This is a genomic window from Lactococcus cremoris subsp. cremoris KW2 (assembly GCF_000468955.1).
GTDB lineage: Bacteria > Bacillota > Bacilli > Lactobacillales > Streptococcaceae > Lactococcus > Lactococcus cremoris.
Map to the genome: position 1 here is coordinate 865072 of NC_022369.1, position 57671 is coordinate 922742.

Consider the following 57671-nt stretch of genomic DNA (forward strand, 5'->3'; position numbering starts at 1 on the left):
AGCCAACACTTGAAGATGTGAAGCAACATGCTAGTAAAGCCGGAACTCCCACGATGGGTGGATTTGTCTTTGTGGTTGTCAGCTTGGTTGTTTCATTGGTTGCGGCTTTGGTTTTTGGAAAATTTAGTCCAGCTTTTATTACCGCTTGGTGGGTTTTTGCCATGTATGCTGTCATTGGTTTCTTGGATGACTTCTTGAAAGTCTTCAAACAAATTAATGAAGGTTTGACAGCTAAACAAAAAATGCTCGCTCAAATTTTAATTGGGATTGTTTCATATTTTATTTACAGTCATGGTGAAAAATCACATATCATTCATATTTTGAGTTGGCAAGTTAATATTGGGATTTTCTTCTCTATTTTCATTATTATTTGGCTAGTGGGCTGGTCAAATGCGGTCAATCTTACTGATGGAATTGATGGATTGGCTTCAATTACTGTCGCGATTTCACTGACAGCTTATGCAGTTATTGCTGTTGTTCATCAGCAGTATGATGTTTTACTGATTATTCTGTCAGTAATTGGTGGTCTACTTGGATTCTTCGTTTTCAATCACAAACCGGCAAAAATTTTCATGGGTGATGTGGGTTCATTAGCCTTAGGTGGATTTCTTGCTATTGTTTCAATCTTGCTTCATGCAGAATGGACCTTACTTTTAATTGGTGCTGTCTATGTGATTGAAACACTTTCAGTGATGTTACAAGTGGCCTACTTCAAGAAAACTGGTGGTAAACGTATTTTTAGAATGACACCTATTCATCATCATTTTGAACTTGGAGGTTTTTCTGGGAAAGCTGCTGGTTGGTCAGAATGGAAAATTGACATTGTTTTCTGGCTCTTCACGGCTGTTCTGTCAGTAATCGCGCTTTGTATTTACTTCGCTTTTTAATTAATAAATTTACTGACAGAATGGTCAGTGAAAAGTCGCTCTTGTGAGCGGCTTTTTTTTATTTAAAAAATCTAATAGTTTGCTGACAGAATACTCAAGAAAATATTATTTACCTTTTAGAAAAGCTTAAGCTTGACTTGGGTTGAAATTAAGTTTTAACAATTATAATCAATTTATCAATAAAAGAAAGGATAAGAAAATGAAAAAGGTTTTTAGGCTGTTAAAGGGAAGAGAAATTATTTTTGTTTCATTGTTAACATTGATTATTGGTGGAGTCGGTGGTTTTTTCATTGGTAGAAGTCAAACTAATCAGTCACAGCAAACCAATTTTCAAAAGCAAATGCAAAATCGCTTTGGACAAAATAGAGAAAATCCGGACACTAATAGTGGAGCAACGACAGGTGGCTCAAATGGTCAGTCAGGTAATACTAATAATTCAGGAACTACCCAAAATAGTGATGAGAGTGGGACAGCATCTGTTTAAAGAATTAAGTAGTTTTTAAGGACCTTGAGCCAATCATTTACACTAGTCTTTATTTTTAATCAATTGGCTGATGTGCTTAAAATCAACTTACAATAATAAAGTCTAAATCAAAATATATATTTTTAATCTAGACTTAGAAATGAGGAAAATATGGATTTTATAAGACGTGCTTGGCTTTTCACTAAAGCCAAAATTGGACGGACAATATTGTTAATTGTTGCTTTTTCGGCAATTTTAATTTTTGTTCTTTCAGGATTAATTATTAATAGTGCTGCCAATGTTTCTATTGATAATGCTAAAAAATCTGCTGGAGCAACCGTGTCACTCTCTGTTAATATGCAAAATGTTATCAAAGAAGCACAAAGTAGTGCGACATCAAGTTCAAGCAGCAGTTCTAGTTCAAGTGCTACCGCTACTGAGGGGAAACGATTTAATATTGATTTGCCAACTATTGATGAATCAACTGCTCAAAAGATTGCCAAACTTGACGGTGTTAAGTCAGCAAGTTTTACTTATCAAGCTTCAGCTTCCGCAAGTTCTGGCATTGAAAAAGTTTCCACGAGTAGTAGTTCCTCAAGTAGTTCAACGGGGACACAAGCAGCTGGTGGTTTTGGTGGTCGTGAAGGAGGCATGGGTGGTGCTTCACAAGAAGACTTCACAATCAGTGGGACAAATGATTTAGCCGCAAACACAACATTTACAAGTTCTTATAAAATGAGTTCGGGACGAGCAATCAAAGCTTCAGATGAAGGAACAAATAATGTTGTCATTGAATCAACTTTGGCCAGTCAAAATTCTTTAAAAGTTGGCTCTACTTTCGTTATTAAAGATAGCAATAGTAAAACTTATACGATGACTGTTGTTGGGATTTATACGACAACAAGTAGTTCGACTGAAAATTCTATCCAATACATGAATACCATGTACACAGCACTTTCTGTGGCAAATGCAATCAAAGGTACAACAGGTAAAGTATCTAATGCAACTTACAGCATGGAAAATCCCGCACAAGCAGATACTTTTGTAAAAGCTGCTAATAAATTAGTTAATGACAGTAATTTCCAAGTTTCTAAAAACGATCAAACTTACCAAAATGTAAAATCATCATTGAATAATGTGGCAAGCTTTGCTAGAAATATTGTTCTTATTGTGGCTATTGCTGGTGCTATAATCTTGGCGCTCATCGTCATGCTCATGGTTCGTGAACGTCGCTTTGAAATTGGTGTGTTGATGAGCCTTGGAGAATCTAAAATTAAGATTATTGGACAATTTTTCTTTGAACTCTTTATGGTCATGATAGTTTCTGTCGGAATTGCTTCAGCAGCCGGAAATGTTGTCGGCAATGTCGTTGGACAACAACTTTTGAAACAAGAAACAACTCAAACAACAACGACAACCAACGCAGGGGCACCAGGTGAAAATGGTACGAGAACTCAAGGTCAAAGACCATCAGGAAATGCAGGTGGATTTGTAGGACGTGCAGGTGGAGCCTTCGGATTTGGACAATCAAGTTCTGAAGCAAAAGCGCTTGAAAAATTGAATATTAAGACATCGGCTACTGAAATTCTATTGCTTGTTGCAATTGCAATTCTAATTACACTGATAGCTGTTGGTTTGGCAAGTATTGGAATTTTAAGATTGAATCCAAAACAAGTGTTAACGAATTGATATTTAAAAGAAGAAACAGTCAAATTATTTACTGACAGCTATCATTTTTAGCAAAAAAATAGTTGTTACATTTTGTCAGTAAATTTTAAAAGATGAGAGGAGCAAATATGACTCTAAAAGTTGAGAATTTAACTTATTATTATAGCAATCCCGATGATTATTTATTTAAAGATGTAACCGAAAGTTTTGAAAAAGGAACAATGTATGCCATTCTCGGTCAATCAGGTTCGGGAAAGACAACTTTTCTTTCCTTGCTTGCCGGTCTTGATACTCCTAAATCTGGGACAATGTCTTACAATGATAAGCCAATCAAATCAAGTAATTTAACAAATTATCGGAAGAAAACAGTAAGTACTGTTTTTCAAGCTTATAATTTATTGACTTACATGAGTGCTTATGACAATGTTAAAACAGCCGTAAAAATCTCGTCAGTAAAATTTGAGAACGAGAAAGCGGCTATTGAAGAAGCCCTTAATAAAGTGGGGTTGACCCCAGATTTGATTTATAAACCTGTCAGTAAATTATCAGGAGGACAACAACAAAGGGTAGCCATTGCTAGATCTTTGGTTTTAAACCATGATATCATTATTGCTGATGAACCAACAGGGAATCTCGATGAAGAAACAACGGCACAAATCGTTGAACTTTTTAAAGAAATTGCTCATACAGATAATAAAATTGTGATCCTTGTAACTCACGAAAATGAGGTGGCCAAAGCCTCAGATATAGTTTATACATTAAAACATCGTAAATTTAAAAAAACAGCTTAGAAAAAACCCGTTACAATTAGAGTAACGGGTTTTTTTATTGTACTTATTAGATTTATCTATTAAGCAAAGAAGCGAATGAGGACTCTACCGAGGATGAAAATAAATGCTCAAAATTCGGTAAGACATTTGTAGCAAAGCAATTATTTCCACTAGGTTAGAAATGAAGAAAAACGCAAGATTCGCTGTTTCACCACCAAAAGCGATTATACCAAAGAGTTTGTTGATAAGAATCATCACTTAGGCAACGCTTCTTTAAGATGGCTTTTCTTATATTCAAATCCAAAAGAGTTGATAAATATTACTTATGAAGCCAAGAATAATGATAAATTTATGTTAAAATATTTTTTAGGAGCATAACTATGAATTTAAATTTAAGAGATCTTGAGTATTTTTACCAATTGTCCAAATTACGATCTTTCACTAATGTCGCCAAATATTTTAGAGTAAGTCAACCCACCATTTCTTATGCCATTAAAAGGCTGGAAAGTTATTACGATTGTGACTTGTTTTATAAAGATTCCTCACATCAGGTGGTTGACTTGACGCCAGAAGGTGACCTTTTGGCGATGAGGACAAATGAAATTCTCTCAGAACTAAATCATACTAAAAAAGCAATCCATCGTTCTAGTATGAAGGACTTTAAAGTTGGTTTTCCTCCAATAATAAGTTCTTATCTATTATCAAAGATATTAAAAGAAGAAGAAAGTTTAAACTTTTTAAATGCCTTACATATGATTTATGGCGGTTCAAACGAATTACTGAGTCAGCTTTTAAATGGTGAAATAGATTCAAGCTTACTAGGAAGTTTAGAGAAAATTAAACATCCAGAACTAGAAATTGAAGAACTTTTTCAAAAAGAATTTTTCATTATCATGTCTGACCACCATCCATTAGCGAGCAAGAAAGAACTTGCCTTTAAAGATTTACTTAATGAAGATTTTATCTTGTTGGGCGAACATAATATTCATTTTACTGCTTTTAATTTATTAAACGAGAAATATAACCATTCGGCGAATGCTGTCTTGAAACTTGATGATGCTCATACGATAAAAGAACTGGTGAGAAAAAATTTAGGAATTAGTCTTATGGCAGATATTGGACTATCAGAAGATTTCAAACATCTGGTCAAAATTCCACTTATTGAAGCGGACAAACAATACTTCCATATTAATTATGCTTATCAAAAAATAGCTATTCTTTCTGAAAGTGAAAAAAACTTTTTAGAAATATTGAAAACTTTAAAATAAATTGTAGAAAAAAGCATCATTAATATGATGCTTTTTTGAATTAATAAAAATAGGCAAGCGATACCAAAAAATATCAGGAAATGTTATAATTAGAGTATTATTTGTCTCTTTTATGAAGCAAATGATTTTGTCCAGTCAAAGAAAAATATAAGGAAACTATATTATAATTTATAAATATCAAAAAGATTTATAAAAAATATGATAAGACTAGATAGGAATTAAAGTAAAATGGAAAAAGATTATTTAAAAACAAGATTCGAGCCAGAAGAGTTTGAAAAATTAAAAAAGAAACTTGTCAGATATGAATGTGCATTGGATGTTGTCAGAACTCAGCTTTCCAATTTAAACACCTATTATAATAACTTTGAAGCAATCAATCCTATTGAGCATATTAAACATCGTTTGAAATCTCCAGAGAGTATTGCAGGAAAACTTAAAAAGAAAGGCTTGCCAGTCACAGCAGAAGCTGCTGATGAGCACCTATCAGATATTGCAGGGATTAGGATTATCTGTTCTTATGCCAAAAATATCTATGAGATTGTCGAGATTATTAAAAGCCAAGAGGCCTATACGGTTGTCAGTGAAAAAGATTATTTAAGAAATGTAAAAAAGACAGGATATCGGTCTTATCATATGATTGTTGAAGTCCCTTTGGGCCACCTTTTTGGTGAAGAAACTTGCCGAGTTGAAATCCAGTTAAGAACTTCCGCAATGGATTTTTGGGCCACTCTAGAACATAAAGTCCGTTATAAATATGACGGACAAATTCCTGAACAACTCAGTGGGGAACTTCAGAATTGTGCAGAACAAATTCATGCTCTTGATGAGAGAATGTACCTTATCCATAAAGTTGTGGACATGATTAATCAGTCAGAAGTTGATATTGAAAAGATTGGTTACTGACAGCATTAAGATAAAGAGTTATGAGCTAAAAATAAGAACTTGTCAAACTTCTGATAATCTGTTATACTTATTTAGTATGTTTTTACATACTAATAAAACTGTTCATCCGCTGAGCTTAATTTGCTAAAAGCTGCTTATGATGGGCAAGAGGAGAAAAAAATGAACCTTATCGAATCTATCAACGCTGCGCAACTTCGCACTGATATCCCTGACTTCCGTCCTGGTGACACTGTACGTGTTCACGCAAAAGTTGTCGAAGGAACTCGCGAACGTATCCAGATTTTTGAAGGCGTTGTTATCGCTCGTAAAAACTCAGGAATTAACGAAACTTACACTGTCCGTAAAATCTCAAACGGTGTTGGTGTAGAACGGATCTTCCCAGTTCACACTCCACGTGTTGAAAAAATTGAAGTTATCCGTCACGGTAAAGTACGTCGTGCGAAACTTTACTACCTCCGTGCACTCACAGGTAAAAAAGCTCGTATCGCTGAACGTCGTCGTTAAGATATACCATGAAAACCGCTCTATTGAGCGGTTTTTTTGTTTTCTGATTATATTTAAATTTGAAGGAGGATGTAGAAAAATGCCTAGGGATGAAAAAGGAAGAATAAACAGATAAAATAAATAATAATTAAAGTAAAAAACAACCTCAATGAAGTTGTAAGTATAGCTTTCTATTTTATTTTTCGTCAATAAGACTTGTCCCATAAGAATTATCAATTGCACATAACCATTTTCCATCTATGTTGCGAAAAACATAAGTTGCTCTTCTCTCCATTGAAAATTCAGACTGAGCAGTTGCTGATTGGTTTGCTTCAATAAAAGTTTGAGCCAAAACAAGAACGGTATCACCAGCAAGAAGATAAACCATTTTTCCTTCAAGAGGTTTAATAGAATTATCAAAGTAAGACGCAATTTTTATAAAAGCTGATTTAATTTGTTCTCGTCCATTCGCGAGCATGCCAGGTTTAATAACTAAAACGGCATCTTCAGTATAAAAGTTAACCAATTCATCAAATTTTTCTTGATGGATTAACTTGTCACAAGTATCAATTACTGTTTTGATTTCATTTTCGATTAAATCTAAGTTTTGCATTCTATCTACCTCCGATGTTTGCTATTGAGTATTATATCAGACTTTATTTGATTTGCCTATGAGAAGCTGATTAGAGCAATGAAAAGTAAAACATTTAATCATCAGCCACTGACAGAAATTACGAAGAAAACAAGATGCCCAAAACAAAAAAGCTCCTACTAGACAACAAAATAGTAGAAGTCTGTTCCAAAATGGGCCAGATTTTGGTTCTGAAAAGATAATGTGTAAATAAATTGCAAATATAGTCAATAAAATGGTTTTTTTTTGGCCATTTTTATTATAGCACTAGGGAGAGGAGTCAGCGTTAACAAATGGCAACCAAAAATGGAGTGGATATTCATAGTTCTTTTCGCATATTGATATCGGTAATTTGGAATCCCATCTTTTTATAGACATGCAAAGCCCTAGAATTACTTCCAAAAACGTGGAGTCCCAAAAAAGAGAATCCAAGTTCTTTTGCTTTATCGGCAACTAAATCAAGGGTTTTTGAGCCAAATCCTAGGTTTTGAAATTCTTCATAAATTTCAAAATCATAGATAAATGCGCTCTGCTTACTTTCATCATCTTTGGCCAGCCAGATATATCCGATTTTTTCTTCTTTATTAAAAATTGAGTAAAAATAATGATTAGCAGTTTGAAGCCCGTCGGGAAGCAGAAGTGCATACTGTTTCTTTGAATTTGACAGGGCATCTTTAGGCTCCCATGTTCCATTATTTACTTTCTCATTAGCATAGTTTTTAATAGCGGACAACATATAATGGTCAAAGCCGTCTTGAGTCATTTTTAAAATTTTTATCATAATACTCCTTTAACCTTTTTAGGTAGATCGTTCTTATCTGTAAATTATAGCATAAAGGAAAAGTTGATAAAAAAGTAGAATTGACAGTTATCATTATAAATAATAAATATAAAGCAGTTTGATAGAGTGTCTGACTGTTTTTTTGTAATAAAAAATAGACTCATAAAATGGCTTTTGGGGACAAAAAATGCGATAATTAAAGAAAATGTATTGTATTGACTACAATAGATTGAAAAGTCCAGAAAGGTCGGAAATGAAACAAAACTTGAGCCGTGAAGAGGCGAAAAAATCTTTAGTTTATGACCCGTATTTTGAAAAAGGGAATTATGGGAGTAAAATATTTCAAACATTGGTGGCTATTCTGAGTTGGTTTGGAGTGCTTATTCCATTTTTGTGGATTCTTTTTCCATTTGTTTTTCCTAATCGAGCGCAGTACAATCATATTGTCGTTTATTTGGAAGAAAAAACGACATTGCTTTTTCTGCTTATTTTTCTTTCCGTATCTTTTGTTTTTCTGACAATTTTATATATTCTTTTGACCTTTTGGAATAACTATCGTTTTAAACACTTTTTGCAAAAGGAAAAACAATATGATGATGAACGATTAAATAAACGGCGTGAATTATTAAATAAAGCTTATGATGAGCGCTTTGGTTCGGAAGAATTTCGGCATAAGGTTTGTTTTTATTCAGTCAAAGAGGAGCAGAATTTAGAAACAGATTTTGTCAAAAAACTTTATCAGGAAGGAGAAAAGAATGATTAGCTTTTTTCAAACAGGTAATGGTATTGTTGATCTTATTTTGACAATAATGTTTTTAATATTGGTCACCTATCCTATCTTGGGTGGTTTTGCTTGGTTCATTGGTGTTTTGTGTTATAGTTTTTTGTTTAAATATAAGCAAAAATCATGGGATGAAATTCCAGTAGAAGTTGAGCCTTTTGTCACGATTATGGTCCCAGCCCATAATGAAGAAGTTGTCATTGAAGATACAATCAATTATTTAATGACGAAAATTAATTATGAAAACTATGAAGTTTTGGTTACTGACGACGGCTCAACAGATCGTACGCCAGAAATTTTAAAAAACTTACAGGAAAAATATGCAAAATTACGAGTGGTTCGTATTGAAAAAAATAAAGGAAAAGCACATGCTTTTAATATTGGATTGGCCTTTGCAAAAGGAAAATTGATTCTGAGTAATGACGCTGATACGGTTCCAGAACCTGATTCTCTCAATCGTTATATCAATTATTTTATTCGCCCAGACTCTACCAATATTTCAGCTGTAACGGCTAATATGGATGTTCAAAATCGGGCCAAGTTAATAGCGAAATCACAGACAGTTGAGTTCTCCAGTATTGTAGGAATTATTAAGCGGACTCAACTTGGTGTCTTGGGAAGTATTTATGCCTATAGTGGGGCAAATACAATGTATCGTAAAGATGCTCTGGTTGATGTTGGTTTATTTAGACAAGACCGAGCAACCGAAGATATTAGTATTGCTTGGGATCATCAAATGGATGGTTGGTTATCACTTTTTGCTCCTCAAATTATGTTTTTCATGGAAGTTCCTGAATCCTTAAAAATGCTATATCGCCAAAGAAAACGTTGGGCTAAGGGTGGGACAGAGGTATGGTTGACAAATTTTAGAAAAGTTTTCTTGCATCCTTTTGACAATATCGGAAGGACTATTATGTTTATTGACCAAACTTTAAGTATTATTTGGTCCTTCTTTTTCTGGATTTCATCAGCACTATTTATCTACTCTATGGTTTATTTTGCTTTGGGTGGAAATCTAGAGCGAATTTATCACATGCTGACAATGGCTTTTCTCTTTGTTTGTTTTGAAATGATTTCTGGAACTTTTCAATTAATTGCTTCTTTAATCGTTGATGATCGTGGCCGAAAGGTTAAATATTTACTTTTTGCTCCGTTATATATGCTTTTCTATTGGATGATGAATGCTTTAACAATTGTGACAACTTTTATTCCAGCAGTAAAAACGATACTTGGTTTAGGCTCTGGAACTTGGAAAAGTCCTGAACGCAAAGGAATAAAAGTGACTAATAAAAAAGATAAGTAATTTTAGTTGATAAATTAAAAGAAGCAGAGGAGTTTAACTACTCCTCTTTTTAAATTTCTAAATATTTGATTAGATATAAATCATATTTTATTTTATAAAAAGTAACAGTATTGACAGAAGGAGTGGATTCAAGAAATTGATTGTAATTTTTTAATCAACATAGCAAAGGAAATCTATTCATTATGTTATAATTAAATGAGAATCAATAGAATACTTTAGGAGGTAAACTTATGTTAACTGATTTTGAAAAACTTCGTCGTGGAGTTGGTTTTAGTGGAATCGTTTCAATTATTATTGGCTTATTAATTCTTTTTCTACCTACAAAGACAGCAGCAATTGTGGCTGCACTGGTGGGTGTTGCCCTTGTGATAATGGGGGTCATTTATATTGGAGCGAATCTTATTAGAAAAAGCGATAATAAAGGCAGTTTTTGGAGAATTTCTCATTTATTACTAGGCTTCATTTATCTTTTTGCAGGAATTTTCGTCTTTTCTGATTTAAATGCAGCAGCAGAATCCCTATTTGTTCTTATCGGAATATTTGTGGGAGTGAGTTGGATTATTGATGGAATCGTCACTCTTACTGTTTTGAGAGATTTTAATAGTAAATTCTGGGGAATTATTTTGAGTATTATCAGTATTATTGCTGGTTTTACCCTAGTTTTCTCTCCACTTTGGGGCGCCGTAACATTGTGGTTATTGCTTGGAATTGAATTTGTTGTTGTTGGACTCATCAAGATGATTCATTATTATAGATGGGATAAATAATAAAAAAGAGTTGATGGATAATCAACTCTTTTTTTTGATTTTATTTTTCTACTTAAAAATTTTTAAAGTAAAAAATAAATCTCCTATTCTTTGTCAATGTTTTTATTCTTTTTCCAAAGATGTATCCCTAAATAAGGGACGAGGGAGGCAAGACTGCAATAAACAATTAGCCAGCCAAAAAGTGAGAGACCGTTGTCTCCATTAGTTTTTGCTTTCCGGTAAGCCGTTCCATAGCCTAAGAAAGCTTGGACAACGATTAGTACATACCATGCTAAAAGTATCAGTGTTCCGACAATACCAAATGAAAATAGAGTGCTTGATTGATTCATAAAATCTTCCTTTCAGGACTATAATAGCACAAATGTTAATCAAAAGTAAAACAAGAAATGTTTTGTAATTAAAAAGAAACAAAATCTTTTGCAGTTGTGCTATTTAATACATTAAAAAATAAATATTTTTTTACTGACGAAATTTCTGAAAAGTAAAATTTACTGATAGAAGAATAAAATTTAAAAAAGATATTTGGAAGCGTCGTACAATTTTTCATTCGTGATATAATTTTTAGTGGACGTTTTTTTACGTTCTTAGATTGGGGATGAGAATGAAAAATTATCTCATATGGCTCAAAGATGAGCTAAAATCAATTAATACAGCCGGAAGCATTATGCTTGCGTTTATTATAGGAGTACAGTTGGCCTTCTTTTTAACGTCAACGATTACCACACTGTCAGTTATCACGCTGATTGCTACATTAATGGGTTCAGCATGTACGGTCTACATGATGATTGGGAAGCCGATTAATGGTTTATTAGGATTGATAAGTGCTTTTGGGTACATTTACATCAACTGGACCGCAGGACACTATGCCTCAGTTTTAGACCAGATTGTTTTTGTATTACTGATTGACCTTCCATTAATTTTTACTTGGAAGACTTGGGGGCACCGGATTGAAAATGGCGTCAAGTTTATGAAACTTAGAGGCTGGGTGCTGACAATAATCAGTATGCTAATCCTTTGGTGGCCAATTACACTTATTTATACAAAATTAGGAGATACGAATCCTTTATGGGATGCACTAACTCTCATCATTGGAGCTGCTGCCTCTATTTTAGTAGTAAAAGGTTATGGTGATAGCTATTCATTATGGCTTTTATCTGATGCGGTCATGATTGTCTTATGGGCAACAGCATTAGTGGCTGGATATTCTGCTAGTTCTTTGCCAATGTTATTGACCATCACCTTTTATTTAGTGACCTCTTTATATGGAAAATTTTTCTCTATTTGGAAAAACGACAAAAAAGAGGCTCAAGAAGTAGAAGTGGATTAATCATTATCTTTATAGATAGAAATATTAAAAGTTGCTTAAGGGCAGCTTTTTTATTTATAGTTTTGAGGGCATAACAAAAGCACCTACCCTCGAAATCAAGTAGATGCTCTAGTGCTTGGGATACTCGCCCATTTTTTTCTCCTTAAACTAATTGTTCTAAGTTTTGTACAGCTTCTTCAATTGTATCTCCGGCACCATAGATGCTTGAATCATTTGCAAGCGATGCTCTAAAGATATTATGAGAAGTATCTAGAGTGACTGTATATTGGAAAAATTTATTTTTGTTAGTGAATGTCATAGTACATTCTCCTTTCTTTATATGTTGACGAAAGGGAACCATTAGGTTCATAACGAAATTCCAATCAAATTGTAGCATAAAGAAATCAAAATATCAAAAAAAGTGATTTAGATTTTCAAAATAAATAATTTTAGCCTTAATTATTAATAAAAAATGAGACTTTAAGAGGCAGAATGACATCTAAAAATATATTGAGTGTTTAGTTGGACTTCTTTATTCTTTTATCATAGAATATAGTAAAGGAGGCGTTTACAATGAGAGATGAATATAAAAAGATTTTAGTCGCAGTTGATGGTTCTGACCAGTCTAAAGAGGCCATTCATGAAGCAGTTGCCATTGCTAAAAGAAATAAAACTTCATTATTTGTTTTACATGTAAAAGATGAGACAAGACTTCGGGGAACTCCCTACGCTCTGGCAATTAATTTAGATGATTTAGAAACAGAGTCTAAAGAAATCATTGCTGAGGTAGAGCAATTAATTAATGAAGAAGTTGAGTTTGAAGTTCATGCTTTTACAGGTAATCCTAAAAAAGAAATCGTTAATTTTGCTAAAGAATTTGAACTAGATTTGATTGTGGTTGGCTCGAACGGTAAAGGACTTTTAGACCGGATGTTAGTGGGTTCAACAACAACTTATGTTGTAAATCACGCTCCATGCAATGTGATGGTTGTAAAATAACCAGAAAATCTTAGCGTAAGCTGGGATTTTTTATGAAACTTTACAGGATTAATAGCAAAATGAAAAACATACCCTTACTTTAGGAGGTAGATTATTTTTAAGGCTTAATCTTCCTTATCATTAGTAAAAGAATATAAAGGACAAAAATAATAAGGAGGAATTAATAAATGGCGTCAAAACAGGAGTTAATTGATTATGTAGCAGATCGTACGGAACTTTCAAAGGTGAATGCAGCTAAAGCAATTAATGCTTTTGTTGAGGCGATTACTTACTATATTTCGGAAGGGGCAACCGTACATATTTCAAATTTTGGTACTTTTGAAGTTCGCAAACGTGCAGCCAGAATTAGTCATGATGTACATTCGCGCGAAAAAATTTTAGTAGGTGAACAAAATATCCCCGTTTTTAGAGCAGGTAAGGCTTTAAAATTAGCTACCAAGCAAGAAATATCTGATGAGGATAAGCTTGTTGAACAATTAAATAATATTATTTTGGGAGTTCAACACCAAGATAAAATTGACAACTGTTAGTGTGCTATTTATTTTTGATTATTAATATTAAAAAACGCTTCTCTTAAAGAGAGGCGTTTTGTTAATTAATGAGTTCTATAAGTAAATCAGCTATTTGAGTTGGGGTTTCTTTTTGCTTGCGACGAATCCAAGATTGAGTTGTGCCAAAAATGGCATTGGCATAGTAAGTTGTTGCATAAATTTCTCCTAATTTCCCTAATTTTAGATGTTTAGATTGTGGGAAAAAAGAGCTTTGGATAAGTTCTTTGAGCTTTTGGAGCATAAATTGATGGATTTCTTTACTACTATTTTCTGAAAGTAGGGCAGCATAGATTTGATTCCCTTTTAAAAATTCAAAGGTTTCTAGCATGGTTGCATGAAGGTCACCATTGTTTTTTTCAAAAACATATTGGATAGTTTCAAAGAGTCGACGTTGATAAGCTTCAATCATATCGTATTTATCTTGATAATGAGTATAAAAACTACTTCGGCTGACTTTAGCTAGTTTTACAAGTTCTGTGGTTGAAATTTGATCAAAAGATTTTTCTCCTAAAAGTTGAATCATGGCATCTCGTAATTGAAGTTTTGTTCGATCTTTTCTGGTGTCATTAGACATAATAGGGGCCTCCGTTCTTTTTAGAATGAAAGTGCTTCAATTAGACAAAAATTTAAATGTGTCCAAAAGCGAATGGATAATAATTGTCAATTTTTCTAAAAAGTTTATAATACATATTGTAACAGTTTTTGGACGTTGTGTCCATAAAGAAAGGGGAAATGATGTTAAAAAAGGAATGGCAGGCCATTTTAAAACACAAATTTTTTATTATTGTTATTATTGCATTGGCGCTTGTACCAGCAATTTACAACTATATTTTCTTGGGGTCGATGTGGGACCCCTATGGTAAGCTAAATGACTTACCGGTAGCAGTTGTAAATTTGGACAAGACGTCTGAATTGAACGGTAAAAAATTCAAACTTGGTGATGATGTCATTACTGAGATGAAAAAATCAAAGGATTTAGACTATCATTTCGTTTCCAAAGACAAAGCTTCTGAGGGAATAAAAAAAGGTGACTATTATATGGTCATTACTTTCCCAGAAAACTTTTCAGAAAATGCGACGACACTGATGAATAAGGAGCCAAAAACAGTCCAGTTAGATTATCAAACAACACGCGGTCACAATTATATTTCATCAAAAATGAGTGAAAGTGCGATGAATCAACTGAAATCAGAGGTTTCTAAAAACATTACCCAAACTTATACAAAAGAAATATTTGCTAAACTTGGTGATATGAAGTCGGGAATGAAAGAAGCTTCTGACGGCTCAAATAAATTAGCTGATGGGACTTCGTCAGCGCTGTCAGGTTCCAAAGAATTGACTAATAATTTGAACACTTTGTCCTCTTCTAGTGTAACTTTTAATGATGGCGCTGATAGTTTAAATTTTGGCCTAAATAAGTTTGTTTCAGGAGTGGATCAAGCTGCAAATGGAGGACAACAAGTTTCTTCAGGTGCTGACCAATTTGTCAGTGGAACTCAACAATTAGCTGAGGGAACCCAAACTTTGGCTGATAAATCTAAAGATCTGTCAGCAGGAATTTCACAGATTTCTCAAAGTACAGAAGCGGTGAGTCAATTGCAATCGGGTGTGCAACAACTATCTGAAGGCTTAAGTCAAATGGCTCAAAAAACAACTTTATCAGAAACTCAACAGCAAAATATTAGTGCTGTGCAAAATGGTCTTACTGAATTAAATCAAGAGTTACAAAAAAATACGATTGACCCAAATTTGGCTGCTAATGTCCAAAAAAACTTGGAAGGTCTTGGAGCTACGGTTACAAATTTAGCTAATGATCAAGTGGCAGCCTCTAAGGCAGCAGTTGAAAGTACTGAGACTTTTAAAACTTTAACCGAAAGTCAGAAAACAGATATAAGAAATGCATTAGATAATTCTGTTGGTGCCGGAGCGGTTCAAGCTGATTTAGTTTCATTAAATGAGAATATTACAGGGGTCAAAAACAGTCTTACAAGTCTACTACCAATGCTTGGAAAAATTGCTGATCTTAAAACATTAGTTCCAGGGGCAAGTCAAACAATTACTGACCTTTCTACAGGTTTAAATAGTGTGAATAGTAGCTTAAATAGTCAAATTTTACCAGGAATGAATAAACTAGACACTGGTTTGACAACATTCAATAGTCAACTCACCTCTGGTGGACAAAAATTGAGTTCTGGCTTTACCCAATATGCTGACGGAGTAGCTAAGGCAAACGCTGGTGCTCAACAATTGGCAAGTAAATCAAAAGACTTGCAAAGTGGAACCATGCAATTAGTTTCAGGATTGACTCAACTACAAGCGAATGGTCCATCATTAACTTCTGGCTCAAACCAATTGGCAAGTGGTGCAAAGCAAATTTCAACGGGTTCACAACAGTTGGCAAATGGTGGCTCAAGCTTAACTAATGGTTTGGGAACTTTAAATACAGGTGCTACTGATTTATCAACAGCTTTAACTAAGGCTGATGATAGTCTGTCAGCAACAAATTCTACTGACGAAAATGCTAAAAAAGTAGCCGCTCCACTGAAACTTAAACATACTGACCATGATAATGTGCCAGTAAATGGTGCTGGGATGACTCCTTATATGATTAATGTTGCACTCTTTATTGGGGCGCTTGCCACTAATGTCGTAATTGGAGTTGGTTTCTCAGGAGAAAAATGGAAATCAGGACGCGAATTTATGTTTGCTAAGATTGGCACAAATGGTTTAGTTGCACTTTTGCAAGGAATCATTGTCTGGGGAGCAGTGGCACTTCTTGGTTTGAGTCCTAATCATTGGTGGGAAATGCTATTAGTCGTTCTTTTGATAAGTTTTGCTTACATGGCTATAAATACTTTCTTCTTAACGGCTTTAGGAAAAGTAGGTGAGTTTGTCATGATTGTCGTTCTTGTGTTGCAATTAGCGACAAGCGCTGGGACCTATCCATTACAATTAGCTCCTAAGATCTATCAAGTCATCAGTCCATGGTTGCCAATGACCTATGGATTAAAGATGCTACGTGAAACAATTGGTTTGAATGGCGCGATTTTACCTGAAGCAATTCTCTTTGTGGTTATTATCGCCGTCTTTACATTCATGTTGAGTTTCTTCAAAAAATTCTCACGCTTTGCTTAATATAAAAATTACTGACAGAAACTTTCTAGACTGAATTTTTACCTGTCAGTAATTTTTTGTCTAGAAATTTTAAAATAAATTTGGTAAAATAAAGCTGTAAAAAGAATTTGACAATTTGGAATCGTCCTAGAAAGCAAGCTCGTTCACCTTACAAAGGTTTGCTTTTTATGATAGCCTAAGGAGATAAAATGGCAGATAAATACACAGAAGAGCAAGTGAATGAAATCAAGGACAAAATTCTCTCTGCCCTTGAAAACGTCATTGACCCAGAGCTTGGGATTGATATTATCAACCTCGGATTAGTTTATGAAATTAGCTTTGAAGATAACGGATTTACTGAAATTAAAATGACACTGACCACAATGGGGTGTCCATTGGCAGATTTGTTGACGGAGCAAATCCATGATGCTTTGAAAGAAGTACCAGAAGTTGGTGAAATCAAAGTAAATTTGGTTTGGTATCCAGCTTGGACAGTAGATAAAATGAGCCGCTACGCCCGTATTGCTTTGGGGATTCGATAAACATAAATAAAGCTTTCTTTAGTAATTTTACTAAGGAAAGTTTTTTTTCTGATAAAATGACTGACAGATATTCCGTCACTAATAATTAAGTAAAAATTAAGTCTTAAGTCCGATAAAAATTACTATATTTTTTGATACAATAGACTTATGAATAAAAAATTGAAAGCAATCTTTATTATAGAAATTTTTATTGTATTAGGATTGATTTTTCATGTGATTAGTACACCGCGTATGTGGGTAGTGCTTGCCTTAGCTATCCTCTTTACGATATTGGCGACGCGCTCGCGTGCGCGTGTACTACGCATTATAAGTTTCATTTTTTGGGCGATATCAGTTATGATTCTCTTCACGGTTGGCTGGTTTTGGTTAGCCATCGTTTTTCCAGCAATTGTTTGTATCGTTTTTTGGAAAAATAATCCACGAGAAGGAGAAGGAAGAAGTTTTTCTTATGAAGATATTTCTCAAGATGAATCTGAGTCAGTCATGAATGAAAATCAAAATGATATCATTGATCTTGATGATGTTACTTTTAAACCTTCTGGCAATAGTCTTTCTATTAAAAAGATGACAGGTAATACAAAAATTATTGTTCCTGACGATGTGGGAGTGGCGCTCGATTTAACAACAAATGCTGGACTTGTAAAGATTTTTAATGAGGCAGCACAAATTAATGCGGGTAACATCCATTATTTTAGTGACAATTTAGATCAGGCAGAAAAACGGATAAAAATAAATATTCGTGTTGACTCAGGAAATATTGAGGTGATTAGAGGATGAAAAAATCGCTTTTCACAACCTTTTTAGCAGTTTTTAGTATCATCCTTATTATGTATCTTCTTCTATTCATAATGATGAATAGTGGACAACCTTTGGGTGGTCTAAATACCGCTAATATTATTAGAGAACTTCGTGATAATTTCTATGGTTTATGGATATTTATATCAGTTGCAGGATTACTTGCGCTGATTTTTACCTTGTTTAATCATGTTGAAAACATGAGTATTCAACAAAAGTTTCAAGATGACATAAAGCTATTAGAAGAAAATCAGCAGCCCGAATCTCCTGAATTACAAGCTGTTCATGATAAAATTATGAATATGTCGGCAGAACTCCAAGAACTCTCGAAGCAAAAATCTGCTGACAAGGCTGAAATTATTGAATTAGAGCGAAAAAGGATTTCACGAGAACTCCATGATTCTGTCAGTCAGGAACTATTTGCAGCAACGATGATTTTATCTTCGGTGGCTGGTTCCACCCAAAGCTTGAGTAAAGAGCAAATCGAAACACAGACTCAATTGGTTTTGAAAGTCCTCCATTCGGCTCAAAACGAAATGCGGGCGCTCTTATTGCATCTTAGACCTGTAGAATTAGATGGTAAGAGTTTAGCAGAAGGCTTGTCAGCACTGACAGACGAATTGCAAGCAAAAATATCAGCAAATATTATTGTTAAATTAGCTGATATTGAAGCAACAAGTAATATTGAGGACAACCTTTTTCGAATGGCTCAGGAGATTTTATCGAATACTTTGCGTCATTCGCAAGCCGAACACATTGAAGTATCTTTAAGAGAAACCCAAGAAAATATTTTCTTGAAAATTGCTGATGATGGAGTTGGATTTGATGTTTCAACGAGTGATAAAACAGCGAGCTATGGTTTAGCAAATATTAAAGAACGAGCGCTTTTAATTGGTGGAGATGCTAAAGTGATTTCAGCGCCTGGTTCGGGAACCACTGTTGAGATTATTATCCCCAAAGCTAAGCCGAGTCTTTAAAAATGAAAGATATTTAGAAAGAATAAAATGGAAAAAATCAAACTTTTAATTGTAGATGACCACCAGATGGTGCGCCTTGGTTTATCAAGTTTTATGAATATCCAACCCGATATTGAAGTGGTTGGTGAAGCTGCCGATGGGGAGTCAGGTTTTTTAAAAACAGAAATGCTTGATCCAGACGTTATATTGATGGATTTGGTAATGGATAGACTTGACGGTATTGGGGCAACTCAGAAAATTTTGGCCAATAATCCTGAAAGAAAAATTTTGATTTTGACAAGTTTTATTGATGATGAAAAAGTTTTTCCAGCTCTGGCTGCAGGAGCAAAAGGATATATTCTTAAAACTTCACAAGCCGCAGAAATTGCAATGGCAATCAGAAAAGTTGCTAATGGCAAAGACGTTTTGTCTGACGCGGTCAAAGAAAAAATTGCCCAACAAAAGCATCGCAAGCATGAACTCTATGATGACTTATCTAAAAGAGAATTAGAAGTACTAAAAGTTCTTGCTACAGGACTTTCCAATCAAGAAATTGCTGACGAACTTTTTATCAGTTTAAAAACAGTAAAAACACATGTTTCAAATATATTCAATAAACTTGAAGTTTCGGACCGCACTCAGGCTACTATTTATGCCATTCAACATCATTTAGTATAAACTTGAGGAAAAACAAGTTGGAAATATGATATAATTGAGAATGTGCAAATAAATTTAGAGTGAAAAATAAATGGAAAAAATATTAGAAAAAGCCCAAAAGATTAAAATTATCTTTTTTGATATTGATGATACTTTAAGGGTTAAAGATTCAGGATTTATGCCTGAATCAATCAATGAAGTGTTTAAAAAACTTCATGAAAAAGGAATCATGACCGGAATTGCAACGGGAAGAAATCTTTTTGGTGTTGTTCCAGAAGTTCGTGCCTTGAAACCTGATTATTACGTGGCCATTAATGGCGCTTATGTTGAAAATGCGCGCAATCAAAAAGTTTTATATAAAAACACTTTTTCCAAGGATTTAGTAGAGGAAATCATTGCTTGGTTGAGAACCGAACAAAGTGAGTATTCATTTGTGGCAGCTGACAGCTTACGCGTTTCAAAATGGGATAAAATCGCAAGTGAGGCAATTGGTCCAGTTTATGCTGAACTGAAAGAAAATCCTGATTATTATCAAACAGAAGAAATTTATCAAATGTTGACAATTTCGGATCATGATGATCAGTTGAAGTTACCAGAAAACTTGGCTGACAAAATTCGGCTTGTACGTTGGCATCCAAATAGTTCAGATATTGTACCGCTTGAAGGCTCAAAAGCAATTGGCTGTCAACAAGTCTTGCAAGAACTTGGGTTGAAATCTGAAAATATGTTGAATTTTGGCGATGGACTCAATGACCGTGAACTTTTTGATTTTGCTGGCTTGTCAGTTGCGATGAAAGTTTCTCATCCAGAAATTTTGGAAAAAGCTGATTATATTACGGATTCGGTCGAAAATGATGGAATCTTAAAAGCCCTACAAGCCTTAAAAATTATTGATTGACAAATCTGTCAGGAAAAAATAAAACTGACAGATTCGTCAGTAACTTAAACTATGAAGAAAGGAAGGCATTTTTTAAATAGAAATGCCGACTAAAAAATTATGACTTACCCACAACTTGATCTTGAAAACTACAAAGGTACCACAGCAATTATTAATACCAATCATGGAAAAATGACTGTCAAATTATTTGATAGTCTTGCTCCTAAAACAGTAAAAAACTTTATTGAACTCAGTAAAGAAGGCTATTATGATGGTGTGATTTTCCACCGAATCATCAAAGATTTTATGATTCAAGGAGGAGATCCAACAGGAACTGGGATGGGTGGTTCTTCAATTTACGGTGAAAAATTTGAGGATGAGTTCTCAATGGATCTCTTTAACCTTCGTGGGGCTTTGTCAATGGCAAATGCCGGTCCTAATACGAACGGTAGTCAATTTTTCATCGTTCAAAATAAAAACTTGCCTTATCCAAAGGACTCTCTTATTCAAGGGGGTTGGCCTGAAGAAGTAGCAGAAACATATACTGATGGTGGAACTCCGCATCTTGACGGTCGACATACTGTTTTTGGTCAATTAGTTGATGAAGAAAGCTACAAAGTCCTTGATAAAATCGCAGCTGTACGTGTGGGTGCACAAGATAAACCAGTTGACGATGTTGTCATTGAATCAGTTGAGATTATCGAGCCATAAAATGGATAAAAAAAGTCCTAAAATCGGAGATATTGTTGAAGTTGAAATCATTGGAATGCAGGATTATGGTGCATTTGTAAAGTTTTTCCTGCAAAATCCAGAAACCAATGAGAAAATTGAACAAAAAGGTTTGATTCATATTTCTGAAATTCAATCCGGATATGTCAAGAGCATCCATGATATTGCTAAAATTGGGCAAAAAATAATGGCCCAAATCATCGATATTGATGAATACAATGGCAAAATTAGCTTGTCAATCCGAAGTCTTGAAAAAAATCCACAAGTTCATCATATCTACCGAAAAAAACATTTTACTGATTCACGAGACAAGATTGGCTTTAAAACCCTTGCTCACTCTCTACCTAGTTGGATTGAAGAAAATGAGGCCTATCTTAAAGCAAAAAAATGTCCAAAGTGAGGATTTTCTTTGAATGATAACGTATTAAGATATGTCAAACGAGTTTTTAATGTAATTACCATCTTAGGTTTTGTGGCTACAATTGTCGGCGGAGTTTATCTGTGGCGACTGGGTGCTTTTCAAAATCAAGCCGTCTTGCAACAATTGATTGTCGCCCACCGTTTTTTGGGGCCGCTGATTTTCCTTTGTATGCAAGTTTTACAAGTAATCGTCCCAATCATACCTGGCGGAATCACAATGGCCGCCGGTGTCATGATTTTTGGGCCCGTTTGGGGATTTATTTATAATTACTTTGGAATTGTTGCGGGTTCGTTTTTGCTTTTCCACTTTGGGAAAAAATATGGCTCCTCGCTAGCTAAGACTTTCGTCAAAGAAAAAACATATAATAAATACATGGCTTGGTTAGATAAAGGACAAAAGCGCTTTAATATCGTATTTGCGCTCCTTATTTTATCACCGATTGCCCCAGACGACGCTCTAGTTTTGATTGCTAGTCAAACAAAAATGAGTTGGAAATTCTTCACTTGGAGTATCTTATTATGTAAACCATTACCAATTCTTCTCTATTCATATCTTCTTATTTTTGGAGGAGATGTTCTTGGGCACTTTTTATAAAATGCTGAAAGTGTTTTCAGCGTTTTTTTGTCGAAATTTTGATAAAGAACGCCCAAATCATTCGAAAAAATTGTATAATAGAATGGATTTATGATTTTAAAAGAGAAGTCACCTCAATAATAAAGTTGTTTTAGCAGATTAAAAGGGATTTATGATTTTTTGAAATAAATTTTATAAGGCTAAAACAATATTAAACTGACTGGAGCTAGTTTTGAACAAAAAGAAAGTAAATAGATTTACATTTGATTCAAGAATTGATTATGGGCTTATATTACCAGCCTTTATGTTAATTTTAATTGGTCTTTACGCACTTTATGTGGCAGTAAGTCACGATCATCCGGCACAAGCCACAACTCTGGTAGTTCAACAAGGAACCTGGGTAATCGTTGGGCTCTTCGTTGCCTTAATAGTCATGCACATGGATTCAAGATTTTTATGGAATTTAACCCCATTTTTCTATCTTTTAGGTCTGATTTTGATGATTTTGCCGATATTCTTCTATGATAGAGCGACTTATGCCTCAACAGGTGCAAAAAACTGGCTTGCTTTTGGTGGACGGAATTTATTTCAGCCCTCAGAGTTTATGAAGCTTTCCTACATTCTATTTTCAGCCCGAATTGTAGTAACTTTCCAAAACAATTTGAAAAAGAGAGTCCTCAAAGACGATTTTCGCTTAATTGGACTTTTGATTCTTGAAACAATTCCTGTCGCAATCTTGTCAGTATTTCAAAAGGACTTTGGGACTTTCTTGGTATTTGCGGCAATCTTTGCTGGGATTGTCTTAGTATCTGGAGTTTCTTGGAAAATACTGGCGCCAGCTTTTCTTTTTGTAGCAGCAGTCGCAGGTGGGATTGTGGCTTTAGTTGCTTCTCCAGAAGGACAGAAGTTTCTTGAAAGTACAAGTTTTGCAAAATATCAAGTCAATCGTTTTATTGCTTGGTTACATCCCTTTGAGTATTCGCAAACCTTCAGTCTTCAACAAGCACGTTCTTTGATTTCTGTCGGAGTGGGAGGACTTTGGGGTAAAGGAATTGGCGTTGCCAATGTTAATGTTCCTGTCCGTGAATCAGATATGATTTTTACAGTTATTGCTGAGGATTTCGGATTTGTTGGTTCAGCATTCTTGATTTTTCTTTACTTCATGTTGATTTATCGAATGATTCGAGTGACTTTTAACTCAAATAATCAGTTCTATACTTATATTTCAACCGGTATTATCATGATGATTCTTTTCCACGTCTTTGAAAATATTGGAGCTGCTATTGGGGTTGTTCCATTAACGGGTATCCCTCTACCATTTATTTCCCAAGGGGGTTCGGCTTTGATGTCCAATATCATTGGATTAGGACTTGTCCTATCGATGAAATATAATCAGCTCCCAGAATTCGTCAGAGAACAAAGACAGATTCCAGTCAAGGGAGATAGTCGTAAAAATCGTCGTAGAAATAGAACTTAAAAAATTCTTAGCTTCTTATAAAAAATGAAGATTACTAGCAGAAATGTTAGTAGTTTTTTTATTACCTTAAATCTGTCTATAAGTCTTATATAGCAAGGTGGAAAACGCTTTAATTTTTTGTAAATTTTTAAAATAAATGATAAAATAAATTTGTGAGAGAAATCTCAAAATTAAATACTATTGATTGCCTGAAACGACAACCATCCTATTCAGAGGAGGCGTTTTTATGCGCGCAGCACGTTTTTATGATCGCGGAGATATTCGCGTTGAAGAAATTAATGAACCAGTAGTAAAAGCTGGTCAAGTAGGTATAGATGTGGCTTGGTGTGGAATCTGTGGTACAGATCTGCACGAATTTTTAGATGGACCAATTTTTTGTCCATCAGCAGAACATCCAAATCCTATTACAGGTGAAGTTCCACCAGTTACTCTCGGACATGAAATGTCTGGTATTGTAAACTTTGTAGGTCAAGGGGTAAGTGGGCTCAAAGTAGGTGACCATGTCGTTGTTGAACCTTATATCGTTCCCGAAGGTACTGATACAAGTGAAACTGGACATTACAATCTCTCAGAAGGATCAAACTTTATTGGTTTGGGCGGAAATGGCGGCGGTCTGGCTGAAAAAATTTCAGTTGATGAACGTTGGGTACATAAAATTCCTGACGATTTACCATTAGATGAAGCAGCACTAATTGAACCACTTTCTGTGGGATATCATGCTGTTGAACGTGCTAATTTGAGTGAAAAGAGTACGGTACTCGTTGTTGGAGCTGGTCCAATCGGACTTTTGACAGCTGCAGTTGCCAAAGCTCAAGGGCATACAGTAATTATTAGTGAGCCTAGTGGTTTGCGTCGTAAAAAAGCTCAAGAAGCAGAAGTTGCTGATTATTTCTTTAATCCAATTGAAGATGATATTCAAGCAAAAGTTCATGAAATTAATGAAAAAGGAGTCGATGCCGCTTTTGAATGTACTTCTGTTCAACCAGGATTTGATGCTTGTTTAGATTCTATTCGCATGGGTGGAACAGTTGTTATCGTTGCAATTTGGGGTAAACCAGCTAGTGTTGACATGGCAAAATTAGTCATTAAAGAAGCTAATCTTTTAGGGACTATTGCTTATAATAATACTCATCCTAAAACTTGCAACTGGTAAGATTAAATTGAATCAATTTATTACAGGTAAAATTGGCTTAGATGACCTGATTGATAAAGGTTTTGATACTTTGATTCATCACAATGAAACAGCAGTTAAGATTTTAGTTTCACCAACTGAAAAAGGTCTATAAATATAAATTTCACTCATTTAAAGGAGAAATAAAGATGTCTAAAGTTGCAGCAGTTACTGGGGCAGGTCAAGGAATTGGCTTTGCTATCGCAAAACGTTTATATAATGATGGGTTTAAAGTCGCAATCATTGATTACAATGAAGAAACAGCTCAACAAGCAGCTAAGGAACTTGGTGGCGAATCATTTGCTCTTAAAGCAGATGTTTCTGACCGTGACCAAGTAGTTGCCGCTTTAGAAGCTGTTGTTGAAAAATTTGGTGATTTGAATGTAGTAGTAAATAATGCAGGAATCGCCCCAACCACTCCGATTGAAACAATTACTCCTGAACAATTTCATCAAGTTTATAATATTAATGTTGGTGGAGTTTTGTGGGGAACACAGGCAGCCACAGCACTTTTCCGTAAACTAGGTCATGGTGGTAAGATTATTAATGCAACTTCGCAAGCAGGTGTCGTTGGGAATCCTAACCTAATGCTTTATTCTTCTTCAAAATTCGCTGTTCGTGGAATGACACAAATTGCCGCTCGCGATCTAGCAGAAGAAGGAATTACAGTTAATGCCTATGCACCAGGGATTGTTAAAACACCAATGATGTTTGATATTGCACATCAAGTGGGTAAAAATGCAGGTAAAGATGACGAATGGGGCATGCAGACTTTTGCCAAAGATATTGCGATGAAACGTTTGTCAGAGCCTGAGGACGTGGCCAATGTGGTTTCTTTCCTTGCTGGTCCTGATTCTAATTATATTACGGGTCAAACAATTATTGTTGATGGTGGAATGCAATTTCATTAATCAAAAAAGAACTGTCAAGTTTTTATCTTGACAGTTCTTTTTATTTTATGCTATAATTATTTTAAATAAATGAATGAGGTAAGGTCTATTGAAAATCTAAGTTTGGAACTTTAAAAAATATTCGTCAAATCGAGTGTTTTTGTTGCGTTCACAACTTAGAGAAAATAGGCTTTTATTATGCTTCAAATTTGGGCGTTTTGCCAGAATTTGTGTCTTTTAAAGCTCTTTTCACCTAAGTTGTGAGAAGAGCTTTTTATATAAAAGGAGAAAAAATGAATCAAAAACAAAAAGAAATGCAAGCTAGACTAGAACAAATTAAGAAAAATAAACCGCAATTTGCTGAAAAAAATACAAATGGACTGACAGCCGTAAAAGCAACCAAGCAAAATCAGCATGGAGCAAAAATTAATGCTCCACGAAAAGCGGGAATTTGAGATTCAGAGAAATAAGAGAAATTCTCAGCAATACAAATAAATATCTGTCTTACTGAGACATTTCTCCTCAAATTCAATTTCTTAATTCTCACAGATGAGAGGAGAATTAAATGTCAAATATTGAATTTAAAGATTTAACTTTTGGTTATGGAGAAAACCTAATTTTTGACCATGCCCAAATAAATATTGATGACCGCTGGAAATTAGGATTAGTTGGACGAAATGGCCGCGGGAAATCAACACTTTTAAAGCTATTAGAGGGGAAAATAATTACTGATAGCTCGATTATTACTGATAAAAATTTTGTTTACTTTCCACAACTACTGACAGAAGAAGATTTAAATGATGAAAAAATATCATCTGAATCAAGGAATCAAGAGACACTTAAGGGGGATTTTGTAGAAAGTCTGTCAGTAAATATTACTGACAGAAAGTCACAATTGACCTTTTATCTCTTAAATGAATTGGCCGAATTTGAACAATGGGAATTAGAACGTGAATTATCTCTTTTAAAAGTTGATTTAGAGGTATTATGGCGCCCTTTTGAAAGTTTATCTGGTGGGGAGCAAACAAAATGTCTATTGGCAATCTTATTTTTGGACGAAACGAATTTTCCTTTGATTGATGAGCCAACCAATCATTTGGATATGGCTAGTCGAAAAGTCGTTGCTCAGTATCTCAAGAAAAAATCAGGATTCATTGTTGTTTCACACGACCGAAATTTTCTTGATGAGGTTTGTGACCATACTTTGGCGATTGAACGTCAACAAGTTATTCTCTATCAAGGAAATTATTCAACTTATGAGCAAGAAAAAAAACTGCGTGATGATTTTGAACTTGCTGAAGATGAAAGATTACGTAAAGATATTTCAAGGTTGAAAAGGACTTCGTTGGAAAAACGAGATTGGTCCAATCAACGTGAAAATGTTGCTGGTGCAACTTTTGTGGATAAAAAAGTTGCCAAGAAACAAAATCAACGAGCAAAAGCAATTGAAAAACGAATGGGGCAGGAAGTTGAGAATAAAGAGAAATTACTCAAAAATATCGAAAAAACTGACCCCCTAGTCATGAATTTTCAACCCTCACACCATAGAAGGCTGATACAGTTTGAAAAGTTTTCCTTGGCGTTTGATAAAAAAATACTATTTCAACCAATTGATTTTTCCTTGAAAGTAGGAGAAATTGCAGCAATTGTCGGACCAAACGGTCAAGGGAAATCAAGTATTATCAAATATTTATCTGGAAATTTTTCTGGAGAGTACAACGGATTTGTTCAACTTCCGCAAGGAATAAAAATATCATTTGTTCGTCAGATTTATGATAATTGTGGCTATCTAAAAGATTTTGCTACCGAAAATCAATTGGATTATGAATTATTTCTTTCCAACCTCAGAAAGCTAGGCATGGAGCGTAAGCAGTTTACGCAAAAAATAGAAACAATGAGTCAAGGACAACAGAAAAAAGTTGAATTAGCTCGCAGTTTGTCGCAAGAAGCAGAGCTTTATCTTTGGGATGAACCTCTTAATTATCTTGATGTTTTTAATCATGAACAGATTGTCCAACTTCTGGAAAATAGTCAGCCGACAATGCTTTTAGTTGAACATGACCAAGCCTTTGTTGAAAAAGTTTGTAATCAAATTATTAATCTAAAAGATACCTAATTTTAAAAAACAAAAGTAGAGTGATTTTACTCTACTTTTTTAGAATACTATCATATAATAGGAAATGGTAATTCATAAAATAGGATGATTTTTCTTTAATTTAAAAAATAGGTACTTCAGATAGACAAACATTTGCTTGACAGAAATTGTTAGTTAACTTCCGTTTGATGCCCATAAAACCTGATGATAAAGCGGTTAGGGAAAATCATAGTTTAACGATTATAAGCTGAGTATTACTAAAAACTTTGACTAGGAATCAAATATTTTTTCATAGAACTTTTTATGTAGTCAGTTACATTATTGGTTTGTTATAAATGAAATTTATCAACACTTGGGTATTTGACTATAACGATAAAAGAAGTTTATAGTAATAAAGTAATAACATTAATTATAATTTTTATGGAGGTTGTACGATGCGTGCACATGAAATTTTAAACAATCCTTTTTTAAATAAAGGAACAGCTTTTACTATGAAAGAACGTCAAGAATTGGGGTTGATTGGTCTTCTTCCACCAACTGTTCAAACAATTGAGGAACAAGCTGAACAAACTTACGAACAATATTTGACAAAACCATCTGATTTAGAAAAACGTCATTTTTTGATGGAAATTTTCAATACAAACCGTACTTTGTTTTACTACTTATTTAATAAACATATTGTAGAATTTAATCCAGTTGTTTATGATCCAACAATTGCTGATACAATTGAAAACTACAGTCATTTATTTGTAGATCCGCAATATGCTGCTTATCTTGATATTAACCACCCTGAAAACATTACTGAAACATTGAAAAATGCAGCAGGTGATAGAGATATTCGCCTTATTGTTGTAACTGATGCGGAAGGAATTCTTGGTATCGGAGACTGGGGAACTCAAGGTGTTGATATCTCAGTTGGTAAATTAATGATTTATACAGCTGCAGCAGGTATTGATCCAGCGTCTGTACTTCCAGTTGTTATTGATGCAGGAACAAATAGAAAAGAACTTTTGGAAGATCATTTGTATCTTGGAAATCACCAAGAACGTATTTATGGTGACCAATACTACAGTTTCGTTGATCAATTTGTAGAAACTGCAGAATCAATTTTCCCTAAATTGTACCTTCACTGGGAAGATTTCGGTCGTTCAAATGCTGCCACAATTTTAAATAACTACAAAACAAAAATCCCTACATTTAATGATGACATTCAAGGAACTGGTATTGTTGTTTTAGGTGGTATTTTTGGATCACTTGACATTACAGGTGAAAAATTAACTGACCAAGTATACCTTTGCTATGGTGGTGGTTCAGCTGGTGCAGGTATTGCTGGTCGTGTTCATGCGGAAATGGTTAGTGAAGGTCTTTCTGAAGAAGAAGCTTACAAACATTTCTTCATGATTGATCAACAAGGTCTACTTTTTGATGATATGGATGACCTTACACCAGCTCAAAAACCATTTGCTAAAAAACGTGCTGATTATAAAGATGCTGGAGATATGACTAATCTTCTTAATATTGTTAAGACAGTAAAACCAACTATTTTAGTAGGAACTTCAACTAATCCAGGTGCCTTTACAAAAGAAGTTGTTGAAGCTATGTGTGCTAATACAGAGCGTCCAGTAATCTTCCCTATCTCAAATCCAACTAAAAAAATGGAAGCTACTGCTGAACAAGTTATTGAGTGGTCTGATGGAAAAGCTTTTGTCGCTACTGGTGTTCCTTCAGGAACAATCAACTACAAAGGTGTTGATTATCAAATCGGTCAAGCAAATAACTCACTTATCTACCCAGGTTTGGGCTTAGGAATGTTGGCATCTGAAGCAAAACTTTTGACAGATGAAATGATCGGAGCTGCTGCACACTCATTGAGCGGTTTAGTAGACCCAGGTAAACCAGGTGCTCCTGTTCTTCCTCCTTTTGAATTTGTTGCCGATGTATCAATTAAAGTTGCAGAAGCAGTTGCTAAGAAAGCACAAGAACAAGGTCTTACTGAATCTAAAGAAACTGATATGGCTAAAGCGGTTCGTGATCTTAAATGGTATCCAGAGTACTAAGGGGAATATCTTAAATGAAAAAACTTAAAGAAACGAAAATATCGGGAATTAGTCTTCCCTTGTATGCCTTTTTCGTAGCTGTCATCATAGTCGTAACACTATTGGGAAAACTTCCACTTGATATGGTAGGATTGACTCTCCTACTTGTAACATTAGGTCACCTATTATACTTCATAGGAGAAAAACTACCTATTATGAATTCATACTTAGGTGGGGGCTCTGTTTTCACATTAATTGGTGCCACTTTATTATCTTTCTTCCATATTGTTCCATCTAATGTTATTGGAGCAGTTTCCAATTTTATGGGAGGAAAATTTGGATTTCTTGATTTTTATATAGCTGCACTTATCTGTGGATCTATTTTAGGAATGAACAGAAATCTTTTGGTTAAAGCTTCCAAGAAATTTATTCCGATTGCTTTAATCACTATGGTTATTGGTTTCTTCTCAGTAGGTCTTGTAGGAATGCTTATTGGTAATGGATTTGCTGATTCTGTAATGTATGTTTCTATGCCAATGATGTCAGGTGGTATGGGAGCCGGAATTACTCCGCTTTCTCAAATCTATGCAGCCGGATTGGCTCATGGAAACCAAGCAGCTATCTTCTCTCAACTTGCTCCAGCAGTTACTTTTGGTAATATTCTTGCGATTATTGGTGCCTTATCTATCGCTAAAGTATTCAACAAATCTAAATATAATGGACATGGTACCCTTGTTGCAGCAACTAAAGAAGAATTAGCTAAACCTAAAATAAAATTAGATGCTCAACAAATCGGAACAGGAATGCTCTTTGCCTTTGCCCTTCTGATGGCTGGTGACATCTTGAACAAATTCTTCCCTAATATTCATCAATATGCATTTATGATTATTATTGTATTTATCTTAAAAGCTACGAATACTGTTCCTAAAGATTTAGAAGAATCTGTTGTAATGTTTAACCAAGTGATTATGACAAACCTTACTCACGCTGTTTTGGCAGGTATTGGTCTTGCTTTGATTGACTTGAATACTCTTGCTTCAGCATTTACATGGCAATTTGTTGTACTTTGCTTGACAAGTGTTGTTGTAATGGGACTTGCTAGTTGGTTCTTGGCTCGTCTCTTTGGACTTTATCCGGTCGAAACTGCCATTGGTGCAGGGATGATCAATAATTCTATGGGTGGAACAGGTAACATTGCTGTCTTGTCTGCATCAGATCGAATGGAAATGATTGCTTTTGCTCAGATGGCTAATAGACTCTGTGGTGCAATTGTCCTCATATTCGGTGGAATTCTTATCCGATTCTTTTATTAAAATAACCATAACCTAAAAAAACATTTTATTTAAAATGTTTTTTATATATTTTCACCATAATATTTAGTTTGTATTTAACTTAGTTTTTCTTGAAACTCCTTTAGAGTTAACAATGTAATATATAAAAATATAATGATGATTGAACCCCGTGAAACCCTCTTGATATATGCTATAATATAAAAATGAATGTAAAAAAACAAATTTTTAAAGGCACGCTCTATGCAGTTGTTGCCGGTTGTATGTGGGGAATTTCTGGCATTTTTGGTCAGCTTTTTTTCCGTGACTATCATGGTAGCCCACTTTGGATTACATCAACACGTTTAACGATTGCTGGTATTATTTTACTGGCCATGTCTTATTCGCGAGACCATAAGCGTTTTTTTGATGTCTGGAAATCAAAAAAGAACATGCCAACGCTCTTTTTGTATGTTTTTGGTGGAGTTTTCTCTGTTCAGTATTTTTATTATGTTGCCATTCAATTGTCTAACAGTGCCACGGCGACAATTTTACAATATACAGCACCCGTTTTTATTATGCTTTATTTATTCATTTTCCAAAGACAAGTGCCAAAACCTAAATCGGTCTTATTTGTCATTTTAGCAATGATAGGTGTTTTTTTATTGATTACAAATGGAAATATCAAACATCTTTCAATTAGTCCACTTGCCCTTGTAACAGGCCTTCTTGCGGGTGTTGCGGTCGTAATCTATTCTATCATTCCACGTCCTTTATTGGATAAGTATGGGGCGCTCAATATGACTGGATGGGGAATGATGCTTGCGGGAATTGCTTGTAATATCTTTTATCCGGTTTGGCGGATTAATTTCCGAATTGAACCTCTTTCAATTTTTTATGTTTTGACGATTTCTATAGTGGGAACAGCATTGGCTTTTTTGTTGCTTTTAAGAGCATTCCAGCTAATATCACCTCTTGTTGTTTCGGTTGCAACGGCCACTGAACCACTAACCTCTGTCTTTTTAAGTATTCCCTTATTTGGATTAAAATTAACACTACTAGAAATGGTGGGGATTGTTATGGTTATTGTTTCAGTTATTCTTTTATCAAAATCAGAACAAGCTTAAAAGAAACCAGTAGGTTTCTTTTTCTTATATACAAGATTTTGACTTTTTTCAGAATATTCTATGATATAATAAATGCAAAGATAGCATTTAACATCAAAAATAAAATGAATTGAGGAAAATTTATGATTGAGATTAGAGAATTAACAAAGATGTATGGCAAGCAGTATGCTCTAAATCATCTAAGTTTAACAATTCCAGAAGGTCAAATATTCGGTTTTTTAGGACATAATGGGGCAGGGAAATCCACAACAATAAAATGTCTGACGAGTATTATTGAACCGACAAGTGGACAAGTTTTAGTTGATGGTTTAAATCTTGCTGAACATCATTCAGAAATCAAAAAAAGAATTGGCTATGTTCCTGATACTCCGGATATCTTTTTACAATTATCTCCTAAAGAATATTGGAATTTAATTGCCTCAGCTTTTGCACTTGAAACCTCTGAAAAGGAAAGACAACTAGAAACTCTTACACGACTTTTCGATATTGAAGGGAAAGAATATCAAACAATTGAAAGTTTTTCTCATGGAATGCGTCAAAAAGTAATTGTCATTGGGGCTCTCTTATCGACTCCTGATATTTGGATACTTGACGAACCCTTGCAAGGATTGGACCCTCAAGCAGCTTTTGATTTAAAAAATCTGATGAAAGCACACGCTGCCCAAGGAAAAACGGTTATTTTTTCTACACATGCTTTAGAAGTAGCGCAACAGCTATGTGATCAACTAGCCATTTTAAAAGCTGGCGAACTAATTTATTCGGGAACAGTTGATGCTTTATTAGATTCAGCAGAAGATCAATCTTTGGAGTCGGTTTATCTCAAAATGGTAGGTCGTCAGCAAGAAGAGCTAAATAGAGGAGACGATGATGAATCTTCAACAAATTAAAAGTCTTTTTAGTGTCAACCTCCTTTATGCCAATCCTCAAGCCACCCAACGTCAAAGAGAAAAAGGTAAAACAAAAAATTTAACCAAATCACTTTTGATTCAATATGGGCTTGTCTCGCTCATCATGTTGCCATTTTTCGGACTGATGATGTTAGCAATTGACTTCCCAAAATATCCGGGATTTTTTACTTTTTATTGTGCTCTGTTTGCCCTGATGACTTTTTCTCAAGCCTTGTCAGCAATTTTAAATATTTTTTATGAGAGCAAAGACTTTCGAGATTATCTGCCTCTCCCTTTTGAAAATGTTAATATTTTTGCTGCTAAATTTTTAGTTGTAATTTTTGTTATCTTACCTTATTTAATGCCTCTTTTGGTGCTTTTTGGAATAACAGGTTTTAGGGCAAACGGAGTGATTGGCCTCTTTCTCGGATTAGTTGGATTTTTTCTGTTTGCTCTATTATTCTTACTGCTTAGTACATGGTTGATTACTTTTTTGGTTCAATCTAAAATATTTCAACGCTATAAAAAAGTTTCCCAGACCATACTATTATTGATTTCAATGGTTGGAATTTTTGCTGGGATTATGTATCTAAATAATGCTCAAACGACGATTAGTGCGACAGGTAAGTTGTTGGATAGAGGAACTTTTCTGCCATTTTTACCTTTTTGGAAATGGTTAGTAAATCCGTTCTCTTTCTATAGTTTATTTAGTTTTCTCTTTTTTATAATCTTATTGATTGCTCTTTACTATGTTTTTACACTTCTAGTGGTTCCAAAAATGTTTAAAATTCTCTTGGAAGAGTCAAAAGAAACGAGAATTGTTCAAAAAAGAAAAATAAGAAGAACGAGAAATTTTACCTCACAATTAAGAATTTATAATCTAGGACTAATTAAAAATCCTACCTTATGGATTCAAATGCTGACAGGATCCTTTATTTTTCCGCTTGCTATGCTGCCCGGTCTTTTATCTAGTGGTCTAAATTTGTCAAAATTGGATTTGAAATTTTTTGCTATTTTTCCTATCATCGGAATTAGTTTAGCTTTTCTGACCATTAACAATAGCTCTCTTCCTTCAATGATTATCTCACTTGATCGGGAAAATTTTAATTATTTTAAAAGCTTACCCATGAAGTTGAATTTCTATCTCAGAGTGAAATTTCATTTTGCCTTTTTTATTCAACTAGTTCTTGATTTAATCTTATCTTTAGTGATTGGTATTTTACTGAAAGTTCCTGTTACCTTGCTCTTTGGGCTGTTAATTGGGAATGTTATTGGGGTATATCTGATTTCACTTCATTATTTTGTCAGAGATTGGCATCTCTTAAATTTAAATTGGACTGCGTTGACTCAACTTTTTACAAGAGGTTCTGGGGGATTTCGGGTTTTTATCATTTTCTTTGCTACGCTTTTGGGAGCAGGAGCACTCATTGGAGCAATTATTGCCCTGATTATCTTTATTCCATATCCTTTAGTTGTTAACCTTGCCCTAGTCCTCCTTTTAGGATTTTCGGTAGGAGTGATACTTCATTTTTATCAGAAAAATTTTTGGAATAATCTCTGATAAAAATTAACAATAAAATTACTCTGCTTTAGGAGTAATTTTTTTATAAAAAAAATTAAGAAAGGAAATAAGTGTGTTTTCTTGTTCAGATTAATAAATAAAGTTATAATGTAATTAGGGTTTACGAATGTAAACGTATATTTGAACGTGAAATAACAATAGAAAAGAGGCTCTATGTACCAATATCAATCAAAAGTAAGATTAGGTTCAGTCACATTAAATGTTGTTAATTTAGAATTAGAAACACAATATTATCAAGAAGTTTTGGGAATGGATATTTTAAATCAAGATGAAACAGGTGTTGATTTAGGGAGTGAAAAATCCCAGACTAAACTTATTCGTTTAGAAAAAGTCAAGAGTGATGATACAAAAGCTTATGGTTTATATCATTTGGCTTTAGTTTTACCGAGCCGCTCTGATTTGGGAAATTTTTTAAAGCACCTGCTAGAGAATGAATTTCCAATTGTTGGTGCTGCAAATCACGGTTACAGCGAGGCAATTTATTTAGAAGACCTAGAGGGAAATGGAATCGAAGTTTATCAGGATAATGATGAGAAGCTTTGGGATAAACAGGCAGATAAAATTATCGGTATAACGGAAAACCTTGATGCAGAAAGTCTTTTGACGATAGCTACAGAAAGTGAAAACAAATATAAGCTTCCAGCTCAAACTAGAATGGGTCATCTTCATTTGACTGTTGAAAATGTCGTAGAGGCGACAAATTTTTATCAGCAGCTTTTTGAAATGACAGAGAAGTTTGCGGTTCATTCGGCAAGTTGGATTTCTTCGGGGAACTATCATCATCATTTTGCCTTCAATAATTGGGCTGGGGGCAATTTGAATAACCGCACGACAGATTTACCTGGATTGCTAGAATTCATCATATATGTTGATGATGAAGCATTCTTTAATCAGATAAAAGAACATGCTAAGCAGATGGCGCGTTTACAATCTGCTGACGAAAATAAACTTATTATCGAAGATTTGAGTGGCAATGAAATAATTGTTAAATTAGAATGAATTCAATAATAAATACATTTATTTAACAGATACATCAGTTCGATAGGTGTGGTATAATATTTTACATGGACTACGAAAATTATATCTGGGATTTAGGCGGAACTTTGCTAGACAATTATGAAAGTTCTAGCCATGCCTTTGCTGCCACACTATGGTCGATGGCAGAGCGTGTTGTTTTGCGTACTGACGTATATGATGCACTGAAAGTTTCAACGGCTTATGCTGTTGAAAAATTTGCGAGTGATTTACCGGGATTTTTAGAGGAATATAAAAAATTAGAGGCCGAAGAATTAGAAAAGCCAATTCTCTTTTCTGGTGCAAAAAAAGTACTGAAAAGTCTGTCAGTAAATGGTAAGAAAAATTTTATGATTTCACATCGTAATCATCAAGTACTGACAATTCTGTCAGCAGCAGAGATTGGCTCATATTTTACAGAAGTTGTTACAGCTGATAATGGTTTTAAACGAAAACCGGCGCCAGAATCAATTAACTATTTGTTGAGCAAGTATAAGCTTAATCCAAAGAAGACAGTGATGATCGGTGACCGCTCATTAGATATTGAAGCTGGAAATGCTGCTGGAGTAGAAACCATTTATTTTGATAGCTCTAATGATTCAATTCAGTCAGTAAAAACATCTGACACTACAAAGAATGTCCGACTTACTAATGAACCGACCCATATTATTCATGAACTGACAGATATTCTTTTGTAATCTTTTAAAAATCAATTGATTATAAGCAAATTTCAGTGGAAATTTGCTTATTTATATCTGAAGAGTTAGAGATGAAAATACCTTAGAAAAGTGCTAAAATCGCCGATTTATGGTATAATGGTAATAAGTTTTTCATAGAAATGAGAGTTAACTTTGAACGAAGAAAATAAAAATTTAGAAATGCTTGCAGACGAATATGATGCCAGCCAGATTCAGGTCCTTGAAGGTCTTGAAGCTGTACGTATGCGCCCTGGGATGTATATCGGTTCAACATCAAAAGAAGGTTTGCACCATTTGGTCTGGGAGATTGTTGACAATTCAATTGACGAAGCACTTGCTGGATTTGCAAGCCATATTGAGGTTTTTATTGAACCTGATAATTCAATTACAGTTGTTGATGATGGACGGGGAATTCCTGTTGATATTCAGGAAAAAACAGGTCGTCCAGCGGTAGAAACCGTCTTTACCGTTCTACATGCCGGAGGTAAATTTGGCGGAGGCGGTTATAAGGTTTCTGGTGGATTACACGGTGTAGGTTCTTCTGTTGTTAACGCCTTGTCAACGACTTTAGATGTTACCGTCCATAAAGATGGTCAAAAATATTTTCAAGAGTATCACCGCGGTCTCGTTAGAGATGATTTGAAAATTATTGGTGAAACTGATCTTAGAGGAACAACTGTTCACTTTGTACCAGACCCAGAAATTTTTACAGAAACTGTTGAATTTGACTTTGACAAACTCGCAACGCGTGTTCGTGAACTTGCCTTCTTGAATCGTGGTCTTCGTATTTCCTTAACAGATAAACGTGAAGGAAATGAAAAAAATGAAGTTCACTTCCATTATGAAGGTGGGATTCAGTCTTATGTTGAATATTTGAATGAAAATAAGACAGTTATTTTTGAACCAGCTATTTTTACCGAAGGTGAAATGGATGGAATTGCTGTTGAAGTTGCCATGCAATATACAGATACTTATCATTCAGTAGTGATGTCTTTTGCGAATAATATTAATACTCATGAAGGTGGAACACATGAACAAGGCTTTAGAACTGCCCTAACTCGTGTCATTAACAACTACGCCAAACAAAATAAAATTCTTAAAGAAAATGAAGACAATTTGACTGGTGACGATGTGCGTGAAGGATTGACTGCCGTTATCTCAGTTAAACACCCTAATCCACAGTTTGAAGGACAAACTAAAACAAAACTTGGAAACTCAGAAGTAACAGGAATTGTCAACAAACTTTTTGCCGAAGCACTGACAACATTTATGTTGGAAAATCCACAAGTTGCTCGTAAAATTGTAGAAAAAGGGATTTTAGCAAGTAAAGCCAGAATTGCAGCTAAACGTGCGCGTGAAGTGACACGTAAAAAATCAGGTCTTGAAATTTCAAATCTTCCTGGTAAATTAGCAGACTGTTCATCGAATAATCCTGAACAAACAGAATTATTTATTGTCGAAGGAGATTCAGCCGGAGGATCTGCTAAATCGGGACGTAATCGTGAATTCCAAGCCATTCTCCCAATTCGTGGTAAGATTTTGAACGTTGAAAAAGCAACAATGGATAAAATTTTAGCCAATGAAGAAATCCGTTCATTATTTACTGCCATGGGAACAGGTTTTGGGGGAGATTATGATTTGTCCAAAGCACGTTATCATAAACTCGTTATCATGACCGATGCCGACGTTGATGGGGCTCATATCCGAACACTACTGCTCACGCTATTCTATCGTTATATGCGTCCAGTTGTAGAAGCAGGCTACGTTTATATTGCTCAACCACCAATTTATGGTATAAAAGTAGGTTCTGAAACTAAAGAATACATTCAACCAGGTGAAAATCAAGAAAAGGATTTACAAGAAGCTTTAGCACGCTGGGCGCAAGGGAGAACAAAACCTACGGTCCAACGTTATAAAGGTCTTGGTGAAATGGACGACCATCAGCTATGGGAAACAACAATGGATCCTGAACATCGTTTGATGGCACGCGTTTCTGTCGAAGATGCAGCAGAAGCAGATAAAATATTTGATATGCTCATGGGAGACCGTGTTGAACCTCGCCGTGAATTTATTGAAAATAATGCTCAATACTCAACGATTGATGCTTAATAAATTAAAAACCCTTGTGTATCAAGGGTTTTTCTTTTTGTTTTTATTTATTTTTTGAAAAAGGGGCGAGAAAGGGGCAATTTATTTTAAATTATCCAAAGCATCAATTACTTCAGCTCTGGTTTTCTTGGTAACGTGGTTATATATTTTTAATGTGGTATTGGCATTAGAATGTCCAACACGTTCCATTATTGATTTCAAAGGTAGATTGAGTTCTGCTAATAATGAAACGTGAGAATGCCTAAAAATATGGCTAGAAAGAGTTTTGTTTATATTACATTCTTCCTGTAATACCTTTAGCATCCTATTAAATGCTGCTATACTGAGTGGCCCCCCTCTTCGAGAGAGAAAGATATAATCATTTGGTAGAACGTGTCCGAAAATAATTGCATTATATGATTTTGTTTCTTCAAGTATTTCAACGGCCCTCTTTGGCAAATCAACTACTCTATTGCTTGCGATAGTTTTTGTGCTTGTTTTTGTAACAGATTTTGCTTTTCTATCATATACTCCAAGCGTACCATTAACATCAATACTCATTCCGTCAAAGTCTCTCCATTGTAGAGCTTGAAGCTCACCATATCTTAAACCAGTGAGCCACAAGAACTCAATTATTCTTGCGTGAAGCTTAGTGGTTTGTTTTTGATTAAGAAAGTCAATAATTTTTGCAACTTCATCTTTCTCCAAAAACTTACTGTCCATTTTCTGCTTATAATTTTCTTCTTCATCCTTTTTTCGTCTAATTTTTATGAGACTTACAGGGTTATTAGAAATATATTTTCTTTCTACAGCATAATTAAACATATTATTTAAAGTATTTTTTATTTGAGTGGAATAGGAATAAGACATATCCCCAAAAGTATATATATCTTCTAGGAAATCTATGAATATCTTTCTGTCTAATTTTTTTACTAAGTTTTCCTCTGGAATTGACAGGAAGACTTTTTTCATAACTTTTTTAGTTACTAGAGCGCTTCGAGGCTTGACTGTCGTTTTATATCTCGCAAACCACTCTTCATAAAGCTCAGAAAGAGTTATTTTGACAGTTATTGTATCTTCGTTAGTAAGGTTATTAATCTTATCATTAAGAATCTCTAAGGCTTGTTTTTTAGCCTGAGCAGTATCTTTTTCAAGAGTAACAGATACTTTTTTTGCTTTTTCTGTATATGGGTCAATATAGCGCTCGCAATATTTAAATTTACCGTTTTTTAATGTTTCTATCCACATTTGATTTTTACTCCATTTCTATGATAAAATGAGTACAGTAAAAGACCTTCGTTTGAAGTGCTTATACTGTATTTGAAATTTAATCCACCCTGGTCCGACCAAAGATAGGGTGGATTTTTTTATTTTAAATTTGAATTAAATTTGACTTCGTTTGGGTTCAAAATTGAACGATTTTCTCCAATAGAAACTCCTGAGATATAATATTTAATTTGAGGGTTTTTTTGCCCATTGTTAATTGAGATTTGAACTAAACTTTCATTCAAAGTTTGAACTAAACTTTTTATTTCCATATTAGTGTAAGAAGCAAAAATAATGTTTAATTGAACATAAACAACTGGATATATGGATCCTTTGTCAATACTATCAATGGCAGTGCTTCCTAAGTTATTATTAACAGTTTGTGCAGCAGAAGTCATTGCTGAATAAAAATTACTCTCTTCAGTGGCTTTTTTAGCTTCGGCAGCCTTCTTAGCGTCCTCAGACTTTTTGGTCTCAGCAGCTTTTTTAGCTTCGGCAGCCTTCTTAGCGTCCTCAGACTTTTTGGTCTCAGCAGCTTTTTTAGCTTCGGCAGCCTTCTTAGCGTCCTCAGACTTTTTGGTCTTAGCAGCTTTTTTAGCTTCGGCAGCTTTCTTAGCGTCCTCAGACTTTTTGGTCTTAGCAGCTTTTTTAGCTTCGGCAGCCTTCTTAGCGTCCTCAGACTTTTTGGTCTCAGCAGCTTTTTTAGCTTCGGCAGCCTTCTTAGCGTCCTCAGACTTTTTGGTCTCAGCAGCTTTTTTAGCTTCGGCAGCCTTCTGAGCTTTTTTAGCCTTAGCGGCTTTTTTAGCTTCGGCAGTCTTCTCAGCCTCCTGAGCCTTTTTGGCATCAGCGGCTTGATGTCTAATTCTACTTTGCTCCATTTCTTCTGGATGTGTCTGTGCATAACCGTATCCACCAATGATTGTCAAGGCAAGGAAACTAAGAAGTATGTAACGTGCTTTAAATCTAGTATTTTTTTTAAAAATATATTTTCTAATAACTGTTACTATGGCATAAATGAATAGGACCATTCCTAAAAGTATTGCAATGATTCCAAACCAATAACTTAAAGCTAGTACGACAACAATTATTAGTATTTTGAACCACAATTTGTCATCCCATAAGTTTTTTAATTTTTCCATAAATTTTCTCCTATCTAGCTTTTATTGAGATTCAAGATATTGCTCATTAATTTTAAGCGAGTCGCATTGAATTTGAACTGATATCGAAAAGTATTTCTTTAACAAGCTGTTCCCATTTGTAATCAATGTGGCACGCATCCATTATTCTATAAAGATTCCAAGATGCTGGATCTTCATCTGAATGACTGATATACTCATTAACTTGTTCTTGAACCTCTTCTTTGTCCCAGGCTTTTATTTTAGATTTCAATACTACGATTTTGGTTAGCTTTTCTGGACAACCGGTAGTTTCAATAAAACGAGAAATATCTTCGGTTGTTCCATTATTTTCTTCAAACATATCCCATAGAAGAAGAATGGCTTCTTTGTCTGCAATTTTTTCGCAAGGATTATCCCAGTCATTATCTGAGTGACGGATTATATCTTTATTTTTAGCATGTATATATTCGTGGCATATTTCAAATGTAGTTGCTCTTTCTATATCTATGATCCCCCAACCATATCTGTATGAGATATAAGCACTTGCACCATTCAATTTTTCAAATTTAATTTCAATACCTAAATTTTCGATTTTAACAATTATGTTTTCTAGTAGTTCTTTACCTGTCATAAACTACCATCCTCTCTTTAATTTATAATCAATCAGGTAGTTTATGGCCGAATAAACGGCGAATAATTTCTTTATCCTCTTCCGGGATAGGTTTACCACCTACTGACAGAACACTCCCCCAGTCAAAATCTTTAGGTTTATTAGCCAATTCAGCTAAATCAACTGTTTGATTTTCAGGTTCATTCTCGTCACGTCCTAGCAGATAATCAACCGAAACATGAAAGTAGTCGGCAACTTTAGCAAGGTCAGTTGCTTTAGGATTAGAAGTTTTCCAACGATAAAATAAATTATCACTAAAATTCAAATCCGCAGATACAGTAGGTAAAGACTTTCCTCTTTTTTCTGCAAGCTTTTTTATCCTATCAAATGTAGTAGTATTAGCCATTATATAAGTCTCCTATAAAAATATTTACAAAAACGTAATTTTAACTCTTAACAAGAACTACAAAAACATATATAATGATTCTTGTAAGATAAAATGTTAGATAAAACGTTAGAAAAACAACCTAATTACAAACATGTAAAAGAGCTTCCCGGCGGTTTTAAATGTTTTTATTATGGCTTTTCTCTATGCCTATATTCTATACGAAATGTAGTTTGTTGTCAAGAGCAAACTACAAAAAATCTAACTTTTTATCTAACTTTTTAAAGATAGGAGGACGAAAATGTCAGAAGTAGAACAAAGTTTTGATTCTCAACGAAAGAAAATTGTTGAGTATTTGGAACAAGAAGGTAAAGGTAATAAAGATGTCATTTGGGCTTACGAAAACATAAAAGAGCCACCATATAAATTCGCAAATACGGATATCAGCAAGATTTTGAACGGAAGAGATGTAAAATACACGAAATCAATCAAGTGGTTTATCACATTTCTCATTAAATATTTTGACTTAGATTAAGAGAGAAGAGTTCATGGTTGATTATAAAAAGATTGATTCTGATTATTGGTTCAATGACGAAAAGTTGGCCGATAAATTTGGAGTCAAAAAAGATACAGTAATGATAAAAGTATGGAATTAATCCTCCTAACTTGATTCTGGATTGGGAAGAATATCAAAATTCCGCATATCAAAATGGAGAGTGGGCTAATACATTCTTAAATCGTGTAAAAGAATTAACTGGCTTACAGGCTGGAGTTTATGGAAACTCAAATGATATGGCTCAAATGCCTGTGTCTGTATATTCTACAGCTTGGCTCTGGTTTGCGGGATATCCAACCTCCCAAGATGTAAGTTGGAGTCCTTGTGAATTTCCATATTCTTTAGGAAACTTTAAAACATTAACAGGGTGGCAATTCAGCTCCACTCCACTAGATAAATCATTGTTCTACGTTACAGCAGAACAGTGGCGTGCATTAAGCACTCAATATAATAGCAACTATAATATTAACCAACCAACAAAGGAGAACTCAAAAATGATTTATATTTTCAACGTAGTAGATGACAAAGGACAAGCAACTGGCGGTACAATGCTATTTGAGGGTATTCGCTGTGTTGAATTCGCTGGTAATGCTGGAAAATTGGCACTAGACCATTATTCAGGTACTTACAAGCAAATCACAGGAAAAGATATTCCAACTCAGTTTAAAACTCAAAAACAGTTTGATTTATGGGGGCAAATGTATAAAGTAGAGTATATTAGTTTTAAATAAAGAAATAACCCGCTTCGACGGGTGCTTTTTTTGTTTAGAAATTTATGATATAATGTCCTCAAAATTAGGATAATAAGCTTAAGTATGGAGGGGTAAATGTCGTCTGCAATTTATAGTTTGATAGGGGTGGTTATTGGGGGACTTATTAGTTCTATTTCTCAATATATTATTTCTTTGATGGGAGCGAAAGAGAAAAGAAGAAGTGAGCGTAAAGAAAGTTATATTTCGGTCTTAAATGAAATTCATCTTGTAATAAAAAAAACAGAAGATTTTGCGGGTTCTGTCAGCGGCTTGGGAATTATAGAACCCCTCACAGAGGAAAAGGATAAGGAAAGCGCAGAAAAAGTGGGAGCTTTATTTTTGAAAATAGAAAAATTAAATCAAGAATCTCTACTTGTTAGCTTGCTTGGATCTGATGGAGTATCAGATGAAATAAAACATTTTGTTAATATACTGGATACTTGGCTAAGAGGACTACTTGTTGAGGAAACTCAAATGTTTTTTAAAGCAGAGGTATATCAACAAGTAATAGAAAATATGAGAAAGAAAGAGAAAAAAATCATGAGGTTAATGAGAACTGATTTATGATTATTAGTTGCTTATTAGACGGTACTATTAGCCCAGTATCTGATTCTGTCAGAGAAATACAACGTCGATTGAATGTGAATAAATTATAAAATTAACCCTGACTCCGGTCAGGGCTTTTTTAAATTTTATTTTCTTTGAAGAATAGTGCAGATACAATTATAACAAGCACACAAATGGCAATCCATGGTAGGTTATCTAATGATTTATTTAAAATCATTAAATAAGTACAAAATACAATAATGAGTACTGACATTATAATTGCAAATATACTATAAATGATAACATCTATCTGCAATAATTCTTGGATATTTCTTATTGGTTTTTCTTTATGTATCCAGTGTTTTACAGAACCATAGATTGTCGCTCCCAAAATAAGAGCTAAAAAAATGAACATATATAATTCCACCTATAGAGTTAATTTAATTAGTTTAAGTATAGCATAAGTTAATTTATTATGGGAATTAAAATCCGCTTCGGTGGGTGTTTTTTTATTATAAGAAGTTATCACTTGACAAAACATCATTCAAATGATAGACTAATAAAATAAAAATCATGTGATTGTAGCTATTAGTCTGGGTTGGCAGTAAACTATATAATATTTAGTTGAAATAAGGCCAACGTATACTAATAGTTTTTTTTTTGGGGGGGGGGGATTTTTTAGATTATGCAATTAAAAAATATTGATTTTGGAAAAGCTGATGGTGCTAAAGAAGCTATGCTTCCCAATTTTTCTGAAATGTTTTATGAAGAAGGTGGGCATTATGATGTTTTGAATAATACCGATAAGTTCCTTATTATTGGGAGAAAAGGGACTGGTAAAACAACATTATCTTCTTATGCCCATAAGAAGTTTTTAGATAGTTCTAACAATTTATCAAGGCAATGTTTTGCAAATGACTTCACGAAAAAGAAGCTTTTAAATTTTGCTGATAATGAAATAAATAGAGAAGAAAATTCTTTATTTTGGGAATATGTATTTCTATTAGAAATAGGAGAGGAATTAAGTGAATACTATAATTCTAAAAAATTTTTCTCACCTCTTAAAATTTTCCAAAAAAATAATGTTAAAAAACTAAAACGAATGCTTGATTCTGAACATTCAAGAATAGAAAACATAGTTACGAGTAATACGTATGAAGAAGGTAATAACGTAGGGACTTCAGTAGGCAAATTAGCAAAAGTGAATGCTAATTCATCTCTGAAAGCTTCCGAAACAGAAAGCGTAACCAAAAGAACTATCAAATACTATGAAGAACTTCCTGAATTAAAAAAATTAGTTCTATCTCTTCTTAAAAAATCTAAAAAACGAGTCACTATTTTTTATGACGACATGGATCAATTTGAAGAAGATATTGAGTATAATTATTTTATGTCTTTAATGAAAAACATGATATATTCAGCTGATGCTTTGAATAATATTTTAGCAGAATATAACTCTTCCAAAATTTGTTTGGTACTAAGAAGAGATATTATAGATTACTTGCAACATATAACTAATAACCTTAATAAACAAATAACTGATTCAGGTATTGAAATAAGATGGTTCAATACAGGATATAAGGAACCAGCTGAACATCCGTTAATGAAAATGATATTACACAAAATAAAAAAGAGCTATAATGAAGAGCTTGGGAGTTTGTCATTATCAGAAATTCATAATATATTTTTTGAAAAAGATGTTTTTGAATTCCTTATGAAAAGAAGTTTTGGACGTCCAAGAGATCTAATATCTTATTTAAATTTTTATAAAGAACATTTTCCTACTTCAGAAAAAATAACAATAAACAATTTGGTGAAAATTGAACAAACTTATTCAAGATGGTTTAACGATGAACTGTTAAATGAATTAAAAATATCTGAAACTAAATCTTCGATAAAAAAAGTGCTGGAAGTAATTTCGAAAAGAGGATTAACTACTTTTACAATAAAAAAATTGACAAAATTTGCTATTGAAAAAACAGAAGATGGAGAAATGCCGAATCTACTTGAGGACTTAAAAAAAATGAGAGATTATAGTATACTGGGCATACAACTCCAAAATGGAAATGTTGATTTTACTTATAGATTAGGCCACAGCCCAAGTGTTGATAATAAAACAAAATTTAGAGTTCACCAAGGATTAAAAAAATATCTAAATTTGAAACCATAATAAGTTTCTCGCCCTCCGGGGCGTTTTTCTTTTGCTTAAATAACAGAATTAAATCTGTGCCGTAAATATTTTTCTTTACAGCCAGTGTTCAACAGTTTATAATTAAGAAAGATACAATTAACTAGATTGGAGGTGGCAAATAATGGATATTCAACCGATAAAAATAAAAAAATCAGATATTGAAATCGATGAGAATAATGAAATATTTGCAACAGTATCTGCCAGAAGCTTAGGACTTGATTCAGATGATAGCTTAAGAATGTTTAATGACGGTAAGAAGTGGTACCTTGCTGATGAGTCATTCTCTGACCCGTTTGAAGTTGAGTTATACTGAAAATTAAAAATGTCTAGTTCTTTTATTATTCATTTAAGAAAGAAGTACTATAATTAAGTTATTCCAAAAAATAACTTTTTCATAAAACTCCTAAGCGCCCATTACTCCGGGTGCTTTTTTTGATTGTTTAGTAAGATACTAATTAGACACTTATTCCAATTTTGTCTTTACTTTGCTTATAATAAATTGATAGCCCCTTATGTTTTTGGTAAAATATGAAACGTAACGTAGACTATTTGCACTACGTAATAAAGGAGTATTATGAAAAAAACAACCATTTTAACCTCAATCTGTCTCATGGGAGCCGCAGTATTACTAGGTTCAATCATCCCTACAAATGTTTCTGCCGATAGTTCATCGAATGAAAACATATCAGTAGGGATTATTAATCGAGTTTATAATCCAAATACAGGAGAACATGTCTATACAAACAGTATATTTGAAGAGAGCCGTTTGACAGATCTTGGTTGGTCTGATGAAGGAAATGCATTTTTTGTACCTGAGTTTGAAGTTGGTAAAGATAACTCAAATCAAGGTCCTTTAGTGTCTCGCCTTTATAATCCAAATGCTGGAGATCACTTCTACACTTCTAATCAATACGAGATTTCTGAATTGGTTAAAAAAGGTTGGAAACGAGACCAAATTATTTTTCCAACAGCCAAAGTAGGAGTTCCGGTTTACCGCCTTTATAATCCAAATGCAACAGTTGGTGCTCATTTCTATACTACAAGTAGCTTTGAACGAGATAACTTGGTAAACCATGGATGGAAATACGAAGGGGTTGCATTTAATAGCTTACGCGCTTAGGGCGGTACAACAAAATAGTTTAATCAGTTTGCTATCAAATTACAAAAACATGGGTGTCAGCAATTTGCTGGCATTTTTTATCAGGGGGCAAAAAAGGGGCAAAAACTGTAAAAAAGTATATTTTTTTATCTATTTCCATACGAAATATCGTTAAATTAATTCCTTTATTTTAAAGTAATTTGAGGGGTCATCTACAACTTTCTACTATTAAATGGATACTCAACGATTGATGCTTAATAAAAAAATCCAGTTGTATCTGGATTTTTTTTATTAAGCATAATGTTAGCGCTTTAAATTGGTTTGTAATATAATGATTTTAAGAAGGAGGAATGTCTATGCCTGAAATGAATCCAAAATTGAGTGATGAGCAAATGAAGGAACTCGAAGAAGAAGCCCTTCGAAATGCAACTGTTGGAACTCAAACAGGAATTCAAGATACATTTGAGAAGACAACAAGTAAAGCAGAAGAACTATTTGGCGAAGCTTCAAAAGCGCTCAAAGAAGTTGAAGAAAAGGAATAGTTATTCTTAAAAGTAGGAAACCCTACTTTTTTTATTAAACTTTATTTTGAATTTTGAGTGACTTTTTATAAGGCATGTGATAGAATGTGTTTATAAATTACAAAATCTTACTTAAACAATTATAAAAGGAGACAAATGAATCAAGGAATTATTGCTCAAAAAATTGTATTTTCCATGTAAATATCTATAAAATCACTAACTATATTTACATGGAGAAGAAAAAATGCAACAAAATAAATATGACGATGACCAGTTTTTTAAAAATTATGCAGCAATGCCAAGGTCTAAAGAAGGTTTGATAGCTGCAGGAGAGTGGTATGAATTAGAAAAAATACTACCAAACTTTCAAGGAAAGAAAGTTTTAGATTTAGGATGTGGCTATGGTTGGCATTGTAAATATGCGGCTAACCATGGAGCGCTAGAAGTAGTAGGAGTAGACCTTTCTCATAAGATGCTCGAAGTGGCAAAAAAAATGAATCATGATGCCCGAATTAAATATCAACAGTCTGCAATAGAAGAGATAGATTTTTCAACTGATTCTTTTGATATTGTTTTTAGTTCTTTAGCCCTTCATTATATTTCAAATTTTGAGGAGCTAGTGAAGAAAATTTCAAAATGTCTTAAAAAGAATGGTGAATTAATTTTTTCGGTCGAACACCCCCTGTTTACTTCTTCTGGAGAACAAGATTGGTCTTATGATGAGAACGGTAATATCCGTCATTTTCCAGTTGATAATTATTATTATGAAGGTGCGAGGGAAGTCAATTTTCTAGGAGAGTCAGTGATTAAATATCATAGAACAGTGACAACCTATTTGATGACTTTATTAAATGCAGGATTTGAACTTACTAATGTTATTGAACCTAAACCTCCGATTGAAATGAGAGAACTTGAGGAAATGAAAAATGAAATGAGGCGTCCGATGATGCTTATCATTTCGGCTAAAAAAATTAGTCGCTAATTTCTTGATGTTAAAAGCTCCTAACTGAATCTAGGGGCTTTTATTTACTATATACAGTATTATTAATATTTGACGATACTTGGCTTTAGTAATCTTTAAAATTTAATACTTTTTTAGGATATAAATAGTTTTTTTATTACTTTTGAGGTAGAATAAAATTAGGAGAAAATAAATGAAAAGTATATATATGGTTACGATTCTTTTAGTAACGGCATTTGGAATGTCAGCTTGCAGTTCAAAACAAACTAAAGAAGTTTCAAAAACGACTTCTGAAAGTAGCTCCATCTCTCAGCAAAGTTCTACCTCTCAAAATAATTCAAGTACAAAAAGTCAAACTAGTAGTTCAAAAACAACAACAACTGACGAATCAAGTTCAACGATTCAAACAGAAATAAAATGGAATTCAGAAAAGAAGTTCCGACTTGCAGAGTTTATGAGTGCATGGGGGAAAGAAATGAATCAAAACTATAGTCAATATGATCCTACGCATAACGTTGACTTTTATGGACTATCTCTTCCATTTTCAGTATTAAATGATAATACAGCTTGGAAAGCGGCTATTAATAATCAACCGATTGATTTAATGTGGTCAGAGACAGGAGAAGGAGAAGGAGGTTATTTATTAGTTGATGTTTACTCGGATTTTGGGACAAAGAATACATTTGAAAATCATGTCTATTTCTTTGTGCTTAAAGCTGGACGTCCTCTTGTGCTCTACACTGGCCAAAATCAAGGAAATACCAATCATTATTTACACTTAAAAGAAACAGAGAATAATGAATTAAAGAATGCCTTTGCTCGAATTGTTGGATAAATTTATAAAATTAAAAGTAAGTCTGCAAGCTATTGCAGGCTTTTTTAGAACTCAAAAATTTTTTCCTTAAAGAATTTTTATTCTTGACAAAAGATAGCGAACGGATTATAATAGTTAACGTCGTTAATAAATATTACCGTTAGGGAGGAGTGAAAATGGACTACAACAAGGCAGCGGAGGTTTTCCTCACAACTGTTATAAAAAGAGGAAAAGCAGAGATGATGCACCGCTTTAATACCTACTCCCAGGGGGAGCATTTGGTGTTAGGCTATCTTTATAAGGAAGCTGGTAAGCAAATTGTTCCAAGTAAGATTGCAAAATTCACGCATACAAGTACGGCGAGAATAGCAACAATCTTAAATAATCTTGAAAGTAAAAACTTGATTACTCGTGAGATTTCAAGAACAGATCGTCGGAAAATTTTGGTTGCAATTACTGACAAAGGTCGACGTGTCGCAGAAGAAATTAGAGTAGAAGCTTGCTCAAATTTGGCGCGAGTTTTTGAAGAAATGGGTGAAGAACGAACAGAAAGTTTCATTGAAAATTTCAAAATGTTTTTAGAAATTGGCATGAAACTCGCACAAGAAGATAAAGGTAAAGAGGAGGAAAAAAATGCCTGATACTTACGAAAAAGATTACCATTTAGATATACATGGTAAACACTATAGCCGAATCGGAATGCTTATTTTGATTCTGGTTGGTACATTTGGTGCCATGTTGATGCAAACATCACTTGGAACAGCGATTCCAACATTGATGAATGACTTCAACATCACAATGTCAACAGCACAACAAGCAACAACTTGGTTCTTATTAGCAAATGGGATTATGGTTCCTATTTCAGCTTATTTAGCAACAAAATTCCCTACTCGCTGGCTTTACGTGACAGCATACGCAATTTTATTTTTAGGAATGTTTGTTGCTTACTCTGCACCAACATCAAGTTGGTGGATTTTCCTTGCTGGTCGTATTCTTCAAGCCATTGCGGTTGGGATTACGATGCCATTGATGCAAGTGGCCTTGGTTAACATGTTCCCAGCGAAACAAATGGGAGCTATCATGGGGGTTGCTGGGGTTGTACTCGTTCTTGCTCCAGCTTTAGGACCAACATTTGCAGGTTGGTTAATCACTCATGATTTTAATCTTATCTTCTGGACTTTTGATGCAGGTTGGAGAACTATTTTCCTTATTCCAATGATTGTCGTCGGAATTGTCTTCCTCGTTTCAATTTTTGCCATGCGAGATGTTATTCCAAACCGTCCAATGAAATTAGATTTCCTTTCAGTTATCCTTTCAGTTGCCGGTTTTGGTGCATTCCTTTGGGGATTCACTAACGTTGCAACGGATGGATGGGGTAAATTTAATACTGTAATTGCCCCAATTGTTGGTGGTTTAATTATCATCCTTCTCTTTGGATTGCGTCAACTTAAGATGGACGATCCCTTCCTTGATATCCGTGTCTTTAAGATTCGACAATTTACTTTAGTCACTCTCGCTCTTGCTTTAAGCACAATGGCAATGATGGGTGTTGAAATGATGCTTCCTCTCTATCTTCAAGATGTTCACGGACTTTCTGCCTTCAACTCAGGACTTGTCCTCTTACCTGGTTCATTGATGATGGCTGTTGTAGCCCCACTTGCTGGTGGTGTTTATGACCGTATTGGTTCAAAACGTCTCGCCGTTATTGGTTTCCTTGTTTTAGCATTGGGTACTGTACCATTTATGTTCTTCACAGCTACAACTCCTGATCATTTTGTTACTCTTCTTTACGGCTTACGTATGGTTGGTGTAGGTATGGTTATGATGCCATTGACAACAAGCGCAATGAATGCAGTGCCAGTAAATGAAGTTGCTCAAGCTACAGCTTCAAATAATACAGCTCGTCAAGTTGCATCATCAGTTGTCGTTGCCCTCCTTTCTTCAGTAGCCCAAAACGTAATTACGAATAATATGCCTGCTTCATCATTGAAAGCAGCCAATCCATTGCAATTTGCAAATAAAGCTATTGAAGCAATGTTGCAAGGTTACCATGCCTCATTTGCAATTGGACTTGTCTTTGCAATCATCGGTATTTTTGTAGCTCTTTCTTTGAAGAGTGGCCGAATGATTGCTGGCCTACCAGTTGAAGAACAAGAAGTGAAAGGAGAAAATAAATAATGCTGATTATATTATTATTGGTAGTGTTTATGATTGGAACCTTCTTTGGTTTCATGTTCATAAAGAATACAATTGCTCATTGGTTAGTTGGTGGAATTTCCTTTCTATTATTAGCGGGTTCTGTTGCTATGTTGACCATGCACATCAAAGATAACTGGGGAATGAAAGAAGTAACAACTTCAAGTACTCACCAAATCTATACTGCTGGAGATAAAACAGCTCCTTATGGCATGATGATTAAAGCAGAAATCGGAAAAAATACTGACAACTATGTTTTGGTATATCGAAATAGTGAAAAAGCTGAAAAAGCTGATACTAATTTTAAACCAAATCAAAAAAATATCGTTGAAGCTGTTAAAAAATCTGCAACTTATAAATTAGTAGACGATACTAAAGCAACAGTTACGACTAAAACAACTAGACGTGTTTGGTCATCTGATTTTTATAAATTACTGTTTAGCGTTGGTGGAGAACAAAATGAATTGGTTAAACAACAATCTGTTGTATCAGTTCCGAAAGATACTTGGCTCGTTTTAACTCAAGACCAAGTTAAAAAACTAAGTCAAGAAGCTCCAGCTATGCAAAAACAAATGGAAGCACAGCTTAAAGCTGACCCACAAAAAGCAGCACAACTTGCTGCCCTCCAAAAATCAAATCCAACAGAATATGCTAAAATGCAAGTCAAACAAATTAAGCAACTTCTTGGAATTACAGAATAATAATAAAAAGACTTCAAAATTATTTGGAGTCTTTTTATTACATATAAATTAAGTAAATATAAATAACGTAAAGTGAATTACTTTGCGTTATTTTTCTTGACAATAATTAAAGTAAATAATACAATTGACAAATAAAAGAAATTTAATTTTCATACATCACAAAATATCCTTTAAAAAATATCGAATAATAAATTTAAGCGTTGTAAGGTAAGCCGTTTTTGATAAATATTTAAAATTTTCTTAGATATCTCAAATTTAGAGTGATATAATATGAAAGATTTAATCCAAATTAGACTAGAAAATCATTATAAAGAAAGAGGGGCAAATGTTAAAGAATAATTTTCCGAAAAAAATATTGGTTTCATCACTCATCCTAATCTTTTTTATTTTGTTAATAATGGTAGGAAAATACATTTTTGATAAAGCAACATATATTCCTCCAGCGACCAGCCAACAGGTTACAAAAACTTCTGAATCAAATGGTTATCTTTCTTCAAGTTCTCAGGTATCAAAAAACCAAAGTTCTACAGAAAAGGCTCAAGCGATTGTTCCAGTAGAAAATACTGGCGTATCAGATTGGCTTCAAGTAAAATCTCAAGGAAGTGGAGAAAAATTTACAGATCTTTCAACAGGAAATTTTAAAATTTATAAAGTCCATAGTCCGCAAGTTCTAAAAACTGCAACTTCGACTGATAGTCCTGTATTGAGCATGACAGAAGTGGTCAGTAAGTATCCAGATAGCTTAATTATGAATGCTTCTGGCTTTAACATGACAACTGGGAAAATCACGGGTTTTCAAATTAACAATGGAAAGCTGTTCAAAGATTGGAACTCTGACCAAAGAGCCAAATATGCTTTTGTATTTAATAAGGATGGTTCATCAGAGGTTTATGATTCAACTACACCAGCAAGTGAAATATTAAAAAAAGGCGCTGATATGAGTTTTAGTTTTGGCTCCATTCTAATAAAAAATGGGAAAAGTTTACCAAGCGATGGAACTGTTAATTGGGAAATTCATTCTTTTTTAGGAAATGATAAAGACAATAACATCTATCTTATTATCTCAGATACCAATACAGGTTATCCGGCAATTATGTCAGAACTTGAAAGTCTTCATTTAGAAAATGCTCTCGTAATGGATGGGGGCGGCTCCAGTCAAATGTCATTAAACGGGCAAGTAATTTATGCTAGTCAAGATAATCGGTCAGTAAATGACTATATTGTTTTGAAATGAGAAACCTCATTAGCAGCTGAGTTGCTAAATGATAGATATATTAGAACGGAAAATTAGTTCAAATGACAAATAATAACAATAAAAAACTTAAGGTAAAAGCGACCAATTTAACAAAAAGATTTGAAATGCTTGAGACAACAAGCAATAAGATGAAGACTTTATTTGGTCTAAATCGAGACAAAGGACAGGAATTTTGGGCACTGAGAAATGTAAGTTTTGAAGTTCATGATGGTGAAACAATTGGAATCATAGGGCTAAATGGTTCTGGAAAATCTACGATATCAACGCTCATCAGTGGCACAATGACTCCGACAACAGGAGCACTGGAGGTTAATGGGGATGTAAGTATTATTGCCTTAGGAACAGGACTAATGCCTACCCTCACAGGACGAGAAAATATTCGTGTTGTTGGCTTGATGATGGGGATGACCAACAGTGAAATTGATGAAAAGTTAGAAGACATCATCGAATTTTCCGAACTCGGTCCTTTCATTGATCAACCCCTAAAGTCCTATTCAACAGGAATGCGCGCCAAACTTAGCTTTTCAATCGCCGCGCATCAAAATCCTGATATCTTGATTATTGACGAAGTTCTTTCCGTTGGAGATGGCACTTTTGGACAAAAATCTGCCAATAAAATGTTTGAATTTCGGGAGCAAGGAAAAACAATCCTTCTTATTTCTCATGATATGATGGCCATCGAAAAATGGTGTGACAAGGTCCTCTGGCTTCATTATGGCGAAGTCAAAGGATATGGACCAACCGAAGAAATATTACCCCAATATATTAACTTCGTTCAATGGTTTATTCGACTTACACCAGAAGAACAAGATGAGTATAAAGAAAAGGTAAGAAGGGAACAACTGACCTATTCTGTTGAAACGCTTAAAGATGAACTCGAAGAAGAATATGGCTTAAAAAATTCCCGCTCAAACCACGAAAGCATTAAAGAACAACTTGATTTTGTGAAAAATAATAAACTTTCTATTGGTTCAAAGGGACTTCTTGTTATTATGGCACTTGTATGTATTTTTGGTGTTTTGCTCTATACCAGTAGTACGACAAACATCAAAGCCCTAGCGAGTCCTGTTAGCTTTTTCAAAAATCACGCCTTTAGAGCAAATCCCACTTTCTCTGAAAAGATTAGTAGCGAACTCATTAGTATGAGTGAAAGCGAATCAAGAAAAGCCGCTAAAAAAGCAGCAAGTGCCCTCTCAACTGCTGAGATATCTTCTGAAGAAACCGTGAAGACCACAACTACATCTCAAGCCTCCTCTGTATCAAAAAAAAGTAGTAGCTCAACCAGTAGCCCTTCAAGTTCTCAGAGTACAAGTGTATCGACCTATACTATTCAAACTGGTGACTCACTTAGTACAATTGCTGAAACATTTAATACTACGATAAGTGAACTTGAAACGCTCAATCCTGACTTAAATCCCGAAATGCTAAGCCCCGGACAAATCATTAAGATACCACAAACGACTACTAGCTCAACAGAAGGACAATAGAAAGAGAAGAATGAAAGATTTAATACAATATTTAAAAGAACAAATTGATAATTTGGGGCTTATACATAATGTCTCTAAATATCATACCAAAGCAACAGCACTTGGCAATACATTTGGAACGTTATGGGAATATATTGACCCAGTAGTACGTTCCGGTATTTATTATTTTGTATTTATAGTTATGTTTAAGAGGACAGTGGCAGATGGCATTCCTCCGGCTCCGTGGCTTGTTATCGGTCTAGGAGTATGGTTCTTTTATAGTACAGCAATATTGTCCGGTGCCAGAAGCATTCAGTTACAAATTTCACTTTTCACGCAAGTAAAATTTCCTGTTAGTGTATTGCCGACAATTGAAATGTTCAAGGGGTTTAGTACGCTTTTTGGAATGGGTATTGTGGGGACATTGATTGCTATATTTAAATTTGGATACTACCCTAGTATCTATTATTTACAAATTCCGTATTATGTTCTGGCCCTTTTTTTAGTGACGTTAGCATTTTCCTTATTATTTTCAACAGTTGTAGTTGTATTTCGTGACTTTTCTCACGTTATAGATTATATTTTTCGGTTTGCTTTATATCTTTCTGGTGGGGCTATAGATTTAACTATCATGGGAGCTCTACCTTTACCTATTCGTCAAGCATTATTGCTAGATCCTTTTATTTATTGTATGGAGGGGATACGAGATGCGGTCTTTGGTCGTGAATGGTTTTGGCAAAAGCCGGGTTTAACTCTTGTTTTTTGGTGTTTTACTATTGGCCTTTTAGCTGTTGGGGCTCATCTCCACATGAAACTTCGTAATCAATTTATGGATTATGTTTAATTAAAGGTCAGGAAGAATGAATTCAAACAAATTAGAAGAAGAATTTGCTCAGTACAATTATCTGGAGGATACAAAATGGCAGTTGGAACTTCCGGCTCACAATAAAACTACCTCTACCAGAGTTGCTGACAGACCCAAAGTTTCCGTGATTATTGCTAACTACAACAACGCACCTTATCTGGAAAAAATGTTGGATTCGCTAGTTCATCAAACGATTGGTCTGGACAAACTTCAACTTCTATTTATCGATGACAAATCCACCGATAATTCAGCAGAGATAGTAGAAAAATATCTGAAAAAATACTCGAGTATTGAATTTTATCAACTCAAAGAAAATACTGGTGGCGCACATGGGCCACGCAATGTTGGAATTTTAAATGCGCGTGGAGAATATCTTGTTTTCTTAGACGCAGATGATTGGTACGATGGGAATGCCCTTAAGTATATGTCGGAAACGCTTGATAAATCGGGTGATGACATGGGATTTTTTGGTATTGCTCAAAGCATAAACGGTAAACTCAGTCTGAAAAGTAAAGCTTATTTCTTTGATGGAAATCAGTCAGGACGTGATATCCAAGGGCTTCCTACTGCTTTTTATGAGTGGTTAGGTCCGCAAGGAATTATGCTACGCAAAGAGTTGGTTGAGGAAAACAAGCTTCATTTTGTCAATCAACGAGTTGCTGATGATGTGACTTTCTTTTATCAGGCACTCCGTGCCGCAAAAACAATCAGTCAGGGTACAGAATTAACAACTTATCTCAACCGTGATGCGGATAATATTTCTTTGAGTAAAAGTATCAATCGGACATTTATGATTTCATGGTTTCGGTCCTTAGGATTTATCAATCAAAAATTTCCTGATGATTCTTCAAAAGAAAAATTTCTTTCAAGGCGGATAGAATGGTTGATTTATGATTTCTTGTTACGTCGGGATATCGGTTATCGCTTTAGTAAAAAGCGAATTATTGACTTCAAAGAAAGTTTTGATAAATATATTGGCGAGTTAGCTTTTGACCCTTCTAAGCATTTCAGAACAGGTGCCAGAATTGTTGTTTGGCAGTACTTGATTGCTGACGACTATGATGCGATAGTGAAATTTAATCACTGGCATTCTGTCAGACATCTGGCAAAACGTTATTTAGGACTGACACAAAAAAAGGATAATCGTTATTATTTTCCAACGATAAATCCTAGTGTTCCAAAAGTTGCAATCAATATGCGTGCCATTGCAAAAGACTACGTCAAAAATGAATTATTTTTAGAAATTTACACTCATGAAAAAATCAAAAATTTTGAAATGAGAAATCGGAAAAATCCTTTTGAAAGACGGCAACTCAATTATCAAAAGCAATCAGAATGCAATTATAGCCTTGAAATTCCTGAGGATTTTGCAGTCAAAAACTGGGAGATATTGATTATTTCCAGTCACTATCAAGAACACCGCATTGAAAAACTCGACAAAATCATGACAAAGGAGGATAAAGCTTCATGAAAAATGATAAAAAATTGGAATATGAACAGTTTCATTATCCTCTGGACGAGATGTCATGGAAGACGGCTTTACCCACGGTTACGAAAACTTCTTCTGAAAAAATCACAGAAAATCCGAAAGTTTCCGTCATTATCGCTAATTATAATAACGCGCCTTATTTGGAGCGAATGATGAACTCACTCGTTCATCAGACTTTGGGAATAGAAAATATCCAAGTTTTATTTGTGGACGACCGCTCAACTGACAACTCTTTGGAGCTGATAAAACCCTATTGTCAGTCTTATCCGAATATCGAGATTTATCTTTTAGATAAAAATACTGGTGGTGCGCATGGACCGCG

General features: G+C 34.3%; 63 protein-coding genes (2 of these 63 only partly in view). 53 read left to right on the plus strand and 10 right to left on the minus strand.

The genetic code is table 11. The annotated features are described in order from the left end of the window. The 7 genes from mraY to rplS all read left to right on the plus strand — a co-directional run. Window positions 1–887 carry the 3' portion of a phospho-N-acetylmuramoyl-pentapeptide-transferase gene (gene mraY, locus KW2_RS04190; RefSeq protein ID WP_011835486.1) on the plus strand. It extends 103 nt beyond the left edge of the window, so only the last 887 of its 990 coding nucleotides appear in the window; the start codon falls outside the window, past its left edge; it ends in the stop codon at window positions 885–887. A 199-nt stretch (window positions 888–1086) separates the two neighbouring features. Further along, a complete protein-coding gene (locus KW2_RS04195; RefSeq protein WP_011675833.1) occupies window positions 1087–1371 on the plus strand; it encodes a hypothetical protein in 285 nt (94 codons plus the stop codon). Between the two features lie 150 nt (window positions 1372–1521). Next, entirely contained in the window at window positions 1522–3039 is a 1518-nt protein-coding gene (locus tag KW2_RS04200; RefSeq protein WP_021037013.1) for an ABC transporter permease, read from the plus strand. A gap of 107 nt (window positions 3040–3146) precedes the next feature. Then, window positions 3147–3809, plus strand: a complete 663-nt coding sequence (locus KW2_RS04205) for an ABC transporter ATP-binding protein (protein ID WP_021037014.1) — start codon at window positions 3147–3149, stop codon at window positions 3807–3809. Window positions 3810–4168: 359 nt separating this feature from the next. Further along, the gene (locus KW2_RS04210) at window positions 4169–5056 is read left to right on the plus strand and encodes a LysR family transcriptional regulator (protein ID WP_011675836.1); all 888 of its coding nucleotides are present in this window, start codon (window positions 4169–4171) and stop codon (window positions 5054–5056) included. Between the two features lie 228 nt (window positions 5057–5284). Continuing rightward, window positions 5285–5959, plus strand: a complete 675-nt coding sequence (locus tag KW2_RS04215) for a GTP pyrophosphokinase (RefSeq protein ID WP_011675837.1) — start codon at window positions 5285–5287, stop codon at window positions 5957–5959. Window positions 5960–6118: 159 nt separating this feature from the next. Then, on the plus strand, window positions 6119–6463 hold the full coding sequence (gene rplS, locus KW2_RS04220; RefSeq protein WP_011675838.1) for a 50S ribosomal protein L19: 345 nt from the start codon (window positions 6119–6121) through the stop codon (window positions 6461–6463). A gap of 175 nt (window positions 6464–6638) precedes the next feature. Here the strand turns inward: rplS and KW2_RS04225 are convergent, their stop codons facing one another. Beyond that, complete coding sequence (locus tag KW2_RS04225; RefSeq protein WP_021037015.1) at window positions 6639–7055, minus strand: YybH family protein; 417 nt, start codon at window positions 7053–7055, stop codon at window positions 6639–6641. Between the two features lie 337 nt (window positions 7056–7392). After that, window positions 7393–7854: a GNAT family N-acetyltransferase gene (locus tag KW2_RS04230; protein WP_021037016.1), complete on the minus strand. Its 462-nt coding sequence runs from the start codon at window positions 7852–7854 to the stop codon at window positions 7393–7395. Between the two features lie 253 nt (window positions 7855–8107). Between KW2_RS04230 and KW2_RS04235 the strand changes: the two genes are divergently transcribed. The 3 genes from KW2_RS04235 to KW2_RS04245 all read left to right on the plus strand — a co-directional run bounded on the left by KW2_RS04235 (window position 8108) and on the right by KW2_RS04245 (window position 10705). Continuing rightward, complete coding sequence (locus KW2_RS04235; protein ID WP_021037017.1) at window positions 8108–8617, plus strand: hypothetical protein; 510 nt, start codon at window positions 8108–8110, stop codon at window positions 8615–8617. Further along, window positions 8610–9938, plus strand: a complete 1329-nt coding sequence (locus tag KW2_RS04240) for a glycosyltransferase family 2 protein (protein ID WP_021037018.1) — start codon at window positions 8610–8612, stop codon at window positions 9936–9938. The genes KW2_RS04235 and KW2_RS04240 overlap by 8 nt, the downstream gene beginning before the upstream one ends. Before the next feature lie 230 nt (window positions 9939–10168). After that, on the plus strand, window positions 10169–10705 hold the full coding sequence (locus tag KW2_RS04245; protein ID WP_021037019.1) for an HdeD family acid-resistance protein: 537 nt from the start codon (window positions 10169–10171) through the stop codon (window positions 10703–10705). An 83-nt stretch (window positions 10706–10788) separates the two neighbouring features. Here the strand turns inward: KW2_RS04245 and KW2_RS04250 are convergent, their stop codons facing one another. After that, the gene (locus KW2_RS04250) at window positions 10789–11034 is read right to left on the minus strand and encodes a hypothetical protein (protein WP_021037020.1); all 246 of its coding nucleotides are present in this window, start codon (window positions 11032–11034) and stop codon (window positions 10789–10791) included. Between the two features lie 272 nt (window positions 11035–11306). On the opposite strand from KW2_RS04250, the gene pnuC reads away from it, so the two are divergent. Next, entirely contained in the window at window positions 11307–12032 is a 726-nt protein-coding gene (gene pnuC, locus KW2_RS04255) for a nicotinamide riboside transporter PnuC (protein WP_011675845.1), read from the plus strand. 142 nt (window positions 12033–12174) lie between these two features. On the opposite strand, the gene KW2_RS12090 is transcribed toward pnuC, so the two are convergent. Then, a complete protein-coding gene (locus tag KW2_RS12090) occupies window positions 12175–12330 on the minus strand; it encodes a hypothetical protein (protein ID WP_011675846.1) in 156 nt (51 codons plus the stop codon). Window positions 12331–12584: 254 nt separating this feature from the next. Here KW2_RS12090 and KW2_RS04260 point away from each other — a divergent pair, with 254 nt between their 5' ends. Together KW2_RS04260 and KW2_RS04265 are read left to right on the plus strand one after the other, a co-directional pair. Continuing rightward, the gene (locus tag KW2_RS04260; RefSeq protein WP_011835477.1) at window positions 12585–13010 is read left to right on the plus strand and encodes a universal stress protein; all 426 of its coding nucleotides are present in this window, start codon (window positions 12585–12587) and stop codon (window positions 13008–13010) included. 167 nt (window positions 13011–13177) lie between these two features. Further along, window positions 13178–13540 carry an HU family DNA-binding protein gene (locus KW2_RS04265; protein ID WP_021037021.1) on the plus strand — a complete coding sequence of 121 codons (363 nt, stop codon included), beginning with the start codon at window positions 13178–13180 and terminating at the stop codon, window positions 13538–13540. A 61-nt stretch (window positions 13541–13601) separates the two neighbouring features. On the opposite strand, the gene KW2_RS04270 is transcribed toward KW2_RS04265, so the two are convergent. Further along, window positions 13602–14135, minus strand: coding sequence for a TetR/AcrR family transcriptional regulator (locus KW2_RS04270; RefSeq protein WP_011675849.1), 534 nt, complete (start codon window positions 14133–14135; stop codon window positions 13602–13604). Between the two features lie 161 nt (window positions 14136–14296). Between KW2_RS04270 and KW2_RS04275 the strand changes: the two genes are divergently transcribed. From KW2_RS04275 to gyrB, 23 genes are all read left to right on the plus strand, one after another. Further along, window positions 14297–16696: a YhgE/Pip domain-containing protein gene (locus KW2_RS04275; protein ID WP_021037022.1), complete on the plus strand. Its 2400-nt coding sequence runs from the start codon at window positions 14297–14299 to the stop codon at window positions 16694–16696. A gap of 188 nt (window positions 16697–16884) precedes the next feature. Next, complete coding sequence (locus KW2_RS04280) at window positions 16885–17217, plus strand: metal-sulfur cluster assembly factor (protein ID WP_003131392.1); 333 nt, start codon at window positions 16885–16887, stop codon at window positions 17215–17217. 147 nt (window positions 17218–17364) lie between these two features. Continuing rightward, window positions 17365–17994, plus strand: coding sequence for a cell wall-active antibiotics response protein LiaF (liaF, locus tag KW2_RS04285; RefSeq protein WP_021037023.1), 630 nt, complete (start codon window positions 17365–17367; stop codon window positions 17992–17994). Next, the gene (locus tag KW2_RS04290; protein ID WP_021037024.1) at window positions 17991–18989 is read left to right on the plus strand and encodes a sensor histidine kinase; all 999 of its coding nucleotides are present in this window, start codon (window positions 17991–17993) and stop codon (window positions 18987–18989) included. Before liaF ends, KW2_RS04290 begins: the two co-directional genes overlap by 4 nt. Window positions 18990–19016: 27 nt before the next feature. Continuing rightward, a complete protein-coding gene (locus tag KW2_RS04295; protein ID WP_021037025.1) occupies window positions 19017–19646 on the plus strand; it encodes a LuxR C-terminal-related transcriptional regulator in 630 nt (209 codons plus the stop codon). Window positions 19647–19716: 70 nt separating this feature from the next. Continuing rightward, window positions 19717–20523: a Cof-type HAD-IIB family hydrolase gene (locus tag KW2_RS04300; protein ID WP_021037026.1), complete on the plus strand. Its 807-nt coding sequence runs from the start codon at window positions 19717–19719 to the stop codon at window positions 20521–20523. A gap of 99 nt (window positions 20524–20622) precedes the next feature. Next, on the plus strand, window positions 20623–21213 hold the full coding sequence (locus KW2_RS04305) for a peptidylprolyl isomerase (RefSeq protein WP_021037027.1): 591 nt from the start codon (window positions 20623–20625) through the stop codon (window positions 21211–21213). A 1-nt stretch (window position 21214) separates the two neighbouring features. Further along, window positions 21215–21631: a CvfD/Ygs/GSP13 family RNA-binding post-transcriptional regulator gene (locus KW2_RS04310; RefSeq protein ID WP_021037028.1), complete on the plus strand. Its 417-nt coding sequence runs from the start codon at window positions 21215–21217 to the stop codon at window positions 21629–21631. A 9-nt stretch (window positions 21632–21640) separates the two neighbouring features. Continuing rightward, complete coding sequence (locus tag KW2_RS04315) at window positions 21641–22246, plus strand: TVP38/TMEM64 family protein (RefSeq protein WP_011675860.1); 606 nt, start codon at window positions 21641–21643, stop codon at window positions 22244–22246. Window positions 22247–22457: 211 nt separating this feature from the next. Then, the gene (locus KW2_RS04320) at window positions 22458–23702 is read left to right on the plus strand and encodes an FtsW/RodA/SpoVE family cell cycle protein (protein ID WP_011835464.1); all 1245 of its coding nucleotides are present in this window, start codon (window positions 22458–22460) and stop codon (window positions 23700–23702) included. A gap of 226 nt (window positions 23703–23928) precedes the next feature. Continuing rightward, window positions 23929–24855, plus strand: a complete 927-nt coding sequence (locus KW2_RS04325; RefSeq protein ID WP_244878747.1) for a 2,3-butanediol dehydrogenase — start codon at window positions 23929–23931, stop codon at window positions 24853–24855. A gap of 7 nt (window positions 24856–24862) precedes the next feature. Next, window positions 24863–24988: a hypothetical protein gene (locus tag KW2_RS12335; protein WP_275450696.1), complete on the plus strand. Its 126-nt coding sequence runs from the start codon at window positions 24863–24865 to the stop codon at window positions 24986–24988. Between the two features lie 34 nt (window positions 24989–25022). Beyond that, the gene (locus KW2_RS04330; protein ID WP_011835462.1) at window positions 25023–25784 is read left to right on the plus strand and encodes a (S)-acetoin forming diacetyl reductase; all 762 of its coding nucleotides are present in this window, start codon (window positions 25023–25025) and stop codon (window positions 25782–25784) included. 272 nt (window positions 25785–26056) lie between these two features. Then, a complete protein-coding gene (locus tag KW2_RS12095) occupies window positions 26057–26218 on the plus strand; it encodes a hypothetical protein (RefSeq protein WP_011675863.1) in 162 nt (53 codons plus the stop codon). 110 nt (window positions 26219–26328) lie between these two features. Continuing rightward, window positions 26329–27879 (plus strand): ribosomal protection-like ABC-F family protein, encoded by a 1551-nt coding sequence (abc-f, locus tag KW2_RS04335; RefSeq protein ID WP_021037029.1) that lies wholly within the window; start codon window positions 26329–26331, stop codon window positions 27877–27879. Between the two features lie 413 nt (window positions 27880–28292). Further along, window positions 28293–29915: a malolactic enzyme gene (locus KW2_RS04340; protein ID WP_021037030.1), complete on the plus strand. Its 1623-nt coding sequence runs from the start codon at window positions 28293–28295 to the stop codon at window positions 29913–29915. Window positions 29916–29929: 14 nt separating this feature from the next. Then, window positions 29930–31207, plus strand: coding sequence for a malate transporter MleP (locus KW2_RS04345; RefSeq protein ID WP_003131417.1), 1278 nt, complete (start codon window positions 29930–29932; stop codon window positions 31205–31207). A 182-nt stretch (window positions 31208–31389) separates the two neighbouring features. Further along, entirely contained in the window at window positions 31390–32289 is a 900-nt protein-coding gene (locus KW2_RS04350; protein WP_011675866.1) for a DMT family transporter, read from the plus strand. Window positions 32290–32411: 122 nt separating this feature from the next. After that, on the plus strand, window positions 32412–33176 hold the full coding sequence (locus tag KW2_RS04355) for an ABC transporter ATP-binding protein (RefSeq protein ID WP_011835457.1): 765 nt from the start codon (window positions 32412–32414) through the stop codon (window positions 33174–33176). Beyond that, window positions 33157–34737: a hypothetical protein gene (locus tag KW2_RS04360; RefSeq protein WP_021037031.1), complete on the plus strand. Its 1581-nt coding sequence runs from the start codon at window positions 33157–33159 to the stop codon at window positions 34735–34737. Before KW2_RS04355 ends, KW2_RS04360 begins: the two co-directional genes overlap by 20 nt. A gap of 174 nt (window positions 34738–34911) precedes the next feature. Further along, window positions 34912–35757, plus strand: a complete 846-nt coding sequence (locus KW2_RS04365) for a VOC family protein (protein WP_021037032.1) — start codon at window positions 34912–34914, stop codon at window positions 35755–35757. A 65-nt stretch (window positions 35758–35822) separates the two neighbouring features. After that, window positions 35823–36470 (plus strand): HAD family hydrolase, encoded by a 648-nt coding sequence (locus KW2_RS04370; protein ID WP_021037033.1) that lies wholly within the window; start codon window positions 35823–35825, stop codon window positions 36468–36470. A 153-nt stretch (window positions 36471–36623) separates the two neighbouring features. Further along, the gene (gene gyrB / locus KW2_RS04375) at window positions 36624–38579 is read left to right on the plus strand and encodes a DNA topoisomerase (ATP-hydrolyzing) subunit B (protein ID WP_011675870.1); all 1956 of its coding nucleotides are present in this window, start codon (window positions 36624–36626) and stop codon (window positions 38577–38579) included. A gap of 81 nt (window positions 38580–38660) precedes the next feature. On the opposite strand, the gene KW2_RS04380 is transcribed toward gyrB, so the two are convergent. The 4 genes from KW2_RS04380 to KW2_RS04400 all read right to left on the minus strand — a co-directional run bounded on the left by KW2_RS04380 (window position 38661) and on the right by KW2_RS04400 (window position 41958). Further along, window positions 38661–39806: a tyrosine-type recombinase/integrase gene (locus tag KW2_RS04380; protein WP_021037034.1), complete on the minus strand. Its 1146-nt coding sequence runs from the start codon at window positions 39804–39806 to the stop codon at window positions 38661–38663. A gap of 119 nt (window positions 39807–39925) precedes the next feature. Beyond that, the gene (locus KW2_RS12100; RefSeq protein ID WP_021037035.1) at window positions 39926–40963 is read right to left on the minus strand and encodes a hypothetical protein; all 1038 of its coding nucleotides are present in this window, start codon (window positions 40961–40963) and stop codon (window positions 39926–39928) included. A 52-nt stretch (window positions 40964–41015) separates the two neighbouring features. Beyond that, on the minus strand, window positions 41016–41573 hold the full coding sequence (locus tag KW2_RS04395) for a hypothetical protein (protein WP_021037036.1): 558 nt from the start codon (window positions 41571–41573) through the stop codon (window positions 41016–41018). 28 nt (window positions 41574–41601) lie between these two features. After that, window positions 41602–41958, minus strand: coding sequence for an XRE family transcriptional regulator (locus tag KW2_RS04400; protein WP_021037037.1), 357 nt, complete (start codon window positions 41956–41958; stop codon window positions 41602–41604). A gap of 280 nt (window positions 41959–42238) precedes the next feature. On the opposite strand from KW2_RS04400, the gene KW2_RS04405 reads away from it, so the two are divergent. The 3 genes from KW2_RS04405 to KW2_RS04415 all read left to right on the plus strand — a co-directional run bounded on the left by KW2_RS04405 (window position 42239) and on the right by KW2_RS04415 (window position 43812). Continuing rightward, window positions 42239–42472 (plus strand): hypothetical protein, encoded by a 234-nt coding sequence (locus tag KW2_RS04405; protein ID WP_021037038.1) that lies wholly within the window; start codon window positions 42239–42241, stop codon window positions 42470–42472. A 131-nt stretch (window positions 42473–42603) separates the two neighbouring features. Further along, window positions 42604–43224 (plus strand): GH25 family lysozyme, encoded by a 621-nt coding sequence (locus KW2_RS11755; protein ID WP_021037039.1) that lies wholly within the window; start codon window positions 42604–42606, stop codon window positions 43222–43224. Between the two features lie 96 nt (window positions 43225–43320). Beyond that, a complete protein-coding gene (locus tag KW2_RS04415) occupies window positions 43321–43812 on the plus strand; it encodes a hypothetical protein (protein WP_021037040.1) in 492 nt (163 codons plus the stop codon). A 118-nt stretch (window positions 43813–43930) separates the two neighbouring features. Here the strand turns inward: KW2_RS04415 and KW2_RS04420 are convergent, their stop codons facing one another. Next, a complete protein-coding gene (locus KW2_RS04420; RefSeq protein WP_021037042.1) occupies window positions 43931–44206 on the minus strand; it encodes a hypothetical protein in 276 nt (91 codons plus the stop codon). A gap of 270 nt (window positions 44207–44476) precedes the next feature. Here KW2_RS04420 and KW2_RS04425 point away from each other — a divergent pair, with 270 nt between their 5' ends. The 14 genes from KW2_RS04425 to KW2_RS04490 all read left to right on the plus strand — a co-directional run. After that, a complete protein-coding gene (locus KW2_RS04425) occupies window positions 44477–45961 on the plus strand; it encodes a P-loop ATPase, Sll1717 family (RefSeq protein ID WP_021037043.1) in 1485 nt (494 codons plus the stop codon). A 142-nt stretch (window positions 45962–46103) separates the two neighbouring features. Next, window positions 46104–46295, plus strand: coding sequence for a hypothetical protein (locus tag KW2_RS04430; RefSeq protein ID WP_021037044.1), 192 nt, complete (start codon window positions 46104–46106; stop codon window positions 46293–46295). Between the two features lie 261 nt (window positions 46296–46556). Then, window positions 46557–47102, plus strand: a complete 546-nt coding sequence (locus KW2_RS04435; protein WP_021037045.1) for a hypothetical protein — start codon at window positions 46557–46559, stop codon at window positions 47100–47102. Window positions 47103–47437: 335 nt separating this feature from the next. Next, window positions 47438–47623 (plus strand): hypothetical protein, encoded by a 186-nt coding sequence (locus tag KW2_RS04440; protein WP_011675871.1) that lies wholly within the window; start codon window positions 47438–47440, stop codon window positions 47621–47623. A 223-nt stretch (window positions 47624–47846) separates the two neighbouring features. Then, window positions 47847–48584: a class I SAM-dependent methyltransferase gene (locus tag KW2_RS04445; protein WP_021037046.1), complete on the plus strand. Its 738-nt coding sequence runs from the start codon at window positions 47847–47849 to the stop codon at window positions 48582–48584. Window positions 48585–48756: 172 nt separating this feature from the next. Next, complete coding sequence (locus KW2_RS04450) at window positions 48757–49398, plus strand: DUF4767 domain-containing protein (RefSeq protein WP_021037047.1); 642 nt, start codon at window positions 48757–48759, stop codon at window positions 49396–49398. Window positions 49399–49553: 155 nt separating this feature from the next. Then, window positions 49554–50018, plus strand: a complete 465-nt coding sequence (locus KW2_RS04455) for a MarR family winged helix-turn-helix transcriptional regulator (RefSeq protein ID WP_021037048.1) — start codon at window positions 49554–49556, stop codon at window positions 50016–50018. Further along, window positions 50011–51555, plus strand: coding sequence for an MDR family MFS transporter (locus KW2_RS04460; RefSeq protein WP_021037049.1), 1545 nt, complete (start codon window positions 50011–50013; stop codon window positions 51553–51555). The genes KW2_RS04455 and KW2_RS04460 overlap by 8 nt, the downstream gene beginning before the upstream one ends. After that, the gene (locus KW2_RS04465) at window positions 51555–52274 is read left to right on the plus strand and encodes a DUF4811 domain-containing protein (protein ID WP_021037050.1); all 720 of its coding nucleotides are present in this window, start codon (window positions 51555–51557) and stop codon (window positions 52272–52274) included. Before KW2_RS04460 ends, KW2_RS04465 begins: the two co-directional genes overlap by 1 nt. A 325-nt stretch (window positions 52275–52599) precedes the next feature. Then, on the plus strand, window positions 52600–53508 hold the full coding sequence (locus KW2_RS04470) for a phosphodiester glycosidase family protein (RefSeq protein ID WP_021037051.1): 909 nt from the start codon (window positions 52600–52602) through the stop codon (window positions 53506–53508). A 62-nt stretch (window positions 53509–53570) separates the two neighbouring features. After that, window positions 53571–55016, plus strand: coding sequence for an ATP-binding cassette domain-containing protein (locus KW2_RS04475; RefSeq protein ID WP_021037052.1), 1446 nt, complete (start codon window positions 53571–53573; stop codon window positions 55014–55016). 10 nt (window positions 55017–55026) lie between these two features. Beyond that, window positions 55027–55839 carry an ABC transporter permease gene (locus tag KW2_RS04480; protein ID WP_021037053.1) on the plus strand — a complete coding sequence of 271 codons (813 nt, stop codon included), beginning with the start codon at window positions 55027–55029 and terminating at the stop codon, window positions 55837–55839. 16 nt (window positions 55840–55855) lie between these two features. Next, window positions 55856–57331 carry a glycosyltransferase family 2 protein gene (locus tag KW2_RS04485; protein WP_021037054.1) on the plus strand — a complete coding sequence of 492 codons (1476 nt, stop codon included), beginning with the start codon at window positions 55856–55858 and terminating at the stop codon, window positions 57329–57331. Further along, window positions 57328–57671, plus strand: partial view of a glycosyltransferase family 2 protein gene (locus KW2_RS04490; protein ID WP_021037055.1) — the 5' portion only. The gene runs 1858 nt beyond the window's last position; 344 of the gene's 2202 nt are visible here — the first part of the coding sequence; it begins with the start codon at window positions 57328–57330; its stop codon lies beyond the right edge, outside the window. Before KW2_RS04485 ends, KW2_RS04490 begins: the two co-directional genes overlap by 4 nt.

Excerpts from the sequence above, each read along its gene's own strand:
- KW2_RS04195 (WP_011675833.1), top strand. The coding sequence starts at position 1,087 with ATGAAAAAGGTTTTTAGGCTGTTAAAGGGAAGAGAAATTATTTTTGTT.
- KW2_RS04200 (WP_021037013.1), top strand. The coding sequence starts at position 1,522 with ATGGATTTTATAAGACGTGCTTGGCTTTTCACTAAAGCCAAAATTGGA.
- KW2_RS04205 (WP_021037014.1), top strand. The coding sequence starts at position 3,147 with ATGACTCTAAAAGTTGAGAATTTAACTTATTATTATAGCAATCCCGAT.
- KW2_RS04210 (WP_011675836.1), top strand. The coding sequence starts at position 4,169 with ATGAATTTAAATTTAAGAGATCTTGAGTATTTTTACCAATTGTCCAAA.
- KW2_RS04215 (WP_011675837.1), top strand. The coding sequence starts at position 5,285 with ATGGAAAAAGATTATTTAAAAACAAGATTCGAGCCAGAAGAGTTTGAA.
- rplS (WP_011675838.1), top strand. The coding sequence starts at position 6,119 with ATGAACCTTATCGAATCTATCAACGCTGCGCAACTTCGCACTGATATC.
- KW2_RS04225 (WP_021037015.1), bottom strand. The coding sequence starts at position 7,055 with ATGCAAAACTTAGATTTAATCGAAAATGAAATCAAAACAGTAATTGAT.
- KW2_RS04230 (WP_021037016.1), bottom strand. The coding sequence starts at position 7,854 with ATGATAAAAATTTTAAAAATGACTCAAGACGGCTTTGACCATTATATG.
- KW2_RS04235 (WP_021037017.1), top strand. The coding sequence starts at position 8,108 with ATGAAACAAAACTTGAGCCGTGAAGAGGCGAAAAAATCTTTAGTTTAT.
- KW2_RS04240 (WP_021037018.1), top strand. The coding sequence starts at position 8,610 with ATGATTAGCTTTTTTCAAACAGGTAATGGTATTGTTGATCTTATTTTG.
- KW2_RS04245 (WP_021037019.1), top strand. The coding sequence starts at position 10,169 with ATGTTAACTGATTTTGAAAAACTTCGTCGTGGAGTTGGTTTTAGTGGA.
- KW2_RS04250 (WP_021037020.1), bottom strand. The coding sequence starts at position 11,034 with ATGAATCAATCAAGCACTCTATTTTCATTTGGTATTGTCGGAACACTG.
- pnuC (WP_011675845.1), top strand. The coding sequence starts at position 11,307 with ATGAAAAATTATCTCATATGGCTCAAAGATGAGCTAAAATCAATTAAT.
- KW2_RS12090 (WP_011675846.1), bottom strand. The coding sequence starts at position 12,330 with ATGACATTCACTAACAAAAATAAATTTTTCCAATATACAGTCACTCTA.
- KW2_RS04260 (WP_011835477.1), top strand. The coding sequence starts at position 12,585 with ATGAGAGATGAATATAAAAAGATTTTAGTCGCAGTTGATGGTTCTGAC.
- KW2_RS04265 (WP_021037021.1), top strand. The coding sequence starts at position 13,178 with ATGGCGTCAAAACAGGAGTTAATTGATTATGTAGCAGATCGTACGGAA.
- KW2_RS04270 (WP_011675849.1), bottom strand. The coding sequence starts at position 14,135 with ATGTCTAATGACACCAGAAAAGATCGAACAAAACTTCAATTACGAGAT.
- KW2_RS04275 (WP_021037022.1), top strand. The coding sequence starts at position 14,297 with ATGTTAAAAAAGGAATGGCAGGCCATTTTAAAACACAAATTTTTTATT.
- KW2_RS04280 (WP_003131392.1), top strand. The coding sequence starts at position 16,885 with ATGGCAGATAAATACACAGAAGAGCAAGTGAATGAAATCAAGGACAAA.
- liaF (WP_021037023.1), top strand. The coding sequence starts at position 17,365 with ATGAATAAAAAATTGAAAGCAATCTTTATTATAGAAATTTTTATTGTA.
- KW2_RS04290 (WP_021037024.1), top strand. The coding sequence starts at position 17,991 with ATGAAAAAATCGCTTTTCACAACCTTTTTAGCAGTTTTTAGTATCATC.
- KW2_RS04295 (WP_021037025.1), top strand. The coding sequence starts at position 19,017 with ATGGAAAAAATCAAACTTTTAATTGTAGATGACCACCAGATGGTGCGC.
- KW2_RS04300 (WP_021037026.1), top strand. The coding sequence starts at position 19,717 with ATGGAAAAAATATTAGAAAAAGCCCAAAAGATTAAAATTATCTTTTTT.
- KW2_RS04305 (WP_021037027.1), top strand. The coding sequence starts at position 20,623 with ATGACTTACCCACAACTTGATCTTGAAAACTACAAAGGTACCACAGCA.
- KW2_RS04310 (WP_021037028.1), top strand. The coding sequence starts at position 21,215 with ATGGATAAAAAAAGTCCTAAAATCGGAGATATTGTTGAAGTTGAAATC.
- KW2_RS04325 (WP_244878747.1), top strand. The coding sequence starts at position 23,929 with ATGCGCGCAGCACGTTTTTATGATCGCGGAGATATTCGCGTTGAAGAA.
- KW2_RS04330 (WP_011835462.1), top strand. The coding sequence starts at position 25,023 with ATGTCTAAAGTTGCAGCAGTTACTGGGGCAGGTCAAGGAATTGGCTTT.
- KW2_RS12095 (WP_011675863.1), top strand. The coding sequence starts at position 26,057 with ATGAATCAAAAACAAAAAGAAATGCAAGCTAGACTAGAACAAATTAAG.
- abc-f (WP_021037029.1), top strand. The coding sequence starts at position 26,329 with ATGTCAAATATTGAATTTAAAGATTTAACTTTTGGTTATGGAGAAAAC.
- KW2_RS04340 (WP_021037030.1), top strand. The coding sequence starts at position 28,293 with ATGCGTGCACATGAAATTTTAAACAATCCTTTTTTAAATAAAGGAACA.
- KW2_RS04345 (WP_003131417.1), top strand. The coding sequence starts at position 29,930 with ATGAAAAAACTTAAAGAAACGAAAATATCGGGAATTAGTCTTCCCTTG.
- KW2_RS04350 (WP_011675866.1), top strand. The coding sequence starts at position 31,390 with ATGAATGTAAAAAAACAAATTTTTAAAGGCACGCTCTATGCAGTTGTT.
- KW2_RS04355 (WP_011835457.1), top strand. The coding sequence starts at position 32,412 with ATGATTGAGATTAGAGAATTAACAAAGATGTATGGCAAGCAGTATGCT.
- KW2_RS04360 (WP_021037031.1), top strand. The coding sequence starts at position 33,157 with ATGAATCTTCAACAAATTAAAAGTCTTTTTAGTGTCAACCTCCTTTAT.
- KW2_RS04365 (WP_021037032.1), top strand. The coding sequence starts at position 34,912 with ATGTACCAATATCAATCAAAAGTAAGATTAGGTTCAGTCACATTAAAT.
- KW2_RS04370 (WP_021037033.1), top strand. The coding sequence starts at position 35,823 with ATGGACTACGAAAATTATATCTGGGATTTAGGCGGAACTTTGCTAGAC.
- KW2_RS04380 (WP_021037034.1), bottom strand. The coding sequence starts at position 39,806 with ATGTGGATAGAAACATTAAAAAACGGTAAATTTAAATATTGCGAGCGC.
- KW2_RS12100 (WP_021037035.1), bottom strand. The coding sequence starts at position 40,963 with ATGGAAAAATTAAAAAACTTATGGGATGACAAATTGTGGTTCAAAATA.
- KW2_RS04395 (WP_021037036.1), bottom strand. The coding sequence starts at position 41,573 with ATGACAGGTAAAGAACTACTAGAAAACATAATTGTTAAAATCGAAAAT.
- KW2_RS04400 (WP_021037037.1), bottom strand. The coding sequence starts at position 41,958 with ATGGCTAATACTACTACATTTGATAGGATAAAAAAGCTTGCAGAAAAA.
- KW2_RS04405 (WP_021037038.1), top strand. The coding sequence starts at position 42,239 with ATGTCAGAAGTAGAACAAAGTTTTGATTCTCAACGAAAGAAAATTGTT.
- KW2_RS04415 (WP_021037040.1), top strand. The coding sequence starts at position 43,321 with ATGTCGTCTGCAATTTATAGTTTGATAGGGGTGGTTATTGGGGGACTT.
- KW2_RS04420 (WP_021037042.1), bottom strand. The coding sequence starts at position 44,206 with ATGTTCATTTTTTTAGCTCTTATTTTGGGAGCGACAATCTATGGTTCT.
- KW2_RS04425 (WP_021037043.1), top strand. The coding sequence starts at position 44,477 with ATGCAATTAAAAAATATTGATTTTGGAAAAGCTGATGGTGCTAAAGAA.
- KW2_RS04430 (WP_021037044.1), top strand. The coding sequence starts at position 46,104 with ATGGATATTCAACCGATAAAAATAAAAAAATCAGATATTGAAATCGAT.
- KW2_RS04435 (WP_021037045.1), top strand. The coding sequence starts at position 46,557 with ATGAAAAAAACAACCATTTTAACCTCAATCTGTCTCATGGGAGCCGCA.
- KW2_RS04440 (WP_011675871.1), top strand. The coding sequence starts at position 47,438 with ATGCCTGAAATGAATCCAAAATTGAGTGATGAGCAAATGAAGGAACTC.
- KW2_RS04445 (WP_021037046.1), top strand. The coding sequence starts at position 47,847 with ATGCAACAAAATAAATATGACGATGACCAGTTTTTTAAAAATTATGCA.
- KW2_RS04450 (WP_021037047.1), top strand. The coding sequence starts at position 48,757 with ATGAAAAGTATATATATGGTTACGATTCTTTTAGTAACGGCATTTGGA.
- KW2_RS04455 (WP_021037048.1), top strand. The coding sequence starts at position 49,554 with ATGGACTACAACAAGGCAGCGGAGGTTTTCCTCACAACTGTTATAAAA.
- KW2_RS04460 (WP_021037049.1), top strand. The coding sequence starts at position 50,011 with ATGCCTGATACTTACGAAAAAGATTACCATTTAGATATACATGGTAAA.
- KW2_RS04465 (WP_021037050.1), top strand. The coding sequence starts at position 51,555 with ATGCTGATTATATTATTATTGGTAGTGTTTATGATTGGAACCTTCTTT.
- KW2_RS04470 (WP_021037051.1), top strand. The coding sequence starts at position 52,600 with ATGTTAAAGAATAATTTTCCGAAAAAAATATTGGTTTCATCACTCATC.
- KW2_RS04475 (WP_021037052.1), top strand. The coding sequence starts at position 53,571 with ATGACAAATAATAACAATAAAAAACTTAAGGTAAAAGCGACCAATTTA.
- KW2_RS04480 (WP_021037053.1), top strand. The coding sequence starts at position 55,027 with ATGAAAGATTTAATACAATATTTAAAAGAACAAATTGATAATTTGGGG.
- KW2_RS04485 (WP_021037054.1), top strand. The coding sequence starts at position 55,856 with ATGAATTCAAACAAATTAGAAGAAGAATTTGCTCAGTACAATTATCTG.